The sequence below is a fragment of the Proteus faecis genome (assembly GCF_003144395.1).
Taxonomy (GTDB): Bacteria; Pseudomonadota; Gammaproteobacteria; order Enterobacterales; family Enterobacteriaceae; genus Proteus; species Proteus faecis.
Genome location: NZ_PENZ01000009.1, coordinates 1 through 40,624, shown reverse-complemented (window position 1 = coordinate 40,624; position 40,624 = coordinate 1). Strand labels below are relative to the sequence as shown.

The 40,624-nt window shown below is 36.0% G+C and carries 35 protein-coding genes, 3 tRNA genes and 1 pseudogene; 14 read left to right on the top strand and 25 right to left on the bottom strand.

Going from position 1 to position 40,624, the window contains the following annotated elements; translation table 11 throughout:
- Window positions 1–66 (top strand): annotated as a pseudogene (locus DK858_RS02260) (IS200/IS605 family transposase); the annotation flags it as partial.
- A gap of 318 nt (window positions 67–384) precedes the next feature.
- Here DK858_RS02260 and DK858_RS02255 read toward each other — a convergent pair.
- Together DK858_RS02255 and DK858_RS02250 are read right to left on the bottom strand one after the other, a co-directional pair.
- The gene (locus DK858_RS02255; RefSeq protein ID WP_109396050.1) at window positions 385–1,302 is read right to left on the bottom strand and encodes a helix-turn-helix domain-containing protein; all 918 of its coding nucleotides are present in this window, start codon (window positions 1,300–1,302) and stop codon (window positions 385–387) included.
- A 368-nt stretch (window positions 1,303–1,670) separates the two neighbouring features.
- The gene (locus tag DK858_RS02250; protein ID WP_109396049.1) at window positions 1,671–1,850 is read right to left on the bottom strand and encodes a GhoT/OrtT family toxin; all 180 of its coding nucleotides are present in this window, start codon (window positions 1,848–1,850) and stop codon (window positions 1,671–1,673) included.
- 696 nt (window positions 1,851–2,546) lie between these two features.
- On the opposite strand from DK858_RS02250, the gene DK858_RS02245 reads away from it, so the two are divergent.
- Complete coding sequence (locus DK858_RS02245) at window positions 2,547–3,089, top strand: DUF924 family protein (RefSeq protein WP_109396048.1); 543 nt, start codon at window positions 2,547–2,549, stop codon at window positions 3,087–3,089.
- A gap of 74 nt (window positions 3,090–3,163) precedes the next feature.
- Here the strand turns inward: DK858_RS02245 and DK858_RS02240 are convergent, their stop codons facing one another.
- The 4 genes from DK858_RS02240 to DK858_RS02225 form a co-directional block, all read right to left on the bottom strand.
- Window positions 3,164–3,940, bottom strand: coding sequence for a dimethyl sulfoxide reductase anchor subunit family protein (locus tag DK858_RS02240; RefSeq protein ID WP_109396047.1), 777 nt, complete (start codon window positions 3,938–3,940; stop codon window positions 3,164–3,166).
- A gap of 3 nt (window positions 3,941–3,943) precedes the next feature.
- Complete coding sequence (locus tag DK858_RS02235; RefSeq protein WP_023581764.1) at window positions 3,944–4,561, bottom strand: DMSO/selenate family reductase complex B subunit; 618 nt, start codon at window positions 4,559–4,561, stop codon at window positions 3,944–3,946.
- 11 nt (window positions 4,562–4,572) lie between these two features.
- A complete protein-coding gene (locus DK858_RS02230; protein ID WP_109396046.1) occupies window positions 4,573–7,005 on the bottom strand; it encodes a DMSO/selenate family reductase complex A subunit in 2,433 nt (810 codons plus the stop codon).
- Between the two features lie 358 nt (window positions 7,006–7,363).
- A complete protein-coding gene (locus tag DK858_RS02225; protein WP_109396045.1) occupies window positions 7,364–8,620 on the bottom strand; it encodes a mechanosensitive ion channel family protein in 1,257 nt (418 codons plus the stop codon).
- Between the two features lie 599 nt (window positions 8,621–9,219).
- Between DK858_RS02225 and DK858_RS02220 the strand changes: the two genes are divergently transcribed.
- Complete coding sequence (locus tag DK858_RS02220; protein ID WP_109396044.1) at window positions 9,220–10,842, top strand: hypothetical protein; 1,623 nt, start codon at window positions 9,220–9,222, stop codon at window positions 10,840–10,842.
- A gap of 91 nt (window positions 10,843–10,933) precedes the next feature.
- Here the strand turns inward: DK858_RS02220 and DK858_RS02215 are convergent, their stop codons facing one another.
- Window positions 10,934–11,512: an HdeD family acid-resistance protein gene (locus tag DK858_RS02215; RefSeq protein WP_109396043.1), complete on the bottom strand. Its 579-nt coding sequence runs from the start codon at window positions 11,510–11,512 to the stop codon at window positions 10,934–10,936.
- A 193-nt stretch (window positions 11,513–11,705) separates the two neighbouring features.
- Here DK858_RS02215 and DK858_RS02210 point away from each other — a divergent pair, with 193 nt between their 5' ends.
- Entirely contained in the window at window positions 11,706–12,560 is an 855-nt protein-coding gene (locus DK858_RS02210; protein WP_109396042.1) for a D-amino-acid transaminase, read from the top strand.
- Window positions 12,561–12,670: 110 nt separating this feature from the next.
- Here DK858_RS02210 and DK858_RS02205 read toward each other — a convergent pair whose 3' ends face one another.
- Window positions 12,671–13,231, bottom strand: coding sequence for a helix-turn-helix domain-containing protein (locus DK858_RS02205; RefSeq protein ID WP_109396041.1), 561 nt, complete (start codon window positions 13,229–13,231; stop codon window positions 12,671–12,673).
- Between the two features lie 85 nt (window positions 13,232–13,316).
- Between DK858_RS02205 and DK858_RS02200 the strand changes: the two genes are divergently transcribed.
- Both DK858_RS02200 and DK858_RS02195 read left to right on the top strand, forming a co-directional pair.
- The gene (locus tag DK858_RS02200; protein ID WP_109396040.1) at window positions 13,317–13,979 is read left to right on the top strand and encodes an AzlC family ABC transporter permease; all 663 of its coding nucleotides are present in this window, start codon (window positions 13,317–13,319) and stop codon (window positions 13,977–13,979) included.
- A complete protein-coding gene (locus tag DK858_RS02195) occupies window positions 13,976–14,305 on the top strand; it encodes an AzlD domain-containing protein (protein ID WP_109396039.1) in 330 nt (109 codons plus the stop codon). Before DK858_RS02200 ends, DK858_RS02195 begins: the two co-directional genes overlap by 4 nt.
- Before the next feature lie 79 nt (window positions 14,306–14,384).
- Here DK858_RS02195 and DK858_RS02190 read toward each other — a convergent pair whose 3' ends face one another.
- The 3 genes from DK858_RS02190 to DK858_RS02180 all read right to left on the bottom strand — a co-directional run bounded on the left by DK858_RS02190 (window position 14,385) and on the right by DK858_RS02180 (window position 17,874).
- Window positions 14,385–15,788 carry an ATP-binding protein gene (locus DK858_RS02190; RefSeq protein WP_109396038.1) on the bottom strand — a complete coding sequence of 468 codons (1,404 nt, stop codon included), beginning with the start codon at window positions 15,786–15,788 and terminating at the stop codon, window positions 14,385–14,387.
- Window positions 15,789–16,454, bottom strand: a complete 666-nt coding sequence (locus DK858_RS02185) for a response regulator (RefSeq protein ID WP_109396037.1) — start codon at window positions 16,452–16,454, stop codon at window positions 15,789–15,791. It lies immediately after the preceding gene.
- Between the two features lie 685 nt (window positions 16,455–17,139).
- Complete coding sequence (locus tag DK858_RS02180; protein WP_109396036.1) at window positions 17,140–17,874, bottom strand: hypothetical protein; 735 nt, start codon at window positions 17,872–17,874, stop codon at window positions 17,140–17,142.
- 162 nt (window positions 17,875–18,036) lie between these two features.
- Between DK858_RS02180 and DK858_RS02175 the strand changes: the two genes are divergently transcribed.
- Together DK858_RS02175 and DK858_RS02170 are read left to right on the top strand one after the other, a co-directional pair.
- Complete coding sequence (locus DK858_RS02175; RefSeq protein WP_109396035.1) at window positions 18,037–18,375, top strand: DUF5713 family protein; 339 nt, start codon at window positions 18,037–18,039, stop codon at window positions 18,373–18,375.
- Window positions 18,376–18,621: 246 nt separating this feature from the next.
- The gene (locus tag DK858_RS02170) at window positions 18,622–19,713 is read left to right on the top strand and encodes an NADH:flavin oxidoreductase/NADH oxidase (protein WP_109396034.1); all 1,092 of its coding nucleotides are present in this window, start codon (window positions 18,622–18,624) and stop codon (window positions 19,711–19,713) included.
- 62 nt (window positions 19,714–19,775) lie between these two features.
- Here the strand turns inward: DK858_RS02170 and DK858_RS18015 are convergent, their stop codons facing one another.
- Window positions 19,776–19,937: a hypothetical protein gene (locus DK858_RS18015; protein ID WP_162556428.1), complete on the bottom strand. Its 162-nt coding sequence runs from the start codon at window positions 19,935–19,937 to the stop codon at window positions 19,776–19,778.
- 37 nt (window positions 19,938–19,974) lie between these two features.
- Here DK858_RS18015 and DK858_RS02165 point away from each other — a divergent pair, with 37 nt between their 5' ends.
- The 3 genes from DK858_RS02165 (at window position 19,975) to DK858_RS02155 (ending at window position 23,017) form a co-directional block, all read left to right on the top strand.
- Window positions 19,975–20,604, top strand: a complete 630-nt coding sequence (locus tag DK858_RS02165; RefSeq protein ID WP_109396033.1) for a CatB-related O-acetyltransferase — start codon at window positions 19,975–19,977, stop codon at window positions 20,602–20,604.
- 386 nt (window positions 20,605–20,990) lie between these two features.
- Window positions 20,991–22,565, top strand: a complete 1,575-nt coding sequence (locus tag DK858_RS02160; RefSeq protein WP_109396032.1) for a YadA-like family protein — start codon at window positions 20,991–20,993, stop codon at window positions 22,563–22,565.
- A 134-nt stretch (window positions 22,566–22,699) separates the two neighbouring features.
- On the top strand, window positions 22,700–23,017 hold the full coding sequence (locus DK858_RS02155; protein WP_109396031.1) for a hypothetical protein: 318 nt from the start codon (window positions 22,700–22,702) through the stop codon (window positions 23,015–23,017).
- Between the two features lie 231 nt (window positions 23,018–23,248).
- On the opposite strand, the gene DK858_RS02150 is transcribed toward DK858_RS02155, so the two are convergent.
- From DK858_RS02150 to ttrS, 7 genes are all read right to left on the bottom strand, one after another.
- Window positions 23,249–23,659 carry an acyl-CoA thioesterase gene (locus DK858_RS02150; RefSeq protein ID WP_006533237.1) on the bottom strand — a complete coding sequence of 137 codons (411 nt, stop codon included), beginning with the start codon at window positions 23,657–23,659 and terminating at the stop codon, window positions 23,249–23,251.
- 104 nt (window positions 23,660–23,763) lie between these two features.
- A complete protein-coding gene (locus DK858_RS02145) occupies window positions 23,764–24,543 on the bottom strand; it encodes a PhzF family phenazine biosynthesis protein (RefSeq protein WP_109396030.1) in 780 nt (259 codons plus the stop codon).
- A gap of 163 nt (window positions 24,544–24,706) precedes the next feature.
- Entirely contained in the window at window positions 24,707–26,242 is a 1,536-nt protein-coding gene (locus tag DK858_RS02140; RefSeq protein ID WP_109396029.1) for a peptide MFS transporter, read from the bottom strand.
- A 420-nt stretch (window positions 26,243–26,662) separates the two neighbouring features.
- Window positions 26,663–27,871, bottom strand: a complete 1,209-nt coding sequence (gene mdtG / locus DK858_RS02135) for a multidrug efflux MFS transporter MdtG (RefSeq protein WP_109396028.1) — start codon at window positions 27,869–27,871, stop codon at window positions 26,663–26,665.
- A gap of 274 nt (window positions 27,872–28,145) precedes the next feature.
- On the bottom strand, window positions 28,146–29,087 hold the full coding sequence (locus DK858_RS02130; RefSeq protein WP_109396027.1) for a Kdo(2)-lipid IV(A) acyltransferase: 942 nt from the start codon (window positions 29,085–29,087) through the stop codon (window positions 28,146–28,148).
- Between the two features lie 74 nt (window positions 29,088–29,161).
- Window positions 29,162–29,764 (bottom strand): tetrathionate respiration response regulator TtrR, encoded by a 603-nt coding sequence (gene ttrR / locus DK858_RS02125; protein ID WP_109396026.1) that lies wholly within the window; start codon window positions 29,762–29,764, stop codon window positions 29,162–29,164.
- 10 nt (window positions 29,765–29,774) lie between these two features.
- Window positions 29,775–31,538, bottom strand: coding sequence for a tetrathionate respiration histidine kinase TtrS (gene ttrS, locus DK858_RS02120; RefSeq protein ID WP_109396025.1), 1,764 nt, complete (start codon window positions 31,536–31,538; stop codon window positions 29,775–29,777).
- 177 nt (window positions 31,539–31,715) lie between these two features.
- Here ttrS and ttrB point away from each other — a divergent pair, with 177 nt between their 5' ends.
- Genes ttrB through ttrA form a run of 3 tightly spaced genes read left to right on the top strand, consistent with a single transcriptional unit; the run spans window position 31,716 to window position 36,557 of the window.
- Window positions 31,716–32,459, top strand: coding sequence for a tetrathionate reductase subunit TtrB (gene ttrB, locus DK858_RS02115; protein ID WP_109396024.1), 744 nt, complete (start codon window positions 31,716–31,718; stop codon window positions 32,457–32,459).
- Window positions 32,456–33,484, top strand: coding sequence for a tetrathionate reductase subunit TtrC (gene ttrC / locus DK858_RS02110; protein ID WP_109396023.1), 1,029 nt, complete (start codon window positions 32,456–32,458; stop codon window positions 33,482–33,484). Before ttrB ends, ttrC begins: the two co-directional genes overlap by 4 nt.
- A complete protein-coding gene (ttrA, locus tag DK858_RS02105) occupies window positions 33,477–36,557 on the top strand; it encodes a tetrathionate reductase subunit TtrA (protein WP_109396022.1) in 3,081 nt (1,026 codons plus the stop codon). Before ttrC ends, ttrA begins: the two co-directional genes overlap by 8 nt.
- A 270-nt stretch (window positions 36,558–36,827) precedes the next feature.
- On the opposite strand, the gene DK858_RS02100 is transcribed toward ttrA, so the two are convergent.
- The 6 genes from DK858_RS02100 to DK858_RS02075 all read right to left on the bottom strand — a co-directional run bounded on the left by DK858_RS02100 (window position 36,828) and on the right by DK858_RS02075 (window position 40,254).
- The gene (locus tag DK858_RS02100) at window positions 36,828–37,430 is read right to left on the bottom strand and encodes a response regulator transcription factor (RefSeq protein WP_109396021.1); all 603 of its coding nucleotides are present in this window, start codon (window positions 37,428–37,430) and stop codon (window positions 36,828–36,830) included.
- A 291-nt stretch (window positions 37,431–37,721) separates the two neighbouring features.
- A complete protein-coding gene (bssS, locus tag DK858_RS02095; RefSeq protein ID WP_072063131.1) occupies window positions 37,722–37,976 on the bottom strand; it encodes a biofilm formation regulator BssS in 255 nt (84 codons plus the stop codon).
- Between the two features lie 211 nt (window positions 37,977–38,187).
- Window positions 38,188–39,240, bottom strand: a complete 1,053-nt coding sequence (pyrC, locus tag DK858_RS02090; protein ID WP_109396020.1) for a dihydroorotase — start codon at window positions 39,238–39,240, stop codon at window positions 38,188–38,190.
- Between the two features lie 198 nt (window positions 39,241–39,438).
- Window positions 39,439–39,514 (bottom strand) — tRNA-Asn (locus tag DK858_RS02085).
- Window positions 39,515–39,775: 261 nt separating this feature from the next.
- Window positions 39,776–39,851 (bottom strand) — tRNA-Asn (locus DK858_RS02080).
- A 327-nt stretch (window positions 39,852–40,178) separates the two neighbouring features.
- A tRNA-Asn gene (locus DK858_RS02075) sits at window positions 40,179–40,254 on the bottom strand.
- Window positions 40,255–40,624: the final 370 nt, after the last annotated feature.

Genomic DNA, 40,624 nt, shown 5'->3' with positions numbered 1-40,624 from the left:
AGCACCGGAGGGGCAACGATTGAAACGCTCAGAGCCTACGTTCAGAGTCAGTCAACGTCTGATTGATCTTTAAAGCCCTGCAGGCTTTTCGCCTTATATCCCCGCCCGCATTGGGCGAGGGTTTACGGCGTTTTTCGCTAATGTTGAAGTTATTACTGACACTGCTACGAAATTATTAAATGATGCTACTCTTTTAACTAGTAACATACTAAAAGTATTTAATAAATAGGTGCATATAATTTACCTGAATACAGAATGAAATAGGTATTAATTTACGGTAAAGGTGATTGGGTATTAAATTTGATCTTGAGTCTTAATTTTCAACTTTCTATATCTAACAAAAGCCACTTCTAAAATAGGTGGCTTTTCATCAATAAGATAAAATTACTCTTTTACCTTACCCTTATCCTTATTATCTATTTCAATTGGAATATAATAATTAACATCTTTTAATAATGATGCAGGATTAGTAGCGAGAATTGCAACAGGATAATCATCTTGAAATATATACTCTTCAATATCGGGAGCACCATTTTTTCTTGGGATATTAAGTTTTCTAAGTAAAATACCATAGGTATTATAGATAATATCTTTATAATCTAATTTTAATAATGCTTCTGGAATACTAAATTTTAAATACTTTGTATCCTTTATATGAGCATGATCTTTGAATTGAGAATGATAAGCGTCAGGTTTATTTTCCATCATGGTTGCATATTTTATTGTTAATTCATTATTTTTATTAGATAAAATATTATGTAAAGCATAAACCCGTTCATGCTTGGAGAGCTTCTGTTGAAAGAAGACTTTCCAGTATTCTTCTCGCGCTTTTTCTGTATTAAAATTCCAATCAATCATATTAGCTTTATAGGTATGCTCTATACCGATTAATGGAAGCGAGTCTATTGTGACGATTTCGATATCTAAATTAAAACCACTAAATTTTCTTAACGGTAATGTAAAGCCATAAGCTTGCCAATTCTCTTTTCTACGATAATTATAGGGGGTTATATCAAATAACTTTTTAAACGCTCTTGAGAATGTCTGCTGAGAATCAAAACGATATTTTAATGCAATATCCAGCAGTGGTGTTCTTTGCAAGCGTAATTCAACTGCAGCACAAGAGAGTCGTCTTGCTCGAATATAAGACGCTAATGTTAATCCTGTGTGTTCTTTAAATATGCGTTGAAGATGCCATTTGGAATATCCTGATTTTTGCGAAACATTCTCAAGCTTTAGATCTTTCTCTAAATTTTCTTCAATCCAATAGATAATATCTGTAATGACATTTTCACTAAACATATTCTAGCTCTAATTAAAAATTATTATTAGTGGTAGTAAGTAATACATGTATTCGACCAATTTACAGAAGATACTGTAATGAAATTAGGTTTGATTGTAAATTTATAAAAATATTTAATCTAATTTTAGGTTTTTAAAATGGTGCGCTATTTACGATAATTTGAGTATTAATTATAACATACTGATATGAATTGATAAGATTACAATTAGGTGAATAAAATAACGAGCAATTAGATAGTCTTTTTTAGATAAAATCTAAGCTAAAAGTGTTATTTTTGCAAAGTGATAAATATATTTATTTAAGAGAAGAAATATAAATAGTTATTATTCTAATTGAATAGAATATAACTATTATTATTAAGTTAAAATTAGCTAAAAATAGAGAAAATAAGTGCCATAGGGAAGCTAAGAGGCCAAGTTAAGGCGATTAATAATGCACTTAAAAGACGCATGGCTAGGCTAGGATCTTTGGTTAAAAAGAAAGTAATAATAAACGATATAATAGCACCAATAAGGTAGCTTATTCCAATAATAGAGATAGCAGACATAATAGATCATTCAGTAAATAAATTGCCACAATTGTACTCCAAAATTGTTAAAGAAACAGAGGAATAGGGCAAACTTTTCAATAAATGTCATTATTAATGTGCAAATTTTAAACATTTATCTCACTTTTGATCTCTGCTTGCTTTTGGGTTTAATCACACAAGATAATAACAAGGTTAAAGCTAAAAAATAAAAAATAGAAATATAACATATTGATTATAATTGTTATTTATAACAATCTTTATTGTCTAAAATGATGGTTACTAAAAATAGAACAAAACGACATAGATCTTTTTTAGTGGTTTCACTATAAAAAATAAAATTTTTAAATGCTGATTTTTAAGGCAGGATAGTAATGAAGAGATAAATTTGATGTTTGTAAATGCGCAGGTTAGTTATATTACATCATGATATCGACAGAATGTAATAAATGGAGTGAATGCCATTTTATACATACTTGTAGATAATTTGGCTTATGGATGGCGCGACTTAATGGATATAAGCGTTAGCTGGGAAGCATTTAAAAATCCCCTTTAAGATTGAAAAGGGGATTTATTTTTATATTCTTTTCAGATAGAGGTTAATAGCTGTTGCTATATTAAAATGGTAATTTATAAAAGTAGTAACCTGTCAATGACGTTTATTGTAAAGAAAATAAACGCTGTTTTGATTAATAAACAACTAGCGTGGTAGTTTTTATGATCCCTTATCAATCAACTTTGACGTTTTGGTTTGAAGAATGCACACCAGAGCAATGGTTTAAAAAAGATCCTCAGTTTGATAAAGAAATTAGCCGTAGATTTGGTGAATTATGTTTAAGCGCGAGTCGTGGCGAGTTGGCATCATGGAGAGAAACGATAGAAGGGCGTTTAGCTGAGGTGATTATTCTTGATCAATTCTCACGTAATATTTGGCGAGATACGCCAAAAGCTTTTGCCCAAGATAATATGGCATTAATCTTAGCGCAAGAAGCTATCAGGTTACCTGAGTATCTGACATTAACACCGGTTAAACGTAAGTTTATGATCATGCCATTTATGCATTCAGAATCCCCTAAAATTCATCAAGATGCGGTTATCTTGTTTTCTCAGCTTAATGATGACAATACTTATCAATATGAATTAAGACACAAAGAAATTATTGATAAATATGGTCGCTATCCTCACCGTAATGAAATTTTAGGACGAACATCTACACCTGAAGAATTAGACTTTTTGCAGCAACCTGGTTCTTCATTCTAAAAAAATGCATACCTTTTTCGGGTATGCATTTTTGTTTCTTTTTTATAACTGATTAATCAGTCATAACGTCAAGATTACATTGTAATATGCCATAAATTATAGAAGGCGATACGACCTGACAACTCAGCAATAATGACCGCAGCAGCACAAGTTGCTAGCGTCATTTTTGATGCTTGTGCTTTTACAGCAGTAAATCCTACGATAACCACACCTAATGCTAATACTGCTAATTGGAATCCCCAAAATAGAGATTGATCAGCACTGAGTTCTGGGCCTGTAAAGCCAAGGAAGCTAACATAGCCAGAGCGAGTAGCAAAAGTAATAATGGCACCAATAATAAAGGACAATGCACCTAAACGTCGAGCACCTGTTGCCATTGCTAATACACCACCGCCAACTAACAGCGTCATCCAGAATTGCAATGTCGTGTAGTTTGTATTCCAGTTAGCAATTGTAGGAATATGATAAATTTGCGGAATAGACCAAACAAATGCTAGACCAAAAACAACGGTAAATAGGTTACAAATTTCACGTAAGCCTTTCCATTTTTTCATTATAGTGAGTGCGACAGTGGCAAAAGCAAAACCTGTAAACACACCACTTAAAAACGCTTCGTTACTCATTGGAGAACGGCCAACGCCTAAAAGCATATTGAAAAAACGCAGTGGCTGACCAACGTGTAATCCACCAATACCTAAGCCAATTAATGTTAAAACCAAGGCTAAAATATTTGCATTACGTAGTTGGTTTTCATCAATTTGACCTAATTTTTTACTGATATAAGCAATAAGAAACAGACCTGCTGCTGATGAACCTAAAACAGTAAAAAAGACTAGAGGAAGTTCATGCATGGTTTATACCTCCGCCGCATTTTGAACTGAACCGGTTTTATCACCAGAAGGCTTCGCTTCTTTGTGTGCTTTGATCACGATATTTGGATTGGTCAAGCTAGGATCAGGCATTGGTGCGATACCACACTCAGTACCGTGTTTTGCTCTGATCACTTCAATATCATCAAAATCAAGTGCACGTTGAGGACAAGACTCAACACAAACCGGTTTCATGCCTTGTGCTACACGTTCGTAGCAACCATCACACTTAGACATGAGTTTTTTCTTCTCATCGAATTGTGGTGCACCATAAGGGCAACGTAATTCACAATAACGACAACCCACACAAATATCTTGGTTAACAACCACTAAACCATCTTCTTCACGTTTATGCATAGCACCCGTTGGGCAACCTGCAACGCAAGTCGGATTTGAACAATGGTTACAAGAAATGGATAAATAATAACTATAGATATTTTGTGTCCAGATCCCGTCCTGTTTTGCCCAGCTACCACCACCGTATTCATAAACACGACGGAATTTAGGGCCTAAATCTAAATCTTTTTCATCCTTGCAACTGACTTGACAGGTTTTACAGCCAGTGCATTTAGTGGAGTCAAAATAAAAACCATATTGCTTCATGAGTTAACTCCTTATGCACGTTTCACTTCAACAAGGTTTGTATGTTGTGGATTTCCTTTAGCAAACGGCGATGGGTGCCAGCTTGTTAATGTATTAATACATCCACCTGTATCTACACCTGTTGTATCAAGTGAACGCCATGCACCTTGCGGTACTGCAATCACACCAGGTAATACACGATCTGTCACTTTAACGAGAATATTTAAACGACCACGATCATTATAAATCTCAGCAATATCGCCAGATTTTAATCCGCGTTCAGCTGCGTCAATTGGGTTTAACCAGAATTGATGCGGAATAGCTTCACGTAACATAGCGACGTTATAGTAGCTTGAGTGAACGTGGCCTTTGTCGTGGAAACCGGTCATTTGCAGAGGGAATTTCTCTTTAAGCTTAACGTTTTCAACGCCTTCTTCATTCTTACAATATTCTGGAATTGCAGGGATACGGTCGCCTTCAGGTAAAACCCAGCCTTCAGTATCTTGCATCAATTTTTCAGAATAAATTTCAATCTTACCTGACGCTGTTTTTAATGGATTAGCGATAGGATCTTGACGGAATGCTTCAAGTGCAACGTATTGATTACGATTAGGTAATTTACGATCGATAATTCCTACATCGTTAGTTTCTGCAAATGTAGGCAACGCTGGATTTTTCTCACGCATTTGGTTATAGCAATATTCAATCCACTCTTCGTAAGTACGTCCTTCAGTGAATTGTTCTTTGGTGCCCATTTTTTCGGCAATGTCTGTTAAGACATCATAACAAGGGCGGTTTTCCCAAAGTGGCTTAATCGCATTTTGTAAACGGACAACATAGTGGTAAGCGCCACTTGCGTAAGAGTTATTGATAAGATCGTTAGTCTCAACAGTTGTCACATCTGGCAATAAAATATCTGCGTATTTTGCAGAAGGGGTCATGTGGTTATCCCACACTAAAATAAACTCACATTTTGATTCATCTTGCAGTAAATCATGCGTTTTATTCAAGTCAGCGTGTTGGTTACCAATCACGTTGCTGGAATAACACCACATAAATTTAATGCCTGTATCAAGTTTATCTTTATTTCTGACACCCGCATTTTTGCTGGTCAGTTGATCACCGCGAGCAATTGCTTCAGACCACATAAATGTTGGGATCAACGTCTTAACTGGATTAGGCAGAGCAAAGCTTGCAACTGGATAAGCAACGTTACCACCCCAACAACCTGTATTCGTACCAGGGCGGCCAATGTGACCTGACATTAATGGTAGCATCATAATCGCGCGACATGCCTGCTCACCATTTGAGGTACGCTGGATACCCCAACCTTGAGAGATCCACGCAGCTCTTGCACCACCAATTTCACGTGCTAATTGGATAATACGATCAACAGAAATACCCGTTAATTTACTTGCCCACTCAGGTGTTTTTGCAATGCCATCAGGACCATTACCTAAAATATAATCTTTATAAGAGCCATTTTCAGGTGCTGATGCTGGTAATGTTTGTTTATCCCAACCGACACAATATTCGCGTAAGAAGTCTTCATCGGTGATGCCTTCTTGGATCATCACATAACCTAATGCAGCGACTAACGCAGCATCGGTACCTGGATAAATTGGGATCCATTCGGCACCTAATGTTGTCACACTGTCAGTACGACGAGGATCGATGATGATAACTTTACTTTTGCTTTTATCTAACGCATTTAACGTTTCATAGAATTGACCACCACCAGACATACGTGTTTCAGCAAGGTTATGACCAAACATCACGACTAAGTCTGAATTCTCAATTTCTGTTAACAGTGATTCCAACATGTCCCCGTAAACATAAGGCACAATACCGGTTAATTGAGAGTATGAATAAGTACCATAGTCACTTAAAAAGCCACCAACAGTACTTAATAAGCGTTTACATGCTGTTCTACCGTGTAAGTTCGCACCAGTAGAGCCTGTACCATATTGGTAATAAATGGACTCATTACCGTATTTTTCGATGGTATATTTTAATTTTTCCGCGATGATTGAAGTGGCTTCATCCCAAGAAATGCGCTCAAATTTACCTTCACCACGTTTACCAACACGCTTCATTGGGTATTTTAAACGATCTGGGTTATATGTTTTCCAGCGTACAGAACGACCACGCAGACACGGGCGAATTTGGTGAAGACCAAATGTTGAATCGTCATACATCGTTTCATTAGAAATACGACGAATAACGCCATCTTTCACATGCACTTTTAATGGACAACGACTACCACAGTTCACTAAACATGCACTGTATTTGATAGTTTCAGATGTCTCATCAGGGCGGATCCCCTGGGGAGTTTGAGCATTAGCAGCGAATGGTAATGAAACCGTTCCTGCAACAGCAGCTGCACCAGAAATAACAGCTGCAGACTGAATGAATCCACGCCGACTCATTTCAGTAATAGAAGTATTATTTTTAATTTTTGACATTGACATTACCCTAACATTTTTCACAACAAGTAAAGTTGTATATATATGTTAAGTTATAACCCTTCTACCTATAATGATTTATATCAATATAAAAAATGTTAATAACGTTATATAAAAAAATAATTATTAAACAAATGGTTACAATTTCTAGTTAATACCACTTTAGTGGTAAATAAAATATCAAATAAATAGGAATTAACAATCAATCGATATGTAAAAAATAACATATCGTTTTTCATAAATATAGAGAAAAACAAGATTGTTAACATAATAACAAAATAAGAGATTAAAAATATTTGTTAATAAGAAAAGTAAAAAAGAAGAATGACTCTTCTTTTTTACTTAATACGAAAATGATTTATTGAGGATTATTTTCGACAGGAAATCTGAGTGCTCTTACATCATTTCCTGTTGGAGACTGGTGAACCCTTAAGCCGAATTGAGGCAAAATAGCAAAGATATGATCAAATATATCTGATTGAATTGCCTCGTATTGAACCCAAACAGTGGTGTTCGTAAAGGCATAAATTTCAATGGGAAGCCCATCCGAAGTTGGTGCTAATTGTCTTACCATAATTGTCATTTGCTTATGGACATTAGGATGGTTTTTTAAATAGGCTTCAACATACGCACGGAAGGTTCCAATATTGGTCATGCCACGTTGGTTTAATGGTATTTGACATTCATTATCCAAAGTGGAATTGAATTGGTTAATTTCACTTTCTTTATTTTTTATATAAGGCGCTAACAAATGAGCCTTTTCTAGATTATCAATTTGTTTTTTATCTAAAAAATGGATGCTGTTAATATCAAGAGCAAGACTTCTTTTAATACGACGTCCTCCTGATTTTGTCATTGCTTGCCAGTTTTTAAAGGAATCTGAAATGAGAGAATAAGTGGGAATCGTTGTAACCGTATTGTCCCAATTACGCACTTTAACGGTTGTTAAACTAATATCAATGACAGCGCCATCAGCTCCATATTTAGGCATTTCTAGCCAGTCACCAAGACTTATCATATTGTTTGCAGATAATTGAATGCCGGCGACTAATCCCATAATAGGATCTTTAAACACCAACATTAACACCGCCGTCATGGCGCCTAAACCACTGAGTAAAATAAGAGGGGATTTGCCAATAAGTAGGGAAATAATCATTATCCCAATCAGCACCGAGGCGGCGAGTTTTAAGCTTTGAAAAATACCTTTTAATGGTAATCGGCCAAATGAGGATGAATTTCTCATGATCTGCATACAGAGATCCATAATAGAGAAAAGCATCAACAAGCCAAAAATTAAGCACCAGGCTTGGGCACTGGTGGTGAGAATTTCTTGGGTTTTACCCGATCCCATCCACACTAGCGCTTGGATATTAACAACAATACCTTGGATTAAAAAAGCAAAACGACTAAATAGCTTATTTATTTCTAGAGAAAGTTGCCATTTCTGATCGTATTGACTTATTGCCTTGGAAATTTTAGGCAAGACCAGCCTGTGCAAAATAAAATGGAGAATGATTGCGACAAGAAAAATAATGGCTAAAACGAGTAGGAGAGAAGCAATTTGGGCGTACTCTTCATTAAATTGACGTATCCATGTAAGCAGTTGCTGCTGCATAAAATATCCTCATAGTTAATGCGGGTTGTATATTAAGAGTATAGAAAAGAGAGCTTAGTTCAATAAGGTGAATTTTTTGTTACGAAAAATGCGAGGGTAAGTGAAATGGTAAATAAGCGCAGTAGAGTGAATAAAAGCCAGAAATAGTCTTTTGTGCGATGAGGGTGCTATTTCTGGCTTTATGCTGTATTTTATTTATAAATCAAATAATTACAGTAAACGAGTTGAAGATAATTTTACAACAACTTGGTGCAGATTAGTAATAAAAGAAGTCATTGATTTCATATTAAGTATCCTATTAATAAAATGTGATTCGTGTCACAAATATTTTCTAAGATTGATTTTAATCACATTTTCATAACAGTCAATAGCTATATACAAAAATATTTTAAATTTTAAATTATTTTTTATGTTAAAAGTGTTTTTTATCGTTTCCATAGATGAAAGATGCTTGGGGAATTCTTTATCTTATTGTTTATATGGTGTTTTTTTGTTTTTTTCTATTAACAATGCTTAGTTGACTTTTTTCTATTGTAATTTTCACTCGATTTTTTTGCTTTAAGCTAAACATGGAATCGGAAAAGAAAGGAAATCACTCAATGAATATCGAAACAAAAGAAGAACGTTTACAAAAAATTTTACAAGGTGAGAAAGACGCAATAGCACCGACACCACTTGTTTATGATGATGATTCTCAAGTCGTAATTGATCCTAATGTGGAAATTAAATTTAATCAGATAAAATCATCTCCTGATGATCCTGATAACGAAGTTAAAATGAATCGAGTTATCAAATATGAGGTGGTTGTCACGGGGATTAACCTACGTTTAGCCGAATGGCGTACGAGTCCGAAAGGCATTTTAATTTTGCCAAATAACAAAGATGTCTACATTACGATAGTCGATGACAGTAAAACAGAGATCTCTTTAACGGGTAATCGAAATGGTGTGGCATCATTACAATTAATCTTAAAAGATGAAGATGATGAAAATAGGGTTTATTACGCAACGCCGATACAAATTCGTGTTACCCCACCTAAAACCAATCCTAACACCGATTGTTCAGCGTCTAATTGTGAAAAATTTGATGACTTACTGACAATACGTTCAGAATCGATGCAATGGCCAAGTCAGTGGGAAAGTGTGTCTAAAAGTTTTGTGGCACATCTTCAAGATAAAGAAGGTGAAGATGTTCAAAATAAAGAAGTCAAATTAACTTACGATGTAGAGAATAGTACATTAGCAGTCGAGCCAGAAATTTATAATGCTGATGGTGAACTAAGTAATATTGGCAAAACGAACAAATACGGTATTGCAAATTTTAAAGTCAAATTTAAAAAGAGTGAACCTAAACAAATTGCTATCTTTCATGCTGAAACTGAAAATAGCGAAGATCCAACTAAACCAATTAAATCAAGAGATTTTTATGTTGAAATGACAACGGAGAAATTGCCTTCTCCAAAAGTGCCTGCAACATTAAATGGTATTCTTAGCTATCATAGTGAGAATTATTGCGTTAACGCTAATCTTATTTTAGGTCGTGATATTAGTGAAAGCACACAAGTTGGATTTTATTTTAATGATCAACTTAAGATGTTGCCATGTACTGATAAATCAGCAGTCTCTGTTAAATTAGAAAATCAATTATTAACAAATGGTATTCATTATATTTCTTTCTTTACGGTTGATATCTTCGATAATATCTGTTTTTCTCGACGTGAGCGTATTATTGTTGATAACTCTTTAACGGGGGAGTGTAGTAAGCAAATTAAGAATATTGCGCCAAAACCTTGTATTAGTGTCATTATTCCTCAGATTTGCGATCGTTACTTTAATTCTGTCAATATTAGGCTTGTACCTTCTTTATGTTTACAAATTAAAAATCGTGTAGCGAAGATGAATATCCAAAAAATGGTTATCATCTATAATGGTTACTCTAAGATAAATAACAGTGAAAGAACATTGGTCTATCGCTCAACATTAGAAATCTACGCTGATGATCCTCGTTTAGGGAATTTCTTGCACGATACAACACCTAATAATGATCCTATTAATATGGTTGAAATTGTTGAGCCTGCATTAGAGAGTATTTTGGCGGATGCATTGCCTAACATTGAAGTAGGACAACTCGGTATTCAGGTGATGGTCTTTGAAAAAACGGGAAATTGTTACCTGTGTGGAGAGAATATGTATACGGTATCTCTGCGTTTACCTTGTGCTTAATAATAATCTATTCTGTTTTCTACTTAAGAGCCACTTTATGTGGCTCTTAATCTATATTTAATCAATAAGATTATTATTACTAAATAGTCAATTAGTGCGTCATTCTTTTTATTGCACTGGTTATCGATAGTATTGTGATAGAACTTAAAATAAGTTGTATACCAATCAATGCCATAACTAATGCAACAGAGGTTTCAGGACCAAAAGCAATTAAGAAATAGGCGATAACGAAGTCTAAAAAACCCACTAATATATTGAACCAGCCATAAAAATTATCTTTAATTTGTTTGAAACCAACATTTAGGCGCAATATCCCAGCAAAAATAAATAGAAAGCCGATAAAAAAGGCGAGGCTAAGCATACCTTGCAATGGATCAGTAATAAAGATATAGCCTAAAAGAAGGTAAATAAAACCCGCTAATAACGTAATTAGCATTGACCAACCGGAATAGAGCTGACTATTAAAACCCGCAATAATAGTGGATATTGCACAAGCAAAAAAAACAATACCGAGTAATACACTGATAACAATACCTGAAGAGAGAGGATTAATAATACAGATAAAACCAGCGATAAAACCCAGTATAGCGATAACGTTCATTAAAGTGCATTGTTTCTTCACCAATTTCTCTGTTAGCTGAGAGAGATTATTTTTATTAATATCTAACATAGTAACCTCTTTATCCTTATGTTTGGTATATAAGTTAAATTATAGCAATTTTTGCTTATATGGCATGATTTCTTTAAATAAAAATATAATTAAAAGAGGTATGAAGGTAGGTAAACCATCTTTGAAATATAAAATTGATGGAGTAAGGTGGTAAGTTAAATCAAAAATCAATCAAGTTTATAGCGGAGGTAAAATGTCTGATATAGTGTATGTAGACAGTCACTTTGTACCTAGAGAACAGGCTAAAATATCTGTTTTTGACCGTGGTTTTTTATTTGCAGATGCAGTTTATGAAGTTACTGCGGTTATCGATAGTCAATTAATCGACTTTAGCGGGCATTTCCAACGATTACAACGATCATGTAAAGAATTGGGTTTATCGATACCCATTACCAAAGATCAATTAATTCATATTCATCATCAGCTTATTGAAAAAAATAATCTTCATGAAGGGCTTATTTATTTGCAAATAACTCGAGGTACAGATTCCTCTCGTTTTTTTGATTTTCCGCCTTCATCCGTCTCTTCTACAATAGTGGCTTTTGTTCAACATTCAACAGTGGTTAATCACCCTAATGCAAAAGAAGGGATTTCAGTGATCAGTGTTGAAGATATTCGTTGGCAGCGTTGTGATATAAAAACAGTTGCCCTGTTAGCGGCTTGCTTAGCTAAACATCAAGCACATCAACAAGGTGCTGATGATGCCATTTTAATTAAAGAAGGTTATATAACAGAAGGTAGTTCAAGTAATTTCTTTATTGTTAATCATAATAATGAAATCATTACTCGGCCACTGAGTCAGGATATTTTACCCGGTATTACACGCCAAGCGATTATTCAATTAGCGCAAGAAGAAGGGCTTAAAATAATCGAGCGCCGATTTACACTTGATGAGGCGAAAAAAGCCAAAGAAGCTTTTATTAGCTCAGCGACTACATTAATTTGGCCAGTTATTTCAATCGATAATCAAGATATCAATCAAGGTGTAGTTGGGCAGTTATCCCAACGGTTACGAGAGATTTATCTTGATAAAGCACTTAAAAAATAATTGACTAGACAGATGTTTTTATCAAATTTATCGCACTGCTTTCAGATTTTTATTACTATATAGCAGTGCGGTAAATTAATAATTTTACTCTGTTAATTCGTTTCTTTATATTAATTATGATGTTCAATAATCATAACGGCAGTTGTGTCTGGCTCTAAAGCGCGTAATACATGAGTGACATCGCCAGGATAGCAAATATAATCACCGGGTTTTAATTCTTGCTGATTATCTAAAGTTCCCACCATTGCACTACCACTAATAATAATAATATGTTCAGTGACATTCTTACTGTGAGGATCTGATACTCTGTCTTTTCCTGGTTGTGCAATCACGGTGTATATATCGCGTTTTGCACCGACAGGACAGGATGATAGTAAAAAAGCATGGTAATACGCTTTTTCGGCACTAATTTTAAAGCCATCACCTTTGCGAATAACTTTGATTTCAGATTGTGGGGCTGAAATAAGTTGAGAAAAAGGGATATTTAACGCAACACAAATTGCCCAAAGTGTTTCAATACTTGGGTTTCCTTGTCCAGCTTCTAGTTGAGATAATGTTGATTTTGCAACACCAGCTCGTCTTGCTATTTCAGCAAGTGAAAGACCCGCTTTTTTTCTTTCTCTAGTCAGTGCTTGAGAAATAATTTCAATAGGCGCACAAGGCGATGACATCATAGCTTCCTTCAAAAATCATCTTGCAAAAAAACCAATCGTTCAACATAATGAACGAAGTGTTCGATAAAAAATACTATACTTTATGCAAATTAACAGTCGTCTTGATAATAACGTACTTAGAGATATTGTGCTTGTTTCATTAGCTGATGGTATTGTCGGTATCTCTTATGGCGCTTTAGCTCATACCCAAGGCTTTGATTTTTGGGTGCCGTTGGTGTTATCCATTTTTGTTTTAGCGGGAGCTTCTGAATTTCTTTTTATTGGTGTTGTAGCGATGGGAGGAAGTGCAATATATGCAGCTCTTGCCGGATTAATGGTTAACGCACGACATATTCCTTTTAGTCTAGCAGTAAAGGATTTACCCGGAAAGGGACTTAAATCATTATTAGGTTTTCATATATTAAATGATGAGAGTGTTGTATTTGGTTTATCTCAACGTACTGCTGAACAAAATAAATTAGCGTTTTGGGCTTGTGGATTAGGGATTTTATTTGTTTGGCCTTTAGGAACCATGATTGGTGTTTACTTGGGGTCATTTATTGTAGATATAAAGATGCTAGGGTTGGATGCGATGTTTCCGGCGATCATTCTCGCATTAAGTTTACCTGCATTAAAAAATAAGCTAACACGTCATGCTGCAATAATAGGAGGCATTATTGCACTTGCAACCACATTATTCCTCCCTGCTGGGATCCCCGTTTTGTTATCGTTATTAGGCGTATTGTTTGTGATAAGGAAAGTATAATGTCCACCGCTTCAATTATTACAGGAATTATTATTCTTGCTGTTGGTACATACACTATGCGTCTTTCGGGAATATTACTCAATAATAAAGCGGAGGTATCAGAGAGAGTTAAAGAGATCCTCTCATTATCGGCAATTGTTATTCTGTTTTCGGTAGCGATAACATCGACATTTTTTGATGGTGGCCAACTTGCTGATATTTCAAAAATTATTGGTGTTGGTGTAGCGGGTGTACTTACTTGGCAGAAAAAGCCTTTTATTATAATTGTGCTTAGTGCAGCAATAGTAACAGCAGGCCTACGTTGGTTAATTAATCTTTGGGTATGACGTCCGTTAGTGCCTCATCACGGTAATAAAAAGGAGGTATAATGACCTCCTGTACTCTGGAATATTATTAATTTATCTATTAATCACTATCTGATGATTTCACTTCTAAAGGTAGAACAATAATAAAACCAATCCCTTTATTATTTAGCCCTTCAGTAATAATTAATGATGCTTGAATTTTATTAGCGAGATTTTGTGCAATAGATAGACCTAATCCGCTACCTGTTTCGTTAGAGCCAGGAACGCGATAAAAACGTGAAAATAGAGCATTGATATGCTCTTTTGCGACACCTGGGCCATTATCACGCACGATAACATGAATACCTTCTGCGTATTTATTCTCAATAGTAACCTCCACTTGGCTACCTTTAGGGCAATATTTTATGGCATTATCAAGTAGATTATTAAATATAGAGAGTAATGCTTGTTTATCGGTTTTCAGCGTTAAAGCGTGCCCTTCATTAAGTGATAATTCAATATTTTTAGAAATCGCATAAGGAACGCGTTGTGCTATTGCATTTCCAATGACGTTATAGATATCAAGAGATTCTATTTTTAATGGGAAGTTGTCACATTCTAATCGAGCCAAATCAATTAATTGATGAGAAAGAGCCGCAGCTCTATCAAGAGATTGTTTCATATCATCAATAATTTCTTCTCGCTCTTGCTGATCATCGACTAAGGAGAGTAGGTGTAATTGAGCAATAACTGCAGCTATTGGTGTTCTTAACTCATGAGCTGCATCTGCCATAAATTGTTTTTCACGAATATTGGCCGCATCAATTCTGGCCATTAATTGGTTTAGTTCTTTAAAGATAGGGCGAATTTCTTTAAATTGCTGGCTTACATTAATTGGTGTTAAATTACGCGGTTTGCGATTAGAAATAAGTTCAGCAGCTTGTCTTAAAGGGCGTAAACTAAAATAAGCGGTAATTAAGATTGCAAAAATAACAGTTGCGAGAATAAATAAGAAAGGAATAAAGGTGCCTTCAACAGGGTTACCAATAACATGGCCTCTGTCTTCAACGGATTCACCAATAAAGACTTTTATTTTATGTTTTTCTCCCCAACTAAAAGAGAGTATCCACTTTTCACCAGCGACAGACACTTTTTCTGATGCTAATGAGAGTACTCTTGTAGGGATAGGCAACTCAGGACGATTAGTATAAATCAGCGTATTATTTTCATCTAAGGCAATAAACCATGGTAGATATTGTAGTTCATCATCTTCACCATTAAGCATGGCATCGATATACATGCCTTGTAAATTATGAGCGACTTCTTTGATAACTTCAGGTTGGTCAGCCACAATCTCTAAGGTATTAGCAAAACCCTTGGCAATAATTTCTTGCTGTTTGTTATAAACTTTTTCGAACTCGGCAAGATAATCAAATTGTATCCAAGCTAACCAAACGCCCCAAAGCATAACTATGGAGATAATCTGAAGGACTATGGTGTAAATAAAGAAGGAGCGGATCTTCATTTAATTAGTTTCTTTTTTTAATAAATAACCTACGCCACGAACCGTGATAATACGTTCTTTGCCTATTTTTCTCCGTAAATTATGCATATGCACTTCAAGGGAATTGCTTTCAATTTTATCGTCTAAACCAAATAAACGTTGTTCCAACTCTGATTTACGCACCACATTGTCAGTATTACGCATTAATTCATATAATAGTTGATATTCTTTACCAGATAATAAAAGCAATTCGTCATTTAAAGTGACTTGATGGTTTGCTGGATTAAGTTGTAAATTGCCAATAGACCATATTTGTGAAGAAAAACCGGCCATTCTACGACTAACCGCTTTTACGCGAGAAATCAGTTCTGGCATAGCAAAAGGCTTTGGTAAGAAATCATCTGCACCTGAATCTAATGTTTGTACTAAATTATCAATTTGAGTGCGGGCAGTTAAAATGATAATCGGAATTTTTTCGCCATTTTTTCTAAGTGAAATTAGTTCATCTTGCCCTTCACCATCAGGTAGGCCTAAATCTAATAGCATTAAATCAAAAGGACGCTGACTTAATTGAACACGAGCATCTGCAAGCAATCTGACCCAACATGGCTGAAAACCCGCAATTTCAAGCCCGCGACAAAGTGCTTTTCCGAGTTGTAAATCGTCTTCAACCAATAAAATATTCATGATAATACCTATCTAAAATTGTCTTAAGAAAGTATAAGAGCCAAATAAAAATTGAGCAATATAATAAAATACAAAGTAAGGTGTGATTAATGAACTCTTAATGTAAGATAAATTTTTATTTAATATGTTTTACTAAAAATAAATGACTGGAGTTTTTAGGAACAGATTGAGATAAGTATGCTACTTATTTCATGTTTATCGCGTTAAGGCATTTAATGTTAATTTTAAAGATTTATTTTAGATAGAATTTGTGTAATAAACTTAATGTGAATAATAAATATCTCGCTCTATTATGCTAAAGTAACTTAAATACTTTGTTTAAATTACTTTAGATTTAAAAGTGAAGTCTATTATAAATCGATATTCAATAAATAAGGTTTTACTTTTAAAATAATCTAAATATAAAATATTGATTTCATTGAGTAATATAAATATTAAATTGATGTCTTATTCTTTTATTGAAAGTAAATAGATGTTTTAATATATCCCTGTTGTGCAACATTTTTATTAGATTTAAATTATTTACTTTATTCATCTATACTCTTGCAGTAAACCTTAACTACTTGAAAGGAATTTAATTTTTAATAAAAGGAATTTATATGAAATTAGATGGTGTTATTTAGTATAAATTAAATCATTCTGTGTCAGAAATGCTCCCAACCCTCTGGGAGCATTTCACATGATGTTATAACTTACAAAGTGAGTTATCCCACAACATTAAGTTAAATGGTAAATTTAATGGCACCACCAATTCATTTACCGTAGTTTGAAGTTCTGCTTTTGCGTGAGCCAGTCTTTGTTTATCTATATCAGGGATAAAGCCATCTTTTGCTGGTAAATCATCTAATGTGTACTCTTCCACTAACATACCATTAGCCCAATGTTGAAATAACCAATAACTTTCTGGCATTAATGTATATTTTGTGCCGTCAATAATTGTTGTTTTATCTTCCTGATAACGGACGGAAATAAGCTGATTTGCAACATTATCCCAAATCCAACCCTTGTATGTTCCATCCTTTAATCGATTTATCGACCAATGCATATCATCAGGTTGATAAAAATACAGCTCAGTTAATGTAATATCAGATGTATCTTTTGTTGATAATGAAGCTTGGATAAGGCCATTATTAAAATAAGAAATAGAAAGCGTTTTATTATCGATATTCAGATCAATGTTACAATTATCCCAATGCGTGATTGTTAAACCTTCTTTAGTTGGTTTTTCTGGAATGGATATCACGGTATCTGTTGCATTATCTTCTGCTGGTGGGTAGTAATGACCTGTAACATATTCACCGTTATTACCATAGAAATGCCATGTTGCTAAAGGTGAGCTTTCTAAATATTTTAAAATGATCATAAAAGAGAGTAGTGCAATAGTCAAAAAAAGAAAGATAAATCGTATTTTTTTAGTCATTTTAATTCATTGCCTATTTTCTATTTGCTGGGCAGAATTCTATAAATTCATAGAAATAAAAGCGAGACATTTAATTAAGAAACGTAATATACTTTTCTGTAATTAAGATAATAAGTGCACTTTAATGACCTTAAGATAAATACTTAGATAAGGATGTTATTCATGATTAAAAATAAAGTACTCGCCACGCATTCTTTTTTAAAAGAAATGGACAATGATAATTATTACCCCACACACCTTGTAAAGAAAGGGCAAGATTTATTAAAAGCGCTTTGTGTAAAAATAGAAGCCACTTCACCTAAAAATTTGTCAGAACTTTATATTTTAACGCAAGAAACAACAGATCAATTTAATGAATTAGCAGAAGAATTCTATGAAGAAGAGAGCGAAATTGAAACAGTAGCAAGAGAGTGTATTGCTGAAGATTTTGGCTTCATCGCGGATGAATATGGGTTTGAAAATGCTGATATAGAAGAATTAATTGCAACAAGAGATTGGTAGGAAAAGGCGAGAGAACCATATTGTGTTTTCTCATTTTTACTTATTGGTGCAACCTGTCAAATCTAATGATTAATTAACAAAAAGATCAGTAATTGATGCTGATCTTTTTGTTTTTCACAATGTGAAGTAAACCATCGCCTAAATGTATAAGATCCGATAGCCTTAAACTTGTATAGTTAAATGGTATATACAAGTGTGAAGATATTTTTCTTTGCATAAATTCTTATTGGTAGCAGGAGGCTTTAAATGAGCTTGTTGTTCTCTCCTAAAAAATTAGGCCCCCATCAGTTAGACAACCGCATTATCGTTGCACCTATGTGCCAATATTCAGCACAAGAAGGTTACCCGACAGCATGGCACACTATACACTATGGGCAACTAGCACTGTCTGGTGCATCGTTAGTAATTGTTGAAGCGACAGCAGTTGAGCCTAGAGGTCGTATTAGTTATAAAGATTTAGGTATTTGGTCTGATCAACATGGCAGTGAATTAAAAAAACTTGTTGATAATATTAAGCAATATTCACCTGCAAAAATGGGTATACAGATTGCACATGCAGGACGTAAAGCATCGACTGATTTACCTTGGAATGGTGGAGCATCATTAGCGCCAGATTCTCCTAATGGATGGCAAAAAGTTGCACCTTCAGAAATTCCTTTTGGAAATAATCATCAGCCTCATGCCTTGGATATTGATGAAATTGAAGAAATAAAACAAGCTTTTGTTGATGCAGCTAAAAGAGCTGAATCAGCAGGCTTTGATGTTATTGAGATCCACGGTGCACATGGATATTTATTGCATGAATTCTTATCTCCATTATCAAATCACAGAACAGATCAATACGGTGGCGATTTCAATAATCGTAGTCGATTATTAGTGGATGTCTTTATCGCTGTAAAAAATGCAGTTTCTGATAATGTTTGTGTGGGTGTCAGAATTTCTGCAACAGATTGGGTTGAAGGTGGCTGGGATTTAGAAAGTGCTATTGCGTTAACACAACATCTTGAAGAATTAGGTTGCCATTATATTCATGTTTCTTCTGGCGGGTTATCAGAAAAACAAGAAATAAAACTAGGACCTAATTACCAAGTGCCATTTGCTCAAGCAATTTATAATGAAACGCAGCTACCTGTTATTACTGTTGGTTTAATTACCGAGCCAGAACAAGCTGAAGCGATTTTACTTACAGAGCAGGCTGACTTTATCGCTTTAGGCCGAGGTATTCTTTATGATCCTCGTTGGCCTTGGCATGCGGCGGAAAAACTCAAACAAACCATCAACGTTGCTCCTCAATATTTACGTTGTGCACCTCATGGTAGTAAAGACTTTTTTAAATAGTGATATCAAGCCACGGGGGAATAACTAGAGGGATACTATTAAGGCGATCCGTGGCTTTTTCTTTAATAACCTTTATGATGATATGGATAAACTGCAAGCATAGCGTATTGCGTGGTATAAATTGGTCGTAAACAAGATGAAAAAGAAGAACTTATTGCTTCAACCAAGGATTGCTTAAGACGATGTGTTTTGAATGCGAACACATCATCAGAGAATTTAAGCATTCTTTGATGACTCATTAAATTTATTGCGAGTCATATCATGAAAAATAAACATTGGTCGCGCGTAGAATATTTGCACGAAACAGTTAAAAATAAAAACATTATCATTAAAGGGCAACACAGTTATTACAGTGATTGCTGGGATGATGGTTTTGAAACTTCTGTTGTTCGTTATCTTTATGGTGATGAAGTTAGCCTGCAATGGGAGCCATTGTGGGAAATTGATAAATTATATATTGGTGATTATGTCTGTATTGGAGCACAGGCGGTTATATTAATGGGTGGAAATCATACTCACCGTATGGATTGGTTCTCACTTTATCCTTTTATGGATAAGCTTGAGGAAGCCTATATTGGTAAAGGGGATACTCATATTCATGATGGTGTATGGATAGGAATGCGTGCAATGATAATGCCAGGTGTGACGGTTGGAGAAGGGGCTATTATTGCAGCTAATAGTGTTGTTTCCAAAAATGTTGAACCTTATAGCATTGTGGGAGGGATACCTGCACGACACCTTAAATATCGTTTTGAACCCAAGATTATTGAGCAACTTTTATCTTTAAATATTTACCAATGGTCAGAAAAGAAATTTGAAACACTTAGACCTCTTTTATGTCAATCATCAATTGATAAATTATTAATTGCAGAAGCACAATTTATTGAATAATACTACCCCCCTAAGCATAAATAAGTTTAGGGGTTCTACTTAGTATTTCTTTTAATAAATAGCATTGTTATTTATAGATTAGAGATATTCTTTATTTGATCATTGTCTCAAAAATAGAAATATTTTATTTTTTATAAATAATGAATGGGGTTATTTAACTTTCATTTCCTTTTTCTATCAATGTTCTTTAGTTATTGATTATTATTTAAATATAAATTAAGTAATGGTTTTTATTTATAATAAAGTTAATTGTATTTTGATGTTATTATCTTTAATTAATAGAGTTTCAATTCATTATTAGTTTATTTCATAAGTCATATAACGTGTAAAAAATAAAATACATATTACTCTATATATGAGTTTATTAACTATGGAGTGATGTAGATATGATTAAAAATAAAGATTTTAAGATAAAACTATTAGTGGTTTCATTATTATCATCACCTTTATCTTATGCAAATAATACAACCTTATTAGGGGGGAATAGTAAAGCTGATGGTAATGAATCTACGGCAGTTGGATATAATACGTGGGCACATTCTGATCAATCAACAGCAATTGGTGCTAATGCAGGAGCCGAAGGTGAAAATGCAACTGCAATAGGTCATAAAAGTACAGCTATTGGTGATAATGCGATATCGTTGGGAAGTGGTGCTATGGCTATCGGCGAAGGTTCTCTTTCTATTGGAACAGAAGCTTATAGTGAAAATAAAGATTCAATTAGTATAGGGAAAGGGGCAATAAATAATGCTGAAAATGGTGTTATTTTAGGGAGCGGTAGTCGCCTTTCTGATAAAGCAGATAATTCAGTTATTATTGGTAGTAAGTCTTCAGGATCTGCAAGTAATGCAATTATATTAGGCGATAAAAGTAGTAATAATCGCAATAATACATTATCAATTGGCAGTGAAAAAAATCAGCGACAAATTATTAATGTAGCAGCTGGTACAGAAGATACTGATGCGGTTAATGTTTCTCAGTTAAGGAAAGAAAAAGATAATATCCTTATTGAGACAGATGAGCGTATTAATGACAATAATACCTCTATTTACAATAAGATAGAGCAAGAAAAAAATACAGTTATTAAAGTAACAACTCAACAGATAAATGAAAATAATAAAGTAATACAAGGCGATATTATAAAAGCAAATGAAATAGTCTTAAAAGAAAGTGAATTAAAGGCTAAAGAATTTGCTGAAAGTGCAGAAAAAAAATCAAATCAATATACTGATAACAAAGTTAATAATATGAAAGAAGGAATAGAAAAAAATATAAACACTAGAGTTGTTGAATCTGAAAATAAGAGTAAGGAATACACGGACTTTAAAGTGAATGAGCATGATAAAAAAATAGTTAAACATGTTAATAATATTAAAGATGAAATTACTTTTTCAACAACTCGACAGGTTAATGCATCAGAAAAAAATGCTAATAGTTATACAGATATTGAGATCAGAAAAATAACATCCGGTATGGAAAGTTTGATTGGAAAAAATAATGAGAAATTAACCAAAGAGCATCAAAATTATGTTACCCAAAAAGGAAATGAGTATATTTATGTGACTAACTCACTAATAAATGAAAGAGATGAATCGTTGAAGGAATATATCGAAAAATCAAAAAATGACTCTATCTCTATTGCAAATGAATACACCAATAATAAATTTAAGAATATCTTTCTTGATAATGATATTGCGCTTAAGAATATGGATAATAAAATTGATAAGGCAGATAAAAGAGCAAGTGCGGGTATTGCTTCTGTCGCTGCGATGGCTAATATTCCTTACGTAACTAATCACACATTTAGTTTAGGTGTGGGAGTGGGTAATTATCGCGATGCGAATGCATTGGCAACAGGTGCTCAGTATCAAATAACAGAAAGTGCCATTATCCGAGTTTCTGCTTCATGGAATACAGAAGATCGTGGCGTTGTCGGTGGCGGTGTTTCTTATGGTTGGTAAAGCACTTTTGTATTGTGTTCATTAGAATGAAAAAATTGGGATAAGGCTGTTTCTTTTTTATTTATCTACTGGCTTTTATACATTTGATTTGAATAATAAAGATAACAGCCTTTATTTTCTATAATGAGTAAATTATGATCTATCTTCATTCTGGTGGTGGTGTTTTTGAAAAACAAGTAAGAGTTAATCAAGTTGCAACGGAAAAAGCGCAAGAAATTGCTAAAAATAAGATAAAACAAGTGGCACAGCTTAGCACTTTTGCCGATTTTCCTGTTGATATTGAAGATGTCGGGGTGATATTACTGATTGAACCCACTATTGAATTAGCGTTGGAAGTGGGACGATTGTATTCACAATCAACGGATATTGTTATTGCTGAAAGTGCAATAGTAGGACGGAAACTGACTCTGTGTCAGATTGAATTTGTAGTAACAAAAATCTGTGTTCTTTGATTTTTGGATTTATTCAGTTATCCACATTAACTGTGGATAACTCTTGCCTTACATGTTAGTAATCTTATTATCTATTGATTTTATTGGTTATTTTGTTTTGATTGAAAAATATCCATCTAAATTAATGTTCTTAATACTTTGTTATTATTAAAAAATAATAACAAACTTAATAAAATAGTGCAGTTTTGAATTAAGAAAGATAAAAAGTATAATAAATCTCTCTATAAGATATTATTTATCGAATAATGGTGTTGGTTTTCCGTCATGATCAACCGCAACAAAATTAAACTGACCATGGATCACTTCTTCACGACCTTCTGCATACATATCCTCAAGAAAAATAGAAACATTTACCGTCAAACTTGTACGTCCAACACGAATAACTTCACCTACTAATTCAATAATCGTTCCCGATGGAATAGGGTGATTAAAATTTATTTTTTCAGTTGAAACCGTCACTAGGCGTTTCCGGCTAAAACGGGTGGCGGTAATAAATGAAACCTCATCCATCCAAGCTAATGCTGTGCCACCAAAGAGTGTTGAGTGGTGATTTGTTGTAGTAGGGAATATGACTTTAGATACGCGTGTGATTGAATTTTTAATTTTATCTTGTAATTCAGGAGATAAGTCAGAGATGGACATAACAATAAAGCCTTCTTTTTATACTGTAGGGAGAAATTGCCCACAGTATAAAATAGAGTAAATTGAAAGCAAAGTAGATGAATGGCTGATTATCCCGCTCATAATTAAAAGGTTATTTCACCAGTTAAAAAGAGTACCGCCTCTCCTGCCAGTAAAACACGATTATTTTTTAGTGCACAGTCGATATTTCCACCTCGTTTTGAAACTTGCCTTGCTTGTAACTGTTTTTTATTGAGTTTATTACTCCAAATGGGTGCTAATACACAATGTGATGTGCCTGTAACAGGATCTTCATTTACGCCTTTTACGGGGGCAAAGAAGCGAGAGATAAAGTCAAAAGGAGAGTGGCCTTTAGCTGTGATAATTACGCCGGGTAAAGGCAATTGTGCAATTTGAGAGAAATCAGGTTGGTAGTTAATGACAGTTTCAGGATCAGATAAAAAGCAAACATAACGATCATGCGCTTGCCAAATTTCATCTATTTGTAATGCTAATTTTTCTTCAATCACTGATTTTATATCGTTATTTAATGTTGCGGGTATAGCTGGGAAATTTAGTGTAAAGAGAGAACCTTGACTAGAAACTGTGAGCTCACCTGAAAGAGATTGGAATTTAAAGAGATCATCAGGGGACTGTTTTATCGTTTTTAGTACAAAAGCAGTAGCTAATGTTGCGTGTCCACAAAGAGGAACTTCAATTTTTGGTGTAAACCACCGAATATGGTCGCCAACTAAAAAAGCGGTTTCAGGTAAGTTTATTTCGCTCGCGAGTGTAATTAAGGTGTCATCAGGTAACCATTCTTCTAACAAAACAACAGCTGCAGGGTTTCCTGAAAAAGGTTGAGAGGAAAAAGCATTAACATAATAAATAGGAAGAACAGTCATCGCATTACCTTAGTGATAAACTATCAATAAATAGAAGGTAATGAGATTAAGTGTTTTAAATATCGGGTGCAATACTTAAACACAGCGTTCAAATTGTAGGATGTAAAAGCAAAAAGCCATGCCTAAGTAAAATTAGACATGGCTTTAATAATTGACACATTAATTAAGCTTGTGCTTTCTCTTTGCTATCTGCGCTTTGTAAAAGCTTACGAACTGGAATAATAAGTGCAGCAAGAACAACTGCACAAATAACCAGCGCAATAGAAACATGAGAGAAGAAGTCAGGCATTACATCAAGTTTGTCTGGACGGATATTTCCCCCCATTAAACCTGCAGCCAAATTACCTAATGCGCTTGCACAGAACCATAATCCCATAACCTGACCACGCATTTTAGCTGGTGCCAAAATAGTCATTGTGGCAAGACCTATAGGACTTAAGCATAATTCACCTAATGTCAGTAATAAGATACTGCCAATTAACCAAAGTGGTGAAACGCCTTGTCCTGTTGCAATAACACTTTCAGATGCAAACATCATGACGGTAAAGCCACCAGCTGCAAATAAAATACCAATCACAAACTTAGTCATGCTGCTTAAATTCATATTCTTACGAGCCATCATTGGCCATAACCAGCTAAATACAGGGGCAAGAAGAATAATAAACAGGGCATTAACAGACTGGAACCAAACTGCTGGGATCTCAAAACCCATAAAGTTTAAGTCAGTATAGTCATTGGCAAATAAGTTAAATGATGTCGGTTTTTGTTCGAATGCAGACCAGAAAAGAGCTGCTGAAACCAATAAAAGGAAACAAACAAATAAGCGAGAACGGTCACTACTACTTAATCCAGCAAATAGGAATAAATAGATAAAATAGGCGATAACACTACCAGAAATCACATAGACCATAAAGTTAGCCACAACAACTGGGTTGAAAGGAATAACACCAGAAATAATAAGGCCAACAATTGCTATAAGAACAACAGACAATGCTAAGATCCATTGACCGACATTACGACGAACAACGGTTGGACGATCCCAACTTGAATCCAAACCAACTTCACTATCAAAGCGACGCATGGTCGGTACTGCATAAAAGCGGAAAATCAGTAACGCGACAAGCATACCAATTCCGCCGATACCAAAGCCCCAATGCCAGCCATAATCACGCACTAAGAAACCTGTGATGAGTGGGGCAATAAATGACCCCATATTAATACCCATATAAAATAAGGAGAATCCACCGTCACGGCGAGTATCATCCTTTTTATATAAGGTTCCTACCATCACAGTTACACAGGTTTTAAATAGCCCCGTACCCAATACAATCAGTAATAAACCGATAAAGAACAGATCTTGTGACCAAAACGCTGAAAGTGCGATGGATAAGTGCCCTAACGCGATAAAGATAGAGCCATACCATACCGCTAGTCGCTGACCTAACCAGTTATCAGCCAACCAACCTCCAGGTAGCGACGTTAAATAAACACCGCCTGCGAAAATACCCACAATAGCAGATGCCTGCTCTCTGGGGATTTCCATGCCACCCTCATAAACGGTTGCCGCCATAAATAGAATTAATAATGGGCGAATACCATAGAAAGAAAAGCGTTCCCACATTTCGGTGAAGAAAAGAGAGCTTAATGGATATGGGTGGCCAAAGAAAGTTCGGCTAGATTTTGAGTGAGTAGATTGCATCTTAAATTCCCAAAAAAAACCTCTACAGGTCGTTTGCAAGTAAAAAGAACAAAATATTAGCTAGTGGTTAAACAAAATTATTTCATTTTGTTATCAATACACACTGCATTTAATTAATATATTTTTAACATACTTTTGTCATAATTTAGCGACTAAAAGTATATTTAATACTTTATAAACCATTTTTTGGTGCAAAAGTCGATAAAAATCTCATTTTACAATAGTTAACCTTGCAATTTTTTGAAAAAAGAGGACAAGAAAATTTTAGAGGCCTTAACAAATAGGAGGTAAAAATATTATTAATAAACAAATAATTATAAAAAATAGAATAAAAAAAATAACAATTGAGCCTTTAAATGTAAAAGTGTAATTTTTTGAAGAAAAAAAACTATTAACTGATCTGATTTGTAGATTTTTTGACTACTTTTTTTGTGGTGTTTTAAAGCTTAACCAAGAATAAATTAGATTAAAAAAGACAACGGCGGCGGTGAAATAAAAAACAGCTCTAAATCCATAACTTGCAGCAACAAAAGCACCCATTAACGGGCCTGTAACATTTCCAACATCTCTTAATGCTTGGTTATAGCTGAAAATCCGACCTGCAATGGTAGGGGTAATGTTATAGAGAATAAGCGTTTGTACCGCAGGTAACATGGCTGCATTGACTGCACCAAGTAAAAAACGTAGTGCGCCAAGTTCCCAATAGCTACTAACTAGAGCCATTGGAATAAGCATAAAAATAGAGAGCCCTAAGGTAAAAAGAAGGACTTTATCCGGGCCAATTCTGTCACCTAATTTACCAAAACGAGGTGCGCTGATCAGAGCCGCAATGCCAGGTACGGAGGCGACAACACCACTGATAAAGGCAAGATTGCTGACTGAACCTGTTAATTCACGAATATAAAGTGTCAAAATAGGCGTAACAGAGCCTGTTGCGATTTGAATGATCATTGTGGTGAAAAACAGGCATACAACGAGTCTTTTGTTTTTAAGTGATGAAAAGACCTGTTTTGTGGTTAGTGCGTCTTTTTTAGAAACGGGTGTGAAGTTTTCACTTACGAAAAAGAGGGTGACTAAAAAGCAAATAAATAAGACAGCGGAAGTAATAAAGAACACAGGTCGTAAACCGTAGAGATCGGCAAGCATACCACCAATTAAAGGGCCTATTAATGCGCCACTTACCGCACCTGTTGAAAGTGTACCTAATGCCCAGCCGCTTTTTTTAACCGGAACTTGGGTTGCAATTAACGCATTTGCATTCGGAACAAAGCCACCTAATATACCAAGCAAGGCTCGTAGTACCAATAATTGCCATATATTTTGAGCAAATCCAATTAATACCATCACAATCGCCATACCCAGGGCTGAACGTAACAGCATTAATTTGCGACCTTTTCTATCCGATAATTTCCCCCAAAAAGGTGCTGCAATGGCAGAAAAAAGGAAGGTAATACTAAATGCAACACCCGTCCAAAGATTAAGCTCTTCGTGATCAGTGATACCGAGTTCTTCTACATAGAGTGGAAGAAAAGGCATGATCAGGCTAAAACCGGCACCCGTTAGAAAACAGCCAAACCAGACAATATAGAGATTACGTTTCCAAGAATTATTTCGGGGCTTGAGATCCATGTTACTCCTTTAGCCGAGAACGAGAGAGTAAACCAAGAAAATAGACTGAAAATAACCATAGCGATGTTGAGCATGGCAACAACGAATTGGTTTTTTCTTATTTTATAGTGAATAAGAATATAGCCATGATACAGAATAAGTGCGATAGGTCTTGCTCTTATAATGTGTTTTGCAGGAGTTTACAGCTTGTGCTGTTATTTCTTTTATTATTGTTATTTCAGTGTATTGCAATACGATAAAGTGGCTGTTTGTGAATAAAACAGCCACCTTATCATTAGTGTACTTTCTTTATTTCGTTATATAAAGAAGCATCACCTTCTGGGCGAGTTTTAAAGCGACGATGTAACCACATATATTGATCAGGTGCTCGTAAGATTTCTTGCTCTATTACTTTATTCATTGCATTCGCGGCATTTTCTTCGCTATCAAGTGGGAAGTCTGCTACTGCCGGTGAAATAATTAACTCATACCCTTTGGCTTCTGGTAATCGCTTAGGAGTAAATGGAATCAAAGCCGGGTTTCCCGTTTTTGCTAGAATATAGGTGCCTGTTGTTGTAGCTGCTTTATCAACAGCAAATAATGGAACAAAAACACTCTTACGTGGGCCATAGTCGTGATCTGGGGCATACCAAAGGATCTCACCGGCTTTGAGGTTGCGGATCATTCCTTTTAGATCTTTTCTATCAAGCATAAATTTATTGGAGCGTAACCGACCCCAAGTCTGTAGCCAATCCATAACTGGATTGTCATTTGGACGATAAACACCAATACCGGGGTTTAACATACCAAAAATGCGAGCGCCTAATTCTAAAGTTAGAAAGTGGATCCCAACAACAATAATTCCTTGACCTGTTTCTTGTACTTTTTGAATATTCTCTCTGCCACTGACTTTAAACCAGCGTTTTACACGCCAATCAGGCCAAAACCAAGCCATACCTGTTTCAAATAATCCCATACCAACAGATTCGAAGTTTTTATTCACTAAGGCTTCGCGTTCACTTTTAGGCATTTGTGGAAAACAGAGTTCGAGATTACGTTCTGCTATTTGGACTCGTTTTTTTAAAAAAACTTTTGAAAAACGCCCTAAACGCGTGCCTAACCAATAAATAACAGGATAAGGGAGCAGAACCAGAATATAAAGTAATCCGATCCCAAACCAAGTCAGCCAATATTTAGGCTGTAAAAATGATTTTTTAAATGGAGGTGACTTTATCATAAGCCTATCTATTTACTCTTTTTCCAATGAATATTTTATATTGTGACATTTTTTAGCGCAGATAAGAAATTTTGTCATAAATTAGGTGAAACTATTTCGATACCTTGTAGCGCTGTAACTAGCTCAGCAATATTTTTAGCTGCCATTTTATCCATCACTTTTGCACGATGTACTTCGACTGTTCTGATGGAAACACAAGCCACTTCTGCAATTTCACGATTCATTAATCCTTGAATGACATAATAGGCAATGTCTTTTTCTCTTGGTGTTAATGAAGCATAACGACGACGAATATCATGAGCAGTAAAACGTATTTTGGTGTCAGCAAAAGCTGAGTCTAAAGCAGTGAGTAGAGCATTGCTATCAACAGGTTTTTGTAGAAAATCAATCGCACCCTTTTTAATTTCTTCAACCGCCATGGGAATATCACCATGACCCGTTAAAAAAATGACAGAAAGTGTACTGTGTTTATCAATTAAATGCTGGTGAACTTGTCTGCCATCGAGTTTTGGCATTCTCATATCTAATAACACAACACCTTGTTGATAAAGATTGACGTTGTTGATAAAGAACTCGCTATCATTCCAGACATGGGCAGAATAACCTAAGCTTTCTAATAAAAACTGACAAGCATCAGTGACAGCAAGATCATCATCAACAAGATGAATAGTTGGCATTTTTTCTCCGTTATTTATTTTTGTTAGGGAAAATAAGGGTAATTTTTAATCCAATTTTATTTTGTTCATTCTTTTGATTTTCAATATGAATATCAGCGCCTTGAGAAAGTAATAAACGTTGACAAATTACTAAACCTAGTCCGAGACCTTCCATTTTTGTTGTTTGGAATGGGGCAAAGGGCTGTTCAAGTTGGCTGTAGCTCATTCCACCTGCATCATCTTCAATGACGATAAGCAACCGATCAGGCGCTTTGTGGGTGCTAATTTTTAGTACTTTAGCGCCAGCTTGGAGACTATTAGTGATTAGATTCGATAAAATTTGCTCTAATAATGTTTCAGGTAAATACAGGGTGTCATGTTCATCGATATGGGTGATCAGTGAAACCTGTGGGTATTTCTCTTCTACGCGTAAAAGTTTCCAGATATGTTGGATACATTGCGCAATATTTTGATGAGAAAGCGAAATTGTATCGGTGTTAGGTGTTTGTTTTCCAACCCATAAACGTAGATTTCTAATGATATCAGCACCGCGTTGTGCTTGTTTATCTATTTGTTGCAATGCAGGTAGCAATGGGTGCGATTCATTCTCTTTTTTAAGGCGAATAACGCTTCCTTGTGCATAGCTTTTTATAGCAGAAAGTGGCTGATTAAGCTCATGAGCAAACCCTGATGCCATTTCTCCCAATATATTTAAGCGTTGAGCGTGTTCTAATTCTTCTTTTTGCTGTCTTAATCGATTGTGCGCATGCTCTAATTGGCGACTACGGCGTCTCACTAAATAACTGACCCAGACTTGATTTAGGATGAGAAAAAGGATCGCAGCTAATGACAGACCAATAATAAATTGGTGTTGAATTGCCCAACTCTGTGCATCTTGCCAAAGCTGTCTTTGTCGAGGATGTTGATTTACTTCTCTTAATAGTGTTTCAACTTGGGTATGTGATGCAGGAGCCCCCCATTTCATCGGTTTACTATCATCTGTGAGTAAAATTCGTGTGACTTTATCAACTAACTCATCAGGAACGGTATCTAGTGCCGCAAATGACCAATTAGGGTAGAGCGGTGTACTGGTTAAACAAGGAGTGTTGGTTTGATAGGTGAGCACGGGCCGGTAATCACTTTTTTTTATTAATCCCTCACTATCCATATTTTCTAACAAACAGACGGGGATAATTGCGGCATTAATATCTTCATCTCGTAAAAGGTAAAGCAAAGCATCAGCAGGAAAACCGGTGAAACGTAATGTGAAATCTTTATCAGGATCAATCCCTTGCTCTTGTAGCGCTTTATAACCTAAAAGGTATCCACCAAACGCATCTGGTGCGATAGCTCCAACACGTTTTCCTATTAGCTCGTTAACAGAAGTAATTGGGCTATCGTTACGAACCAAAATTAGGCTACCAATAACATTTCTTGTTGTGTTATCTGGCTCATAGCCGGAGTGTAATGAGAGTAACCAACGTAATGGAAACGCATTATCTAATTGAATAAATTGCGCAGGATTTGTTAGTAAGAAATCAACGTTTTTTTTCGCGACCGCTAATTTCATTTCTTCAAGATTTAAAGGAACTAATACAAAGTTTTCTGTTGAGAGATGTTTATTCAATGTATCGACAAGTGGGTGCCAATGTCTCTGGGTTGATGCATCTCCTCGTAGTGCTAAAACACCGATCGTCCACTCTTTTGCTGTGGCTTGTAAAGGAAGTATAAAAAAGAGCAGTAATAACCCGATGGTTACCGCATGTTTTATCCCAATTGTCTGTTTTATCGTCATAAATATCTAATGTTAAATATTGTTTTGGATCAAGTTCGCACGGGGTATGTGGTAAACCACAATAGGTGCCGTCTTCAGTAATTTTTACAATGCTCTTATAACAAAACACATACTTTTTACTTTCTATTTCCTTCACTCATTGTGAGCTTGTGTTATTGAGTGATACTGGAGACAAATATGGATCTTGGAAAACGAAAATTTTTACAACAATTAGGGGTCCTTACTGCTGGTGCTTCAATCGTTCCTTTAGCTGAAGCCGGCATTAAATTATCACCTGAGCGTCGTGAGGGCTCGGAAGATAAACGTTACGGAATGCTGATTGATTTACGCCGTTGTGTAGGATGCCAGTCCTGTACAGTAAGCTGTAATATTGAAAATCGGACTCCTCAAGGACAATTTAGGACGACAGTAAACCAATATCAGGTTGCTATCAAGGGGCAAGAAGGGATCACCAATGTCTTACTGCCTAGGTTGTGTAACCATTGTGATGAACCGCCTTGTGTACCTGTTTGCCCGGTTCAAGCCACTTTCCAACGTAAAGACGGCATTGTCGTTGTCGATAATGAACGTTGTGTTGGTTGTGCTTATTGTGTTCAAGCATGTCCTTATGACGCACGTTTTATTAATCATTCAACACAAACAGCAGATAAATGCACTTTCTGCGCACACCGCCTTGAAGTTGGATTACTGCCTGCGTGCGTTGAATCTTGTGTCGGTGGTGCTCGTATTATTGGCGACATGAAAGATCCTAATAGCACTATCAGCAAAATGCTACGTACACATGAAAAAGAGCTGAAAGTATTAAAACCAGAAAGTGGCACATTACCACAAGTTTTTTATCTCGGCCTCGATGATGCATTTGTACAACCGTTAGCAGGTCAAGGACAACCCGCATTATGGCAGCAGGAGGTTCACTCATGATCCCGCAAGTTTCTCAAATTCAAGAAGTCATCGCGATCCCTCAAGAATATTTTTGGTTACCTTGGGCTGTGCAATATTTCTTTTTTATTGGTATTGCATGTAGTGCAACGCTTTATGCGTGCTGGCAGTGTTGGAAAGGTCATGCAGGTAATCAACGTTTAGAAGCTGTTGCTGTGTTTATTGCTGTAACAGCTGGTATTACGGCACCTCTGGCTTTAACAGCAGATTTACATCAAACAGCACGTGTATGGCATTTCTATGCTTACCCAACACCATGGTCGTGGATGGCATGGGGCTCTCTGTTACTGCCATTATTTTCAGCATTTAGCATACTTTACTTTGTGGCAATGATTGTGCGCTTAGTTTGGAAGCGTGAATACAAATTAACTCGTTGGGTAGCATTGGCTTGCTCATTAACTGCGATTGGTTTGCTGTTATATACAGGTCGTGAAGCATCTATCTTAAAAGCAAGACCTGTGCTGTATACCTACTGGTTACCAATCCTGCTGTTTTTTAGTGCAATGCAAGTATTACCGACACTACTAGCATTAGGAACACGTCGCGAGCCAGAACATCAGCGTGAATTAGCAATGTGGTTTGTGAGTTCACTGATGTTATTAGCCGTATGTACGGGTTTTTGGGTTGCCGGCGATACGATTTCAGGTCTGGCAATTAGAGAACAATTAGCAATGGGAAGCCTTGGCTGGTGGAGTGCCATTGGTGTTATCGCACTATGGGGTATCTCGGTCGTGATGGGACTTTTGATGGCAAAACAAGCACGTTCAGTTGCGTTTATTACCATCATGGCATTTGTATCAATGGGACTGGCGTGGGTATTACGCTGGTTGATGTTGATGGGCGCTCAATATATTCCCAAATATAACATTATTACAAACCCTTATGAGTTCACGCTAGGTAATGATGGACTGATGGCAATTGTCGGTACATTTGGATTGTGGATAGCGTTAACCATTTTATTTAGAGAAAGTATTCGTTGGGTTGTCAGGAGAGTGCAGCATGGCTAAGTTTACAAGACGTCAATGGCTTAAAGGTGGGTTAGTTATCGGTGGTATTGCCGCATTTGCTGCCAGTTACCGTGATGTTGCTAAACGTGCCATAGATGGTTTAGTTGATGGTACATCAGGCAAAGTGACACTTGATAGGATCAACGGGAACTCTTTATTGCCCGAAGGTAAAGTTGTAAAAGACGCAAAATGGCAAGCGAATACAGATCAATCTGTTTGTATGACGCAATGTTTTGGATGCTGGACACAATGCGGTGTGCGTGCCCGTGTTGATAGAGCAAATAATAAAATTTTACGTATTGCTGGTAATCCTTATCACCCACTTTCTCATGATCATCATTTTGGCTATAACATGCCAATTAAAGAAGCATTTGAAAAAATGGGTGGGGAAAGTGGTTTAGAAAACCGCTCGACGGCTTGTGCTCGTGGCGCAACCATGATGGAAAGCCTTGATAGCCCAACACGTATTCTTGAGCCGATGAAACGTGTGGGTAAACGTGGTGAAGGTAAATGGAAACGTATCAGTTTTGAACAGTTGATCCAAGAAGTTGTTGAAGGTGGCGATCTCTTTGGTGAAGGGCATGTTGATGGTTTACGTGCTATTCGTGATTTAGATACTTTAATCGATCCAAAGCAACCGGCTTTAGGCCCTAAAGCGAACCAATTATTGATGACAAATGCGGGTGATGATGGCCGCGATACGTTTATTCGTCGCTTTGCTCAAAACTCATTTGGTAGTAAAAACTTTGGTGCCCACGGCTCTTATTGTGGATTAGCGTACCGTGCCGGCTCTGGCGCGTTAATGAACGATTTAAATAAAAACGCTCACGTTAAGCCTGATTGGGATTACGTTGAATTTGCTCTGTTTTTAGGAACATCACCGGCACAATCAGGTAATCCATTTAAGCGTCAAGGCCGTCAGTTAGCTAACGCTCGAATTCGTGATTCGTTCAATTATGTGGTTGTGGCACCAGCTTTACCCCTAACAACAACATTAGCTAACGATCATGGTCATTGGGTTCCTGTTCAACCCGGAACGGATGCGGCTTTAGTGATGGGAATGATCCGCTGGATCATTGAAAACAATCGCTACAATGCAGAGTATCTGTCAGTGCCAAGCGAAGTTTCAATGAAAAATGTGGGTGAGAAGAGCTGGACAAATGCGACTCACCTTGTGATCAGTGATGAAAAACATCCGTTATCAGGACAAATGCTGACAACTGCACATTTTAATGATGTTGCAGAAGGGGAAGAGCAAAACTTAGTTTTATCTCTTGAGGGGGAATTAGTTCCATCAACCCAAGTCAATAAAGCACAACTGTTTGCTACGCATACAGTGACATTAAAAACAGGGGCTACCGTTACGGTTAAATCAAGTTTCCAATTACTTGATGAAGCGTCTAAACGTATGACACTGGCGGAATATAGTGAACGTTGTAAAGTCCCAGAAACAACAATTGTTGCATTAGGTCGCGAATTTACTGCTTATGGACGAAAAGCGGCAGTTATCTCTCATGGCGGTATGATGGGCGGTAATGGTTTCTATACAGCGTGGAGCGTGATCATGCTTAATGCGCTAATAGGTAACTTAAACCTTAAAGGTGGAGTATCTGTTGGTGGTGGTAAGTTTAATGGCGCGACTGATGGCCCATGTTACAAAATGGACAGCTTTAAAGGCAAAGTGAAACCAAAAGGTATGGTGTTATCACGCAGTAAAGTAGCTTATGAAAAATCTGATGAGTACCGTGAGCGAGTAGAAAAAGGCGAATCTCCATATCCAGCAAAAGCACCTTGGTATCCGTTTGCAGCTGGACAATTAACTGAACAGCTAGGCTCTGCATTAGCAGGTTATCCTTATTCATTAAAAGCATGGATAACGAATATGACCAACCCCATTTATGGGATCGCGGGTATTCGCCAAGTGATGGAAGAGCGTTTAAAAGATCCGAAGCATCTGCCTTTGATTATTGGTATTGATGCATTTATGAATGAAACAACAGCGCTGGCTGATTATATTGTTCCTGATACACATAACTTTGAGAGCTGGGGATTTAGTGCGCCTTGGTCTGGTGTTCAAACTAAAGCAAGTACAGCGCGTTGGCCGATTATCGAACCTCGTGTTGCAAAAACTGCAGATGGCCAGCCAATTTCAATGGAAACATTCTGTATCGCTGTGGCAAAAGCCTTAGATTTGCCCGGTTTTGGTGATAAAGCAATTGAAGATATGGAGGGTAACTTCTATCCAATCAATAGTGCAGAAGACTACTATTTACGCGTTGCTGCTAATATGGCATTTATGGGTGAGAAACCTGTCGCACCAGCAACCAATGAAGATATTTTATTGAGTGGTGTAGACCGCATTTTACCAGCGATAACCTCAACGTTAAAAAATGAAGAAGTTCTTCAAGTTGCGTATATCTATACACGAGGCGGTCGTTTTGCACCTTATGAAAAAGCATGGAATGGTGATGAAACAGGGCCACAGTGGAAACAACCATTACAGATTTGGAATGAAGAAGTTGCGAAAAATCATCATGCAATAACCGGTGAACGTTATAGTGGCTGCCCGACTTATTATCCACCACGTTTATCGGATGGTAGTGATATTCATCAGCATTATCCTGAAGAGCAGTGGCCATTAAAATTAATGTCCTTTAAATCTCATGTGGTGAGCAGTTCAACAGGCATGATCCAACGTTTAAGAATGGTGAAGCCGAGTAACTTGGTCGCAATTAATCCTCAAGATGGTAAAAAATGGGGGGTTAATCATGGTGATAAAGTTCGTATTGTAACACCTGGTGGACAAGTAGAAGCTGAGATTAGCTTACTCGATGGTGTAATGCCGGGAGTTTTAGCAATTGAACATGGATATGGACATCACGAATTGGGTTCTCGTCAGCATTACTTAGATGAACAACCATTGCCAATGGATAAAGACATTGGGAGTGGTATTAACCTTAATGATTTAGGATTTGCCGATCCAACACGTCAAATCACGAATACATGGTTAGATTGGGTATCTGGTGCATCTGTTCGTCAAGGTTTACCTGCTAAGATTGAACGTATAGCTTAATTTTTACTCTGGTATTGTAAATAATCACTTCACTCTTTATTAAAAGCAGAGTGAAGTGATTGCAAAATAAATCATTTTTACTTTATCTTTTATAAGATAAAACTATATTAGTTTAATTATTTTAATATCATATGTACCCTACATACATAATAGTATAATAATTTTAAGCTGGCTAACACGCATATTAGCCAGCTTAATTACAGTGAGTAATAATAGGAAACGGACTCCTTTTTTTCTTTTATTCGTTTTTTTTATTGAATTTCAATAGGATTATTTCTCATATATGTATTTTAAAATATTATATATGAAAAACAATTCAATTCTGTTTTTTACATTAATCTTTTCTGTAATATGTCTTTTGTGTGAATATACTGTGCTACTACTAATAGATAGTTTTTTAGCAATTTGATAATTAGGTATTTCACTCATCCAATAATTAATTATTTTTTGTTCTTGTAAACTAAAAATAGAACAGAATGAATGTTTATAAGTTGGAAAGAAAACTTGGCATCGAGAAGTGAACAACGATGTCTTTTCAAGTACCCATGGAAGTATCTTTTTGGGAAGGATAAAACAGTTGTTTGTCAATGAGATAGGCCTTTCTTTATCTGGATAGTTTGCATCAAGATAAAGATAAAGCCGACAGTTTTTTGTTGAAAGGAAAAAAAGTTGCAAATGAGGGCAATGTGCTACTTCCCGACAATATCTTGTAAGATCAATAAATATAATATCTGGCATTGAGCGATTAATATAATTATTGGCTTCCTGTATAGATGATATATCAATTATTTCATGTCTTACATTTCTTTTCGCAAAATAGTGTTTTATGCCATTACGAGTAAAAAAACATTCATCAATAATTAATACTTTCACAAATAACTTCCTTGTTTGTAACTATTTTAATTTATTAAAATAAAGATAACCTTAATTTATGTCAATTCGGCTTATATGTTCTTTTCTTGAAGATATATCGAATAAAAAGGTTATGATTATTTTTCTATTAAATAGAAATCGATTTATTAATATAACTAATTATTTGTATACGGTAAGAGCTGGCTTATATAGATATAAACAATATGTGGTAGTGGATTGTTGAGAGATAAAAGAGAACAGGAGTACCAAGTACCCCTGCTTTGCGTTCGCTATCTTTTCTAGATCTTTTTATTAATGCTTGGTGTTGACTGAAACAGAATCTTCAGATGATTCAATTTTATCAATACCTGCTTGAAGAATATGAATCAACTGTTTAGCTATGTCTGTTGTGAGCCAAAGTGTCTTATCTACAACTGCATTTTCTGGATGATGTTCGTTTTCAGGAAGATAATGTAAACGCAACATCATGGCATCGTAGATGTCAACGGTACTGATGTCCCAGCCTACAACAGGATGTGTCTGAATAACTTCATTTTTTCTACTCATAGTACCTCCTAATCATACAACCGGTTTTGACTAAGAGAGAAGCGCCCACATAGAGTGGTTACTTTTCAGTATACGAGATTTATCGCGATTAAAAAGATAAATTTTTGTTATAACAAAAAAACGTGTGCTGGCTCAGATAAAAGAGTAATGCACCATTAACAATCGAACAAATGTTATATGGTGCATTTTAGACAAATATCAAGGGCGAGGATTAATCGACAGTGATATCCCAATGAATATTTTCATTTGCTAAGAAAGGAATAAGTGCTTCATTACCACAAAGGATTTGTGCTGGAGCCTCAACAGTTTTTTCAGTTAATGTGATTGTTCCTTCATTAACAGGTAAACCATAGAAACGAGGGCCATTTAGAGAACAGAAAGCTTCAAAATGTTGTAATGCATTGAGTTCTTTAAATACGGTTGCGTAGGCTGCCAGCGCAGTTGGTGCATTAAATACCCCTGCACAACCACAAGATGATTCTTTACGATGTTGTAAGTGAGGTGCAGAATCTGTGCCTAAGAAGAAGCGAGAATTTCCAGATGCAACAGCCTCTCTTAGTGCTTCTTGGTGAACGTTGCGTTTAAGAATAGGTAAGCAATATAGGTGAGGTTTAACACCACCTACCAACATATGATTGCGGTTAAACATCAGATGTTGCGGGGTAATAGTGGCACCGAGAAATTGATTGCCTTCTAAGACATACTGAGCTGCTTCTTTAGTTGTAATGTGTTCAAAAACAATTTTTAGCTCAGGAAATTGCTTGCGTACAGGAGACATAACGCTATCAATGAAACGTGCTTCTCTATCAAAAATGTCAATGCTTGAAGCGGTTACTTCGCCGTGGATCAGCAATGGCATACCGATTTTTTCCATCACACTTAAGATAGGATAAATCTTTGTGATATCAGATACACCATGACTTGAGTTAGTTGTTGCATTCGCAGGATAAAGTTTACAAGCAGTAAAAACACCTTGTAAGAAACCTTGTTCGACTTCTGAAGGCAGTGTGCTATCTGTTAAATAGCAAGTCATTAACGGTTCGAAGTTATCACCGGCAGGAATAGCCGCTTTGATGCGATCACGGTAAGAACGAGCAGCTTCAATCGTTGTAACTGGTGGAACAAGGTTTGGCATAACAATAGCTCTGCCAAAATAGCGACTGGTATAAGGAACAACAGTTTTCAGCATGTCATCATCACGAAAGTGAACATGCCAATCATCTGGACGGTGAATAGTGAGGGTGATAGGTTGTGCAGTGGTCATATACCGGCTCCGTGTGTCTTAGGAAAATCGAAAGATCAAGGATTGGATTGGACTAGGTAGTCAAGCCGGAAATGAATGCTAATACGAAAACGATTAAATAGCTACCATTTAATCGTATTTTTTATTATATTTTTTGGAATTGTGTAAGGTAAAACAGAGAATAAAATCAAAAGGTTACGAGGGTGACACAAAGAGAAATGGCTCCTCCAACTGGACTCGAACCAGTGACATACGGATTAACAGTCCGCCGTTCTACCGACTGAACTATGGAGGAACATCATTAAGTGGCGTGTATCATATAGTGGGTGGTTTGATATGTCAAAGGACAATCGATGATATTTGTTTAAGTGCATAGATAAACAACATATTGCTTGTTTCTAAAACAGATAATCGAATTATGAGATAATAAACGTTTTTAACGGGCTGTTTTTTCACGTCAAATACTGAAAATAAAGAGATGAAAAAAGAAGAAAGGTAGTGATAAAAGGTGAAAAGCAAAAAGCCCGCACTGTGATAGCGCGGGCTTTTCTAAATTTGGCTCCTCCAACTGGACTTGAACCAGTGACATACGGATTAACAGTCCGCCGTTCTACCGACTGAACTATGGAGGAAACGAGTTCTCGTGAGAACGAGATGGATAATAGCGAGGGTAATGAACATTGTAAAGTAAAAAAAGTGAAATAACAGTTTAAGTGGTTAAAAAATAACTAATTTATGATTTTTAAATCAAATAAGGTGGTTTTGAGTTTAAAAGATAGTCAGTAGAACAATGTTGATTGAAATAAGCTTATAAAAACGCATTCTTTTATTAATGATTTTGCGTTAACGTGGAATTGAGGATGGATATGTAAAAATAAATAAGAAAATAGAGAAATAAAAATAGTTGATGAGCAGAAAGCAAAAAGCCCGCACTATGATAGCGCGGGCTTTTCTAAATTTGGCTCCTCCAACTGGACTTGAACCAGTGACATACGGATTAACAGTCCGCCGTTCTACCGACTGAACTATGGAGGAAGCGAGTTCTCGTGAGAACGAGGCGAATAATAGCTATCCTAGTTCACCTTGTAAAGTAAAAAATGAAAAAAAATCATCGTTTGCTTAAGAGTGCATCAGATTGTTTCTTTTTTGATAAAAATGTATAAAAAATAGATGGTTATAAGTTGGAATAATATCTGAAATGATATTTATACCGGATGAAACGTGCCTTGCATTGGAAAGAATGGAAAGAAAAAATTGGATATGATGTCGTAGCAATATCAAAAATAGTTACGACTGAATGAGGTGAGAAGGATTATGGTGACTACTCCCAGCCCTGTCGGGCGAGGCTTCCCACTTCTTAGACCGCAACCGTCTGTGTGACGGATTTACGCTGGCCTCCATGGGC

Coding starts and splice junctions, on each gene's coding strand:
- ttrR (WP_109396026.1), bottom strand. CDS start 29,764: ATGCCAACTATTCATCTTGTTGATGATGATCTTGCTGTCACTGATGCT.
- DK858_RS02140 (WP_109396029.1), bottom strand. CDS start 26,242: ATGCAATCTACTCACTCAAAATCTAGCCGAACTTTCTTTGGCCACCCA.
- DK858_RS02145 (WP_109396030.1), bottom strand. CDS start 24,543: ATGACTGTTCTTCCTATTTATTATGTTAATGCTTTTTCCTCTCAACCT.
- DK858_RS02130 (WP_109396027.1), bottom strand. CDS start 29,087: ATGATAAAGTCACCTCCATTTAAAAAATCATTTTTACAGCCTAAATAT.
- DK858_RS02175 (WP_109396035.1), top strand. CDS start 18,037: ATGATTAAAAATAAAGTACTCGCCACGCATTCTTTTTTAAAAGAAATG.
- pyrC (WP_109396020.1), bottom strand. CDS start 39,240: ATGACCACTGCACAACCTATCACCCTCACTATTCACCGTCCAGATGAT.
- DK858_RS02210 (WP_109396042.1), top strand. CDS start 11,706: ATGTCTGATATAGTGTATGTAGACAGTCACTTTGTACCTAGAGAACAG.
- DK858_RS02170 (WP_109396034.1), top strand. CDS start 18,622: ATGAGCTTGTTGTTCTCTCCTAAAAAATTAGGCCCCCATCAGTTAGAC.
- DK858_RS02250 (WP_109396049.1), bottom strand. CDS start 1,850: ATGTCTGCTATCTCTATTATTGGAATAAGCTACCTTATTGGTGCTATT.
- DK858_RS02150 (WP_006533237.1), bottom strand. CDS start 23,659: ATGTCCATCTCTGACTTATCTCCTGAATTACAAGATAAAATTAAAAAT.
- ttrB (WP_109396024.1), top strand. CDS start 31,716: ATGGATCTTGGAAAACGAAAATTTTTACAACAATTAGGGGTCCTTACT.
- mdtG (WP_109396028.1), bottom strand. CDS start 27,871: ATGGATCTCAAGCCCCGAAATAATTCTTGGAAACGTAATCTCTATATT.
- DK858_RS02235 (WP_023581764.1), bottom strand. CDS start 4,561: ATGAAGCAATATGGTTTTTATTTTGACTCCACTAAATGCACTGGCTGT.
- DK858_RS02190 (WP_109396038.1), bottom strand. CDS start 15,788: ATGAAGATCCGCTCCTTCTTTATTTACACCATAGTCCTTCAGATTATC.
- DK858_RS02185 (WP_109396037.1), bottom strand. CDS start 16,454: ATGAATATTTTATTGGTTGAAGACGATTTACAACTCGGAAAAGCACTT.
- ttrA (WP_109396022.1), top strand. CDS start 33,477: ATGGCTAAGTTTACAAGACGTCAATGGCTTAAAGGTGGGTTAGTTATC.
- DK858_RS02180 (WP_109396036.1), bottom strand. CDS start 17,874: ATGACTAAAAAAATACGATTTATCTTTCTTTTTTTGACTATTGCACTA.
- bssS (WP_072063131.1), bottom strand. CDS start 37,976: ATGAGTAGAAAAAATGAAGTTATTCAGACACATCCTGTTGTAGGCTGG.
- DK858_RS02155 (WP_109396031.1), top strand. CDS start 22,700: ATGATCTATCTTCATTCTGGTGGTGGTGTTTTTGAAAAACAAGTAAGA.
- ttrS (WP_109396025.1), bottom strand. CDS start 31,538: ATGACGATAAAACAGACAATTGGGATAAAACATGCGGTAACCATCGGG.
- ttrC (WP_109396023.1), top strand. CDS start 32,456: ATGATCCCGCAAGTTTCTCAAATTCAAGAAGTCATCGCGATCCCTCAA.
- DK858_RS18015 (WP_162556428.1), bottom strand. CDS start 19,937: ATGCTTAAATTCTCTGATGATGTGTTCGCATTCAAAACACATCGTCTT.
- DK858_RS02255 (WP_109396050.1), bottom strand. CDS start 1,302: ATGTTTAGTGAAAATGTCATTACAGATATTATCTATTGGATTGAAGAA.
- DK858_RS02230 (WP_109396046.1), bottom strand. CDS start 7,005: ATGTCAAAAATTAAAAATAATACTTCTATTACTGAAATGAGTCGGCGT.
- DK858_RS02160 (WP_109396032.1), top strand. CDS start 20,991: ATGATTAAAAATAAAGATTTTAAGATAAAACTATTAGTGGTTTCATTA.
- DK858_RS02205 (WP_109396041.1), bottom strand. CDS start 13,231: ATGTCATCGCCTTGTGCGCCTATTGAAATTATTTCTCAAGCACTGACT.
- DK858_RS02240 (WP_109396047.1), bottom strand. CDS start 3,940: ATGCATGAACTTCCTCTAGTCTTTTTTACTGTTTTAGGTTCATCAGCA.
- DK858_RS02220 (WP_109396044.1), top strand. CDS start 9,220: ATGAATATCGAAACAAAAGAAGAACGTTTACAAAAAATTTTACAAGGT.
- DK858_RS02200 (WP_109396040.1), top strand. CDS start 13,317: ATGCAAATTAACAGTCGTCTTGATAATAACGTACTTAGAGATATTGTG.
- DK858_RS02215 (WP_109396043.1), bottom strand. CDS start 11,512: ATGTTAGATATTAATAAAAATAATCTCTCTCAGCTAACAGAGAAATTG.
- DK858_RS02165 (WP_109396033.1), top strand. CDS start 19,975: ATGAAAAATAAACATTGGTCGCGCGTAGAATATTTGCACGAAACAGTT.
- DK858_RS02245 (WP_109396048.1), top strand. CDS start 2,547: ATGATCCCTTATCAATCAACTTTGACGTTTTGGTTTGAAGAATGCACA.
- DK858_RS02225 (WP_109396045.1), bottom strand. CDS start 8,620: ATGCAGCAGCAACTGCTTACATGGATACGTCAATTTAATGAAGAGTAC.